Genomic DNA, 57671 nt, shown 5'->3' with positions numbered 1-57671 from the left:
TAAATTTAGCGCCGTTTTTTTATGTGTGGAATTTGAGTTTAACTATAAAATTAATTAATAAAGGCTTAAATAAATAATTCACTAAGAGGTTAAGAGGCGCTACGCTTTTAGAGTCAGTGATAAAATACTCGTTTTCTTGCTTGGCTCTTCTCATTTACTCCTCTTTGGCTTCTCCTAGTGCAATAGTTTTTCAAGTAAATAGTTCACTAATGGTGATATAAGACGCAGCGCTTTTAAAGTAAGTGATAAAATAAAAAACACTGTTTTTTGACTTAATTTTTCTTAGTTACTGCAGCATCGCTTTCTCTTATGCAATTAATGACTCTTATCGCAGAGCTAATTATTCACATTATTTTATTGGTAATTACTGCACACATCACTGCTTTAAATCTAGTCATATTATCCTGTAAGTCTTTGTCACTTAATGCTAATGTTGATGGAGTGAATTATTTAAAACTTTAATAGCTAAACCAAGAGGTAACTATGTCTAATTGGGTTGAAGCAACAGTAAAAAATGTCACGTGTTGGAGCGAAACACTCTTTAGCTTAACCGTTAATGCAAACGTAGAGCCGTTTAAAGCTGGTCAATTTACAAAGCTTTCAATAATGGATGGCGACAAACGTATTGCTCGGGCTTATTCATATGTGAATGCCCCTGAAAACCCCGATCTCGAGTTTTATCTTATTAACGTAATTGACGGTTTGCTTTCTCCTCGTTTAGCTACCTTACAACCTGGCGACACCGTATTAATAGAACAACACGCAACCGGCTTTTTTACCCTTGATGAAATACCACAAAGTGATCAGCTTTGGATGTTAGGGACTGGTACTGCCATAGGCCCTTTTTTATCAATTTTACAACAGCCCGATGTATGGAAAAAATACAAAACTATAAATTTAGTGCATGGCGTACGTTTTAATAACGACTTAAGCTATCAGGCACTTATTAACGAGCTATTAAGAGTGTACCCAGCACAACTTAACTATATTCCGGTTGTAAGTAGAGAGGAGCCATTACAAGGCTTAAGTGGGCGAATTACTAACGCAATTGAGAGCAACCGTTTGTTTGAATATGTAAAATTAAACCCTGAGCCTAGTAATGCACAATTTATGATTTGCGGAAATCCACAAATGGTAAAAGACACAACCGCGCTACTTCTCGATAAAAACTTTACGCGTAACCGCCGTAAAAACCCCGGCAATATTACGGTAGAGCAGTACTGGTAGGCTTCAGTGGTGGTATTAACTACCCGATAACGTTAAAATTTGCTATGTTGCACCCTTATACTAATTTTATCAAAAATATGATCATTCTATTGCATTAAATAACTCACTAACTGCGTTAAAGGTTATTCATATAGAACAACTATATGTCACAATTTTCGCGTTGTTATTGCGCTATTTTTTAACGCTATAATAGATCGCCTATTTAATGTAATTGGTATTACACGTATTTAGTGTTCATTTTAGGAAAGTTATGAAACCGTTATCTATTATTTTAGCCTCATTAGTCACTACCGTTGCGCTAATTACTTATGCCGCAGAGCAAAGCGAGCCTGAGCAAAAAGAGCCGCAAGTTGAAGCTCAAACAAGCGTTGAAAAGCCAAAAGTTGAAATTGAGCAATCAGTAACTCAAACCAACACTGACGACAAAGTAAATACGCTTGAATACAAAGCGCCAGAGCTTAAAAAGCCAACAATTGATGCGACTAAACCAGACGATTCAAAAGTATTAGGTAACGAGCAAATTAAACCTGCTGAAAAGCCTAAAAATAAAATAGAAAAAGCAGTGGCTGTAGCCGAAGCTGAAAAAGCAGTAACGCAAGCAAAAGAAGCACTTACAGTTAAGCAGCAAACTAAAGCTAAACAATCGCGCGAATCACTTGCTGTGGTAGAGCAGCTAGTTAAAGCATATAACGCACGTAACATTGAAGAGTTTCTTCGTGTATATGCCGAAGATGTTGAGTTTTATATTTTCCCTAATGAGCTATTATTTAAAGGTAAAGAAAAACTAATAGAACGTTATGGGCTAATGTTTAAAAAGTTAAAGTGTATTCACTCATCACCAATTAAGCGCATAGTGCACGGTGATATAGTGATTGATCACGAACTTTCAGAAACTTGTTCAACTGACGAAAACGTAGTTGATAAACGCTCAGAACTTATTTCGAGTTATCAAATTAAAGATGGGAAAATAGTACGCGTACTGTTTTTTAGATAAAGGCTTTAAATGCAAATAAATGACGACAAAAAAATTCGCTTAATGTATCGCATTGAGCCAGGTTGCCTTGGACCTAAGGGTGCTGAGCATATTGAAGATTTTTGTCGTTTTGCAAACAAGCATATTAAATCCCCCTTTTATGGCCAATTTGTATTTTTACCACGTTACGATAAAACCATAGACGAGCGACAATACAGCGTTAACAGCCGTAATTTATCACTTGCTCAGGCTCGGGCTTACTTAAAGCACTTTGATATTAATATTGAAGAATTTGAAGAACAACTCGACGAGCTCCTCACAAAAGCGATTGATTTATACTTTAAGCGATAGCGTTTAATTGCTGTTGCTTAGGTATTGCCTCCCCTCAAACGTACATTTTTATTTATTTTAATTATTATTAAATAATATAAGTAATTTCTTTCACAAAGATAAGGTAATCAGTAATAACTGAGAAAAACCAGATCAGGCAATATGTATCACTACTCTAAAAGCGCAGCGCCTCTTAACCTCTTTGTGAATAATTAGCTCTTTAAAAGCTTTTATTTGCACAATGAGAAGTAAAAGAGGGGGAAATGAGAAAAGCCAAAACCAGTATTTTTATGTTTTATCACTACTCTAAAAGCGCAGCGCCTCTTAACCTCTTTGTGAATTAATTAACTAAATATTTTAAAAGCATTAAAAACAAAAAAACGGTGTTAATTTTAACACCGCTTAATGCGTAATATATTTAGCTTTAGTAAGCTTGGGTTACAACATAGGTTTTATAACATCAAACACAGCTTCTATGTGGTCGTCTCTGTCGTTTAGTGCCGCTATGTAACGGTATTTTTCGCCGCCTGCGTTTTCGAATATTTCACGGTTTTCACCTTCTAGCTCTTCAAGTGTTTCTAGGCAGTCGGCGCTAAAAGCAGGACTTATAATAGCTACATCGGTAATACCTTCATCAGGTAAGGCTGCAAGAGTTACGTCGGTATAAGGCTTTAACCACTCTGCTTTACCAAATCGACTTTGAAAAGTACTAATTACTTTGTCTTTATCAAGGCCTAGTTTTTCGACAACTAAACGCGTGGTTTGTAAACATAGGCAATGGTACGGATCGCCGCGATCTAAAAACAATTTAGGCATACCGTGATACGAAAAAACAATTTTTTGTGGCATACCATTCGCTTCTAAATCCTCACTAATACTATTAGCAAGTGACTCAATATAACGGGTGTTTTTATGATAGCCATTAATAAAATGAAGCTCTGGCACCCAGCGCCATTTACGCAGTACGCTCGATACAGCATCAAACGTAGAACCCGTAGTTGGGCTAGAATATTGCGGATACATTGGTAAAATAATTATACGCGTTAAGCCTTTATCACGAAGCTCTTCAAGGCCTGCCTCTATTGAAGGGTTGCCATAACGCATTGCCATTACTACTTCAGTATTGGTATAACCTTGCTCTTTTAATAAAGTATTTAACTTTACACTTTGCTGGCGAGTAATGTGGGTAAGTGGTGAGCCGTTTTCGGTCCATATACTCTCGTATAATTTAGCCGAACGTTTTGGGCGTACGCGTAAAATAATGCCATGTAAAATTATCATCCATACCAAGCGTGGTATTTCTACAATGCGTGGATCTGATAAAAATTCGCGTAAATATGTACGAAGCGCAGCCGCTGTTGGTGCATCAGGGCTGCCTAAGTTAGTTAGCAGTATTCCCGTTTTTTGGTTAAAACGCCCATCATGGGGGTTGTCAGTAACCGCAGAAAATCGCGACACAGAGTGCTCCTTCAAGCAAATTCAATAATCTATTTTATGCACATTGTAACGAAAAAAACTGCGGTTTAGATCAATCATTTAGCAGTTTTCACCATTATTCTAAACGGGGTTGGTTTTTTCGATTCTAGCTGTTGGAGTTTTTCTATCGATTTACTGCCAAATACATGACCTTTGGGCAGCAACATTATGCCCGTATGGCTGTGTAGAGCATGGCCCAGTACCATTTGCTCTTTGAGTTCATGGGCGTTACAAATTAGCACTGATCCTGCTGAACTTTTTTGTTCATGTAGTTTTGCATGGCTTGCTTCAAGTGCACGTACAATTTTAGGATGGTAAAACGATCCACTATAAAGTTTTACACTTTCGAGTGCGTCATCGTGGCGCTGCTTTTCATCACTTGCATTGCTCTGCTCAAACGCGTCCCAATAGTCGCGCGCTAAACCTAGCACCATAGCGCCTATTGGTATGTCGTTTCCGGCAAGGCCTTTGGGCATTCCGTTTCCGTTAAAGCGCTCAAACTGATAATAAATAGCATCCGACAAGTCATGTAAATGTATTGCTGGCATTAACATTAATTGTGCAGTACTTGGGTGAGTATAAAAGGTTTTGCGTTGTTGCTCGTTTAAGCGGTTAACTGGTTTTTTATAAAGATCAGGATCCATAGCAAGCAAGCCTATTTGCGCCAAGTAACCAGCCATAGGGGCAAGATCAATGCTTTTTTGCGACAAGTTTAAGTAAAGTGCTATTTGTGTGCAGGTATTAGCAATATTTTGTGCTTTGTTGCCATCTAGGTAAGGGTTTGCGTTAACAAAATTATATAGCAGCTCTACGGTCGATTTATGCTCTTGTTTTTCGCGCTCGTTGGCGTCTTCAAGCTTTTTTAAAACCTGTTTTATTTGTAAGGTGCGTTTTTCTACTCGTTGTTCAAGCGAATTATTAAGCTCTAGCAACTCTTGGTTTTGCGCTTTAACTTGTGCCTCTAATTTTTGATTTTGTTTTTTTAGTGCAAATTTTTCTAGGCTATCTCTAATGCTACGAAGTAATAAATCGTTTTGCCAAGGCTTTTGAATATAACCATTTATTTGGCCCTGATTAACAGCCGCTAAGGTGGTTTGTATGTCGGCGTAACCGGTTAATAAAATGCGTTGGGTGTCGGGTGCCAGCGCACGCGCTTTTTCTAAAAACTCGGCACCGTTCATTACCGGCATACGCATATCGCTAATAATTAAACCAAATTCATGATTTTTAAAAAGTGTTAATGCGTTTTGCGGGTTATCGCAAACAATAACCGACAGGCCATTTACTTCAAGTAGCCGTGTTAACGTGCGTAGTACTATTTCATCATCATCAATGCAAAGTACATCAACCTGATTTATTGGTGTGCTTGGTGTTACTTGAGTCATTGAGTCGCCTTTAAATTACTTCTGGTTAAATAATAGCTTAAAAAAATACTCTATGGTGTGTTTGTCCCTACCTTTTATATTAAGTGGTATTTACATAATGGAGTTATTAGCAATAAGTAGATAATTACTTATGCATAATATTAGGCCTTGGCTGCACTAAAGTTGCAAATTTGCATACAGACGACTAAACGTTAAGTATAAAGTTATGTATATGGATGAAGGGAATGGATGGATCAGATGGTAATTTTGAACGTGCTTTTTTAAACGAACAAAAGCTGCGCTTAGCTGCAGAGCAATTACTCAAAGATAAAAGTAGCGTTTTAGTTGCCATAAATAATGAACTACAAAAAAAAGTAGCCGACTTAGAACACCAACAAATGCTGTTTGTGCAAACAGAAAAAATGGCAACCTTAGGTACACTGAGCGCAGGCGTTGCCCACGAAATAAATACCCCACTTGCCTATGCAATGAGTAACGTAGAGAGCCTACAAAACGCAAGCCCTTTACTTGTAGCGCTGCTAAAACTTAACGAACAATATTTAAATAACGAAATTAAAGAGAGCCGTTTTAAACACGAAATCGACATACTCAATTTACAGTATCCGTACGCGTGGATTTATAACAATTTGCAGGGACAAATTAACGACAGCGTTGAAGGACTTAAACGTATAAAACAAATAGTGCATGACTTATTAAACTTTGCCCACCCCACCTCTTCTCAAGATAAACAATTAGCCGATGTAACAACGGGTGCTAATAATGCTTTAAGGTTATTGAGTAGCAAACTTAAATTATGCGAAATAAAAACGCGGTTTGAACCCCTACCACTCATTTGGTGCAATTTATCGTCAATTAATCAGATTTTTGTAAATCTTTTAATGAATGCTTGGCAAGCTTGCGAGTTAGATTTAGAAAAAGGCTGCATTATTGAAGTCAATATTTTTGAACTCAACACAAATATTTGTATTGAAATAAAAGATAACGGTTGTGGCATGAATGAAGACACAATAGCGCATATGTTTGACCCTTTTTACACAACAAAAGAAGTCGGAAAAGGCACCGGTATGGGTATGACACTTGTATACGCTATGGTGAGCGATCACGGTGGAAAAGTAGAAGTTAACAGTACATTAGGCACAGGTACGACCATTCGCTGCCTATTACCTTTAAAAGTGTAAAATAACGAACAAAACCACATTGTAAATAAAGTGTTAAGCACTCTATTTTTTGATGTTTAATCCTTTCTTAGCGCGTATTTTAACCAATTTGATGTGGTTTTTTCTTATCTTGAAGTTTATTTGCATACTTAGACCAAATATTTAGTTTTTTTCATTTCTTTTTGTTTGCATATGTTGCTAGGATGTTTGCAACAGGTTGTGAGCATCATAACCACACACATATTATTAAGAATACAAAAAACAGGGTCGTCACTATGTCAACATACCGTTTAAACACACTTGCTGTAGCCGTTGCTTTCGCGTTTAGCGCACCAAGCATTGTTAACGCTGAAGAAGCACCAGTGCAAGCTGCTAAAAACATAGAGCAAATATCTGTATTAGGATCGCGTGTATCTAACCGTACCTCTACAGAGTCTTCTTCTCCTATTGATTTAATTGACGCGGATGATTTAACTAAAGGTGGTTTTACCGAATTAGGCCAAAGCCTTCAAGCGACAGCGCCTTCATTTAACTTTTCGCGTACACAAGTTTCAGACGGTTCTGATTTATTTAGACCTGCAACACTTCGTGGCTTACAACCAGATCAAACCCTTGTATTAGTAAATGGTAAACGTCGTCATAACCAATCAATTTTTGGCCTTAACGGTACAGTAGGCGCAGGCGCTGCGGGTACTGATATGAATGCCATTCCGCTAACAGCACTTAAAGGCGTTGAAGTATTACGCGACGGCGCTGCAGCGCAGTATGGCTCTGATGCTATTGCAGGTGTTATTAACTTATCTCTTAATAACTCAACCGGTATTACAACGGGTTTTGTACAATACGGCGGCACAAGTGAAGGTGACGGCGACACTATTTCAGCAGGTTTAAACCGTGGTTTTGAATTAGGTAACGAAGGCGGCTTTATTAACCTATCGCTTGAGTACCGTGATGCCGACGGCACTAACCGTGCAGAGCGCGATACGGGGGGTTCGCTTAATGTTGAACCAGGTACGCTAAGTGAAGATGTACGCTGGGGCCAAGGTAACTCAGAAAGTGAATTTACGTCGTTATTTTACAACATGGCATTACCAATGGGCGACGGCGAGCTTTACTCGTTTGGTGGCTACTCTGAGCGCACGGCGCTGGGTAATGGTTTTTACCGTAATTTTAACGAAGCCTCTAAAAACGTAACCCAAGTATATAGTGATGGTTTTTTACCGCGCATATATAACGAAGCACAAGATATTTCAGTAGCGCTTGGTTTTAAAGGCGATATAAACACAGATTGGACTTACGATGTATCGGCTGTTTATGGTGAAAACCAATACGATTTTACATCACGCAATACATTAAATGCTTCTTACGCGGCTGAGTATTTATTTAATAACCCAGATGCAAGCAATGCCGACATTGCAGCAAACTCAGGGCCTACTGGCGGTTACTCAGGTGGTTTTAGATTCGATCAAACAACGGTTAACCTTGATGTAAACGGTATTGTAGATATTGGCCGTAGTGAGCCTTTATATGTAACAGTAGGCGCCGAATACCGTAAAGAAAACTACGAAATAGTGCCTGGCGATGAAGCATCATACGCGTGTGGGTTAGCAAATATGGATACTTCGTACCCATCAGTAAACGATCCGGATCAATTTGCACAGTGTGGTTTTCAAGCTTATAACGGCCTTCGCCCTGAAGCGGCTAACGATAGCGACCGTAACAGCTACGCAGTTTATGTAGACGTAGAAACTATGATCACCGACGCATGGAACGTAAGTGGTGCGCTACGCTATGAAGATTTCTCAGATGCTGGGGATGATTTAATTGGTAAATTAGCAACACGTTATGAATTTTCAGATGACTTTGCAGTACGTGGTGCACTGTCTACTGGTTTTAGAGCGCCATCACTTCAACAAAGTGGTTATACAGCCTTTACAACTAACTTAGGCTCAGACGGTACATTAACGCAGTCGTTCACGGCAAACACCGGGACCGCTTTCCCAAGTGCGTTAGGCGTAGATAGCTTAGAGCTTGAAACATCAACAAACTACAGTGCTGGTTTTGTTTACGATGTAACAAGCGAGCTTTCGTTAACGGTTGATTTTTACCGTGTAGAAATTGAAGACCGTATTACACTTGGCAGCTTACTTTCGGTTGACGATGTATCGTTTAGCTCAGAAGCGGTTGCAGCGCTACAAGCAACGGGAGCAGTGCAAGCTAACTACTTCTCAAACTCGGTTGATTCTACTACACAAGGTGTTGATATTATTGCATCGTACCGCACTGAAGTTGAAGGCGGTAATTTAGGAGTAACCTTTGCAGGTAACCTAAACGATACTAAAATTGACAGCGTAAATGCAGAAGACGGTATTCCTGAAGCGGTTGCTTTTGATGATTTACAACGTAGCTTTTTTACCGACGGACAACCGAGCGAACGTGCAACGCTTACGTTTGACTACGAACGCGATGCCTACACATCAACCATTCGCTTTAACTACTTTGGTGAAACAGACGTAAAATACTTTGGTAACGACCATATTTCATTACCAGGTGAGCTTTCGCCTACGGGGTCATTTAAACCAACAAGTACGGTTGAGTCTGCTGTGTTAGTTGATTTAAATGTTAGTTACCAAATTAATGACATGTTTGCGCTTTCGGTAGGTGCCGATAACGTGTTTGACGAAACACCAGATGAATTAGGTGATGACGAAGTACTTAATTTTATCACCAACGGCGCATTTAAATACCCAGTACGCGCATTGCCATACGGCTTTGACGGCAGAACGTACTACGCAAAAGTAAGCTTTAGTTTTTAATTTATCAAGCAAACTAAAGTAATATTAAGCGCAGTTATTAACTGCGCTTTTTTTATGCTTTTTTATTATTAAAAAACTACCAAATGGATGTTAAAAATACTTGCGCGGTTGAAAATTAAGCCTACAATCGCCATCTCTTAAATAGGCCAATATAAAAGCCTCTTTATTATTTAACTTAAAATAACCATTAGTTGATAGGAAATATATGACTAAAAAATCTAAAGCAAAAACCGCAAATACCAGCGCGGTAGACACAGGGCGAGGCGTTATAAACCACAATGCACTAGCGGCAATGGTCACCTCTAAATTATTTAAACCACAAGTGGTTAAAGCTAAAAAAGGCAAAGGCTCGTTTAAACGTAGCAACAAACATTCAGGACAAGAGTCCTATTTAATCGCGGCTTAATTAGCACCGATCAAATAGGGCTTTTGAATATAATAAGCGAGGTTTTATACCTCGCTTTTACTTTTAGTTCTTTATTATTTTAACTTCCAAGCTACCCTCTAAAAGCGCAGCGCCTCTAAACCTCTTTGTGAATAACAGCCCTTAAAATATGAATGCACAAAGAGAAGAAAAAGAGGAGTAAATGAGCAGACAAAGTCCATTTTTTTAAGTTATATGATATTTCACCACCGAGGCGCTGTGCGCTACACAAAGAAAACACGAGTAATGGTTAGTCACTACTCCTTGTTTTCTCCTTCACTTCTCGGTGGTGATTTAATTACTTGTTTACTAATGCATCCGACTAAATGTAAAAGCGGTGCTTTTAAACGCCAGCAAGCTGCGCGTCCACAGGTGTTTAACTCAAGTTAAAGTATGGTCTGTAGAAGAAACGTGCTCACGTTAGAAGTGTAGTTTTTAACCTTTAAAACTATTATTTTTAACTGTTTGTGATGGGTTTTCACCAAATAGTTGCGTGTAATCTTTAGCAAATTGTCCCGCATGCCAAAATCCCCAATTGGCTGCTATTACTGAAATGGGCTTATCTTGGTTTGGTTTTTTTAGTTCCCGCCTTACGTTATTTAAGCGTGTTAAACGTAAAAACCGCAAAGGGTTAATTCCTAAAATACTCTCAAAGCTATACTGAAGTGTGCGCCTACTTACAAAGGAAAGCTCGCACAGCTCGGTTATGGTTATTGGGTTTTGTGGATTTGTGGCCACGTAATCTTTTACTTTATCTACTACGGCTTTGCGGTGTTTATAACTTGGCGCAATATTTTGCTGCGTATTGTCTGCTTGTAATAAGTGTAGTGCCAACATGTTTAGCATATCTTGTTGTGATTCGGTTCTAAGTCCAAAGCCCTTGCCTACAACCATGCTATTAATTATTTGTCTTGCCGTTTGCAAAGATGAGTTGCTCACCGATAAACGAGCTGATTGTGCAGATGCCATGTTTTTCAATGTTACGCCTTGGAGCTGCGCCATATATTCAATTGAGTTCCAATCGATTACCAAACCATAAATATTAAATTGCTCAGGGGTTATCAGCTCAAAGTCGTTATCACTTGTACGGCACATAAATTGATTACTTGCCACACTTAAACCATTAATTTTACTTTGCTGTGACTGACAAGGAATGCCGAGCCAAACCGAATTAGGGGCTATGTTACATTGCTGACGAAGCGCTCGCTCAGTGTATTCTTTAAACACATGAATATTGGCGTAATCCGTTTCTTCAATACAACCATAAAAGCTGCCGTCGCTCATTTGATCGTATTTTTGCTGCCATTGAGTAAGGCTATGCGCTTGCTCGTCTATATCGTGTGTTTGCACCTTGCTCTTTAGTGGTGCGCTGAAGCTACTTTGCTGCGCCATATCGGGGATGCTCTTTTTCGTTACACTTTCATTATGCTTAAGTTAACACCGCTTTGCGTGTGTAACCAATTGAATTGGATTAATAAATAATCTTTTGCCGAAATTCGATAGTTACTTGGTACAAAATAAGCTGTCTTGTAACTATTCAATATTGATTTATAGCTAAAGATGCAGCAAAACCTATACCAAGGTTGATCATATTAGTTATGTGGAGTAAATCATGGGGCAAGCGTACAGTTACACTTTAGGTACACATACTTATAAATTCAAGAACTTAGCCCAGTTAATGGCTAAAGCTACACCGCAGCGTTCGGGTGATCGCTTAGCGGGCGTAATTGCACAATCAGCACAAGAACGTGCTGTGGCACAAATGACATTGGCCGATGTACCTCTTAAAACATTTTTAAATGAGGTACTTATTCCCTACGAAGATGACGAAATTACACGCTTAATTATTGACGAGCACGATGCAAATGCCTTTATGGCTATTGCACATTTAACCGTAGGCGATTTTCGTAATTGGCTTTTAAGTGACTTTGCAACACCTGCTGTACTTGCAAGTATAAGGCAAGGTATTACGCCGGAAATGGCTGCTGCTGTTAGCAAAATAATGCGCAATCAAGATCTCATATTAATTGCTAAAAAGTGCCATGTTACGAGTGCTTTTAGAAATACGATTGGCCTCCCCGGGCGTTTATCTACACGTTTACAACCAAATCACCCAACTGACGATATTAATGGTATTGCTGCATGCATGCTTGATGGTTTGCTATACGGTAATGGCGATGCAGTAATAGGTATAAACCCTGCAACCGATAACGTTGCCCAAGCCATTAAATTAATGACGTTAATGGATGATGTTATTCAAAAGTACGCCATACCAACCCAAAGCTGCGTGCTCACCCATGTTACTAACACCATTGAATGTATAGAAGCTGGCGCACCGGTTGATTTAGTATTTCAGTCGATTGGTGGCACAGAGGCTACTAATTCAAGTTTTGGTTTTAATTTAAATACCTTAGCTGAAGCGCAAGATGCGGCTTTGAGTTTAAAGCGCGGCACTATTGGCAATAATGTAATGTATTTTGAAACTGGGCAAGGCAGTTCGCTTTCAGCAAATGCGCATCATGGGCTTGATCAGCAAACGTGTGAAGCTCGCGCTTATGCCGTTGCTCGTAAGTTTAACCCGTTACTGGTAAATACCGTGGTGGGGTTTATTGGCCCTGAATATTTGTTTGATGGTAAGGAAATTACTCGAGCAGGACTTGAGGATCATTTTTGCGCTAAGTTACTAGGTATACCGATGGGGTGCGACGTGTGTTACACCAATCATGCAGAGGCCGATCAAAACGATATGGATAACTTGCTAACGCTATTAGGCGTTGCAGGTTGCTCGTTTGTAATGGGAATACCTGGCTCTGACGACATTATGCTTAATTACCAAACTACGTCGTTTCATGATGCATTATATGTTCGCCGTGTACTTGGCTCTAGACCTGCCCCTGAGTTTGAAGCATGGCTAAGCAAAATGAAAATAATGCAAAGCACTTCCGATATTACACTTTCAGATACCTTGCCTCCCGCTTTTGCTAAACCTCTGGGTGCAATTACTGGAGGTGGCTCATGAAATCACGTTTAAAACAGAGCACTCCTTTAGATGACTCAGTAAACAAGCATAAAAATAACGGTAATGTAGTGCACAATCCTTGGAGTGATTTACGCCGTTTTACCGACGCCCGTATTGGCCTTGGGCGTGCGGGTATAAGTCTGCCAACCTCAGAAATGCTGGCTTTTCAGCTATCTCATGCACAAGCGCGCGATGCAGTGAGTTTTCCGCTTGATATTAACGAAATGACTGAGCAACTAGGCAGTATTAGCGTATTAAAAGATGTTGCCCCTCCCCTGCATTTACACAGCCAAGCTGTTGACAGGGTTACTTACCTTCAGCGACCCGATTTAGGCCGCAAGCTTGATGAAAATGGTAGGCAAATACTTCTCAGCTATATGAATAAACAAAAGCACACTACACAGGCTAAATACGATTTAGCGATTGTAGTGGTTGATGGACTCTCCTCGTTAGCGGTACAAAAAAATGCATGCCCATTTATAACAGAGCTATTAGCGCACCTTACAACAGACAAGCAATTTAAAATTGCCCCCATTACTTTGGTTGAACAAGGTCGAGTAGCAATTGGCGACGATATAGGTGAGTTGCTAAATGCGCAGGTGGTTATGGTGTTAATAGGAGAGCGCCCAGGACTTAGTTCGCCAGATAGCCTTGGCTTGTATTTAACATGGGAGCCTAAAACAGGACTTAACGATGCATGTCGTAATTGCATATCGAATATTCGCCCAGCAGGCCTACCTTATACAGAAGCGGCTAGGCGTGCGCTGTACTTATTACGTGAAGCTAAAAAACTAAAACTAACTGGGGTTAATTTAAAAGACCGTACACAAGACGATGTAATTGAGCATCAGGTTTCAACCACTAACTTTTTAATTGCTGAGTAATTTTAATTAAAAACACATGAAATAAAACAATAAAAACTAAACATCAACGGAGAAGGGTTATGTCTACTAATAATACAGAGTACCTTGCTAAAAGACAGTTAAAACGAGGTACTGCGGGGTGGTTATTACTCGCAGGTTTGGGTGTGTCGTATGTAATATCGGGTGACTTTGCAGGTTGGAACTTTGGTATTGCCGAAGCGGGTTGGGGTGGCTTTGCCATTGCTGCAGTGTTAATGGCAGTTATGTATTTAGCGCTGGTATTGTCGCTTGCTGAAATGTCAGCTGCAATACCTGCAGCAGGCGGTGGTTATAGTTTTGCGCGCCAAGCTATGGGGCCTGCGGGAGGCTATTTAACCGGGCTTGCGGTATTAATTGAATACGCCTTAGCACCCGCTGCTATTGTTATTTTTATAGGCTCTGCAGTTGAAGCCCTTACCGGATTTAATGGACCATGGGTATATGCATTATTTTACTTACTATTTGTGGGAATTCATTTAGCAGGCGTAGGAGAAGCACTTAAAGTAATGATGGTAATAAGTGGTTTAGCAGTATTAGCTATTATTGCAACGGCTTTTGTTTTAATTACAAATTTTGATGCATCACGCTTATTTGACGTCCCCGTAACCGATGCAGTGGGAGCCAGTGAGTTTTTACCTTTAGGTTGGTACGGGGTTTGGGCTGCATTACCGTTTGCCATGTGGTTATTTTTAGCGGTTGAAGGTGTACCGCTTGCTGCAGAAGAGGCAAAAGATCCCGCTAAAGATGTGCCAAAAGGCATTATTGGTGCAATGATCTTTTTGTTATTTACTGCTTTTTTAGTTGTTGTTTCAGTGCCTGGCGCTGGCGGTGCTGCTGCAATGGGCGCAAGTGCTGTACCTTTGGTTGATGCATTAAATGCATCGGGTAGTGAGGCCTTAGCAACTGTAGTAAATATATTAGGGCTTGCGGGTTTAGTTGCTTCGTTTTTCTCTATTATTTATGGTTATAGTCGCTTAGTGTTTGCTTTATCTAGAGCCGGATATTTATCGCGTTCGTTGTCGATTACGACTAATCACAAAGTGCCAGCACGTGCGTTGATTGTACCTGCCGTATTTGGTTTTTTAGTATCACTTAGTGGCGAGGGTGATTTAATACTTGCAATGGCTGTAGTAGGTGCAACTGTATCGTATGCATTAATGGCGCTGAGCCATATTTTGCTACGCGTTAAACAACCTGATTTACCTCGCCCGTATAAAACCCCTGGGGGCGTAGTAACGTCAAGTATTGCTTTAGTGCTTTCGCTTATAGCATTAACCGGTGTGTATGCGTTCGACCCTCGTGCATTTTTATACACTATGATGCTGTTTATTGTGGGCGCCGTATATTACTTTGGCTACAGCTCAAAACACTTAGTTGCTAAAAGCGCTGATGAAGAGTTTGCAATGTTGGCAGATGCAGAATCTGATTTAGAAATGGCTAAGTAAATATTAATAGTTATTATAAGTGAGGCTAGCCCTCACTTATATTTTTATACAAGCAATACGGTGTAAAAATAGTGCCTGCATGTAAACATCAAGCCCCCTAATCTACTTTATTAATACCATTTAAAGCTAAAACTTTATGCTGCCGCGTAGCGCTTTGTTTTGCCCATGCTTGGTTTTTTTGTCCATGCGCTTTCGCTGTGAATTACGGCTGGGCTTGGTGGCTCGACGCGCTTTATTAACTACCGTAGCACTAAGGATTAAATCCTTTAAACGCTTAAGGGCATCTTCTCGATTTAGCTCCTGGGTACGGTGGCTTTGCGCTTTAATTATTAAGACGCCGTCTTTGGTAATTCTTGTATCATTTAAGGCAAGTAAGCGTTCTTTGTAGAAGTCAGGTAATTTAGAGCGGTTAATGTCAAAACGTAAATGAATTGCACTTGCTACTTTATTAACATTTTGACCACCGGCACCTTGAGAACGAATAGCTGTGAGCTCTAGTTCCCATTCATCGATAGTGACAGTATTTGAAATTGTTAACATTGTGTTCAGCTCTATTTGTCAAAAATACATTATATCATCAGTACATTAGCTTGTGGTGAATCAACTAAATTCTTAGAACTTAAATAAATTCTCATAAATTGTACTATAAATCAGCCAATATTTTATTTTGTGTTGGCAAGTGTTGCTTATTAGTTTCTAATTGGCACTACTTTAATACTAGGAAATGCTCAATGAAAAAAATACTTGTATCACTTAGCTTATTAGCGATGAGTTTCTCAAGCCTTGCAGAGGATATTAACGAAGGTCAACTTCAAAGCTATATGAAAGCACTTCCAGCTGTGACTAGCTGGGCAAGCAGCCAAGAGTCGTTAAAAAACTTAGATTTAGCAAGTATGCTAGGTGGTTCTGCAGATCAAAGTGTTGGCGAACAAAGCTCTTTAGCTAACAGTGCATTAAGCATGATTAAAGAACAAGACCTATACAAAAGCTTTGCGAGTGTTACAAACCGTTACGGTTTTACGCCAGAGCAGCTAGTAACTGTAGGTTCTGAAGTATCAATGGCTTATATCGAAAATCTTAAGTCGGGCCTTTCTGCTGATAATCAAGAAACTGCTAATAAAGTAATGGGCGGTTTTCAAAGTATGAAAAGTGCTAAAGATAAAGGCGCTAGCTCATTAATGGGTTCGTTTGGTAAATCGTCAAGCGCAGCTGAGGAGTCTACAGAATCTTTAGTAAGCGAAAACAACCTTGAACTTGTGAGCGAATATATGCCACAACTACAAAAGCTTTTTGCACTTTTATAAGTTTTATTGCTTTAAAAAAAGCGGGCTTATCTAGCCGTGAAATTAAAACGCATAAAAAACGGGGGAGTATTCAATACTCCCCCGTTTTTATTTAGCGTACAGATAATTTAAGATCGAACCTGTCTGCGTTCATTACTTTTACCCATGCATTTACAAAGTCATGTACAAAACGTTCTTTATTATCGTCTTGTGCATAAAATTCACTTAGGGCACGTAAAATAGAGTTTGAACCAAACACTAAATCTACGCGTGTGGCAGTCCATTTAATGGTGCCTGTTTTGCGCTCAACAATATTATATATACCTGGCTCTAGTGGCTTCCAGTTGTTAGCCATGTCGGTTAGGTTTACAAAAAAGTCGGTAGATAGCGTGCCTACATTATCAGTAAATACACCATGTTTAGTGCCTGCGTAGTTTGTGCCTAGTACACGCATGCCGCCCATAAGTGCAGTCATTTCTGGTGCTGTTAAGCCCATTAATTGGCTGCGCTCTAACAATAGCTCTTCTGAGGATACGCTAAAGTCATTTTTAAGGTAGTTTCTAAATCCATCATGAACAGGCTCAAGCGGATCGAACGATTCTGCATCAGTCATTTCGTCTGTTGCGTCTCCTCGTCCTGGTGCAAATGGTACTGTTACATTAACACCGGCTTGTTTTGCAGCTTGCTCTACAGCCGCTGTGCCACCTAATACGATTAAATCAGCCATGCTTACTGGCTTAGATAAACCCGCTTGTACTTTTTCAAGGGCACTAAGTACACTTGCTAAACACGCAGGTTCGTTACCTTGCCAATCTTTTTGTGGTGCTAAACGAATACGTGCGCCATTTGCGCCACCGCGTTTATCAGAACCACGATACGTACGCGCACTATCCCACGCTGTATTTATTAAATCACTTGCGCTTACACCGCAATCAAGTAGCTGTGCTTTTAAGCTTGTGATTTCATCGTCTGATAATGTGTAATCAACTGCTGGAATAGGATCTTGCCAAATTAGGTCTTCGCTTGGTACATCTTTACCTAAGTAACATGCTTTAGGACCTAAATCGCGGTGAGTTAGCTTAAACCATGCGCGTGCAAATACATCAGAGAAGTATTCAAAGTCGTTATAAAAACGCTCAATAATTTTACGGTACGCAGGGTCCACTTTCATGGCCATATCGGCATCGGTCATCATTGGGTTTAAACGAATTGATGGATCTTCTACGTCTACTGGTTTGTCTTCTTCTTTAATATTTACAGGTTCCCACTGATGAGCGCCAGCTGGGCTTTTTGTTAATTCCCATTCGTAATTTAAAAGTAAGTGGCAGTATCCGTTATCCCATGTAGTTGGGTGTGTGGTCCATGCGCCTTCAAGGCCTGAAGTTACAGTATGACGACCAAAGCCGCCTTCTTTGGTGCTGTTCCAACCTAAACCTTGCTCGTGTACGTCTGCTGCTTCTGGCTCTGGACCTAAGTGCTCTGCTTTACCATTACCGTGAGTTTTACCTACTGTATGGCCGCCCACTGTTAGCGCTGCGGTTTCTTCATCGTCCATCGCCATGCGAGCAAATGTTTCACGTACGTGATCTGCCGTTTTTTGTGGATCTGGTATACCATTAACACCTTCAGGGTTAACGTAAATTAGGCCCATTTGTACTGCGGCTAATGGGTTTTCCATGGTGTCTGGTTTTTCTACATTGTCGTAGCGTTCATCACTTGGTGCTAACCATTCTTTTTCTGCACCCCAGTAAATATCTTTTTCTGGATGCCAAATGTCTTCACGGCCGCCCGCAAAACCATAAATTTTAAGACCCATTGATTCGTATGCCATATTACCAGCAAGAATAAATAAATCGGCCCATGAGAGTTTGTTACCGTATTTTTTCTTAAGTGGCCATAAAAGTCTGCGTGCTTTATCTAAGCTTGCGTTATCTGGCCATGAATTTAAAGGCGAGAAACGTTGATTACCGGTACTTGCGCCACCACGACCATCAGATAAACGGTACGTACCCGCTGAGTGCCATGCCATACGAATCATTAAACCACCGTAATGCCCCCAATCGGCAGGCCACCAATCTTGGCTGTCGGTCATAAAGGTTTTTAAGTCGGCTTTTACTTCGTCTAAATCTAGAGATTTAAATTCTTCTGCGTAGTTAAAATTAGTGCCGTATGGATTTGATTTAGTATCGTGTTGATGAAGAATGTCTAAGTTGAGTGTGTTTGGCCACCAATCGGTGTTTACTTTAGAAACAACTGAATTACTACCGTGCATAACAGGGCATTTACCCGCTGTTGGCTTGCTCATTGTGAAATCCTTAAAATAGAAAAGTAAAATACTTAATCAATCAGTATTATTGCTTATGTGTTTATAACTTTTTAAAAAGTAACGGTTATTTTTATTTAATAGGCTTACTTTTTACTCAGCGTGCCTACCTAAGTGCTTACGTATCCTTAATATAGGCGTATAAATTATGCTACGCCAGCCTCAACATACTATTTAAAACGATTGCTCCAATTTATATTTTTGATTGCCCTTACGTTAATGATGTATTTAACAATAGGCTTAAAGTGGCGTTTAAAATAATAGTAAAAAAGTCAGATGGTGCTCATATAAAGCATTACGCAAAATAAAAAATTTAAAAATCGGTGAATTAACCTTAATCTTTTTACTAGACCTGTGATCGAATTGAAAAATTTCGGCGTAATGGTGTGTGAAGGGTTTGAAAGTGGCTTTAGTTTACTAAAGCGCACATTGGAATACCCCCCTTCACCATGAAATTGTAGTTAGATAGTTATAATGATAAAGGTGCATTACTTAAGCCCAATGCACCTTTACTTTATAAACCGAATACTTTGAGTATTCTTATATTTTTAACTAGTTGAATTGAATTAAGTATTTGTTCATAAATATTCAGTTAGTATGAAGTTGTTCTCCTGTGAATCCCTACGACATATTGTTGTTTTAAGCAGTTTTTGCCAGCTCACCTTGAGCTGGTTTTTTTTGCCTATTTTTACTCAAATTACCTGAGCATGGGTAATATGCTCACGCTTTACCCTATTATTGCTAAGCTCACTAGGCTAAAAAAATTTTACAACTATTGCTCCTATCTAAATTAGGTCAATTTTAATCCACAAAGAACAACACGCCCTAGTGCCATTAAGCCCTGCATGTTAAAGTTATTACAGTAATTAATTTAATTAGGCGTACCAATGCGTTATTACCTATCTGTACTTTTTGTTTGTTTAACTTTGTTTTCGGGCATAGTGAACTCTGCTGAAAAGCAACCAGCTTCACCTACAGCACAACAAGAGCAACAAGCTCTTCAACAACTCAAAGAGCCTATGTATAAGCCGCTAATGGAACGTTACATATTAGATGAGCTAAAAGCAGTTAGGCAAGATCAGCAAAAGCTTCGTGAAGATGTAACTAAGCAGGTTACTCATGCGCAGCTTGATACTGCCGATCGCGCATTAACGTACACTACAGATACCATTAATAATGTGTTTTTTATAATTACCGCTACGGCGTCGATTTTAGTTTTAGTGGGTTGGAACTCGTTGCGCGATGTTAAAAACAAAGTAGAAGATATTGTAAATACGCGTGTGAGTGTAATTACAGACGAGTATGAAGACCGATTAAAAATTCTTGAAGAAAAACTACGCGTTCGCTCAGAAGAAATACTCAGCAACCAAGAGCGCATATCGGTGACTAACGAAGTTCATTCGTTGTGGATGCGCGCAAACCTAGAAAGTGATTTTGCAAATAAAATTGAAATTTTTGACGAAATACTCAATCGCAAACCTGAAGATGTGGAAGCCATTGCTTATAAAGCCGATGCACTACTAGAAATAAACGAAACAGCACAAGCCATTGAGCTGTGTAATCAAGCTATTGATATAGATAGTGACTATGGTTATGCCTATTGGCAACGAGCCTGTGCTTATGCACTAACACATAAGCATGCTGATGCCTTAGCCGATATTAAAATGGCACTTGAATACTCTCCAAACTTACGTAATGAATTATTACATGAGAGCGCATTTGCAAGCCTGCATGACAACGACAGCTTTAATACGATAGTGGCTGGTGAAGTTGTTTAAGCACTCAGAATTTGGCCTGTATGATTAGGCGCAACACCATAAAAAAGGGCCTTGGCCCTTTTTTTGTTTTTAAAGGTAAAGTTTGTTGTGTAATTAGAAGCTTAACTGCGCTCTACAAACTCAGCTCTAGCGTAGAGCTAAGATCAAAAGTGATTAATTCACAAAGAGGTTTAGAGACGCTGCGCTTTTAGAGAAGAGCTTAGAAGTTAAAATAATAAAAACAATCAGAAACTGTGCTTCTAACATGAGCAACAAGTCATACTCTAAACTTGGTATAAACACAGCTATTCGCGCAGGTTACAAGCTTTTAAAGCAACGCTTGTACTTTTATAATGCCGAGTCAGCATTGGTTTTGCTCTTCTCATTTGCTCCTCCTTTTCTTCTCTGCGTGCATATTGTTTTTTAGGGCTGTTATACACAAATAGGTTTAGAGATGCTGCGCTTTTAGAGTAGTTAGCTTAAGTGCTTCTCGCGCGAGCAAGCTCTGCGCCTACGTGGAAAACTTACACTCAGCAGTTTAATTTACCTGTAGACGCGCTGCTTGCAGGCGTTTAAAAACGCAGTTTTTAGATGGTTGAATTAATACCAACCCGAAATAATACTTAATCATTTTAGGGGCTAAACGTGTCGCTACCTGCGTTAAAAAATTCTCATTTAGAACAACTAAATAGCGAATTTTTTGCCTAGCTATCAACAAGTTTTTCCATCCTCAAAATAGATCACTTAATTAAGCGAATTGGTATAAGTAATTAGAAGCTGCAATCAGTTTTCTTCTGGCATAAAAAAAGCCGCATAAAATGCGGCTTTGGAGGTTAGTCTCACTTCACTTTGGGCGTGTCTCCAAAACTTAGTGAATACGTTACCAAGGAACTGTTATGTATTATTTAAGCTATTGACTCTAATGCAATTTTAACCATTTCGTTAAACGTGCTTTGACGCTCATCAGCAGGTGTTGCTTCACCGGTGATTACGTGGTCACTTACTGTAAATAATGCCATTGCGTTTGCGCCGTATTCAGCTGCAACGCCATATAAACCGGCTGTTTCCATATCTACTGCTAGCATGCCTAACTTGTCTAAGTCTTTGTAGAACGAGTCGTCTGCTTGGTAGAAAGTGTCGGTTGTAAATACGTTACCTACTTTTGCTTCTATTCCTAGCTCTTTAGCGGCGTTTACACCGTTTAAAAGTAGGTCAAAGTTAGCAATAGCAGCAAAATCGTAGCCACGAACACGTGCACGGTTTACGTTTGAATCTGTGCTTGCACCTTGTGCAAAAATTACGTCACGGATTTTGATATCTGTGCCAATACCACCACACGTACCAATACGTATAATATTTTTAACGCCAAAGCTTACAATTAGCTCACGTGCATAAATAGACATTGATGGAATGCCCATGCCTGAACCCATGATGCTTACTGGCTTACCTTTGTAAGTACCAGTGAAACCGTACATGTTACGAACACCTGTAACTTGTACTGCATCATCTAAAAAGTTTTCAGCAATATATTGCGCACGTAGCGGATCGCCTGGCATTAATACTGTTTCGGCGAAATCACCAACGTTTGCACTGATATGCGGAGTACTCATTAATTGTTTTCCTTTTTATTTGGCGTTGTTAGCTCATTTAAAAAACTGTCGCCGTAATCAAGCGCAGATAAGTTAAACCACTGTGCCAGTGTTTGACCGATATCTGCAAAGCTGTTGCGTTCACCTAGAGGTGTGTTACTCATACCTGGTTTATATGCAATAACCGGTACGTATTCGCGAGTGTGCTCAGAACCTGGAAAGGTTGGGTCACAACCGTGATCTGCAGTGATCATTAATATATCATCTGCGTTTAACTGTTTTAGTATAGTTGGTAAATAGTCATCAAATTCTTTTAATGCTTTTGCATAACCTACTGGGTTACGGCGATGACCAAATTTTTCATCAAAATCAACTAGGTTAGTAAAGATTAAGCTATGATCTGGTGCGCTTTTCATTACTTCGCTGGTTTTTTCTAGCAAGTTCATAAGCCCAGGTGCTTTATGCTTTTGGGTTATGCCCTGATGCGCGTAAATATCTGAAATTTTACCAATACTAATTACTTCGCCGCCGTCTTTTGCTAACACATCTAGCAATGTTGGTGCTGGCGGAAGCACTGAATAGTCGCGACGATTACCCGTTCGAGCAAAGTCTTGGCTATTTGAACCCAAAAATGGCCGCGCAATCACTCGTCCTATATTCATTTCATCAAGTAGCGCCCGTGCGATTTCGCAAACTTGATAAAGCTTCTCTAGGCCGAATGACTCTTCATGCGCGGCTATTTGAAACACGCTATCAGCTGAGGTGTAACAGATTGGTTTACCTGTTTTTACGTGCTCTTCACCTAGCTGTTCTAAAATGGTTGTTCCCGATGCATGGCAGTTGCCTAAAATGCCAGGAATACCAGTACGAGCTATAAACTCGTCTATAAATTCTTGTGGGAAACTTGGCTGTGTTTTTGGGAAATATCCCCAATCAAATAACACAGGTACTCCTGCCATTTCCCAATGACCTGATGGCGTGTCTTTTCCGCTAGATAATTCTTTAGCGTAACCCCATGCCCCTTGAGAAGCTTGGCGGTCTGAAATTAAACACGGTTCTCCACCGGCAGCTTCACATGCATCCACTAACCCAAGTTTTGATAGGTTAGGAAGCGATAATGCAGCGCCTGTTTCGTCGTAATATGCTTTTAGTAAGTGAGCGAATGTATTAGCCCCAAGATCGCCGAATTTATCTGCATCTGGTGCTGCACCGATTCCTAGGCTATCTGCCATTAAGATAATTGCTCTTGCCATTTTGACCTCACTTTGATTCTAGGTGGTTACTTTATCCGCTGATCGATTTTTCCGTACAGGACAAAAGTCCTGTTTCATAAAACCTAAACATTATAAATTTGCATTCTTAAGCGAAGCAAAAGAGATTAATCGTGTCTTTTTTGCTATTGTGATCTACCAACAATATATCCTTCTGTGTGGGTGAGAACTTTAGTGACACGAACTACTATTATAGCTATTGCAGGCGCGTCTGCGTCGGGCAAATCTCTTTTTAGCCAAACTATATACAATGAATTGGTTAATGAGCTTGAACCAGGCGCTATCGCCATTATTGAAGAAGATGCTTACTACAAGGATCAGTCGCATTTACCGATGGCGCATCGTACGCAAACGAATTACGACCATCCTGATGCATTTGAACATGCGTTAATGCTTGAGCATTTAACACAGCTTCGTAGTGGAAATTCAGTTGAAGTACCAACGTATGATTATGCACAGCATACACGTAGCGAGAAAACTCGCCGAGTGCCTGCTGCTAAAATACTCATTGTTGAAGGTATTTTATTATTGAGTGACAAAGCGCTTAATAAAGAATTTGATATTAAGGTGTTTATAGATACGCCTTTAGATATTTGCTTAATGCGTCGTATGCAACGTGATATGGAGCAACGAGGCAGAACATTACAATCTGTTGTTGAGCAGTATCAAGCAACTGTTAGACCGATGTTTTATCAATTTATTGAGCCTTCTAAGCATAACGCAGATTTAGTTGTGACTCGAGGCGGTATGAACCGCGTTGCGATTGATATAATAAAAAGTAAGATAAAATATTTACTACAAGAATAACAACGGGAAACATTTGTATGACAACATTTATGAGCTTAGTGGGCATGTGTGTGCTACTAAGCATTGCCTTTGCGGCATCAACTAATCGCAAGGCAATTAATTTAAGAACCGTTGGTATAGCATTTGCGATGCAAGTAGTTATTGGCGGTTTTGTCCTGTTTTTTGAAGCAGGAAAAAATGTGTTAACGAGCATGTCAGCAGCCGTATCGTCGGTTATTGGTTATGCAAACGACGGTATTGGGTTTTTGTTTGGCCCACTTGCCTCACAAGACACATTAGGTTTTATTTTTGCGATTCAAGTTTTGCCCGTTATCGTGTTTTTCTCAGCACTTGTTGCTGTGTTGTATCACCTTGGCATCATGGATTGGATAATTAGGATTTTAGGCGGCGGTTTACAAAAATTATTGAAAACCTCTCGCACAGAATCGCTTTCAGCGACAGCAAATATTTTTGTTGGCCAAACTGAAGCACCGCTAATAGTTAAGCCATTTATAGCAACAATGACTAAATCGGAATTGTTTGCAGTGATGGTAGGTGGCTTAGCCACTGTGGCAGGCTCTGTAATGGCCGGTTACGTTATTATTGGCGTAGATCTTAAGTATTTAATAGCAGCGAGCTTTATGGCTGCTCCAGGTGGTTTTTTAATGGCCAAGATGATTGTGCCAGAAACTGAAACGCCTAAAGATAACTTAGCTGATTTAGATTTAGATGACGAAGATAAGCCTGTAAATGTAATTGATGCAGCTGCATCAGGTGCAGCAAACGGTATGCATTTAGCACTTAATGTAGGTGCAATGTTACTTGCTTTTGTAGCGCTAATTGCACTACTAAACGGTTTATTAGGTGGTATTGGTGGGTGGTTTGATTACCCAACATTAACGCTTCAAGAAATATTAGGTTATGTATTTGCTCCTGTTGCATGGTTACTAGGTGTGCCATGGGATGAAGCAATTATAGCCGGCAGCTTTATTGGTCAAAAGATAGTAGTGAACGAGTTTGTTGCTTACTTAGACTTTATAAATTATCGCGATACGTTAAGCGCGCACACACAAGCAATTGTTACTTTTGCTCTATGTGGCTTTGCTAACTTATCATCGATAGCCATTTTACTAGGTGGGTTAGGCGGTATGGCGCCTAGTCGGCGGAAGGATATCGCACGCTTAGGGCTCAGAGCAGTGTTAGCAGGATCTATGGCTAACCTTATGAGCGCAGCAATTGCTGGGTTTTTCCTCTCGCTAGCTTAGAAACTTATTGAGATGAACACCGGTGTTGCAAAACAAGAGGATAGCGCTTTAAGGGGTTAAAGCTCTATCTGACTTGAACGATACTTCACCAAGGGCCGCAAGGCCCTTTTATCGTTTTAGGCCTTCCACATTTATACACTCCCCCACCTTTAAGCTATTTAACCTTATTTATGGTTATATATAACTCAAATAAACCAATATCTTAGTAACAAAGTCACATAAATATTTTTTGTGTTTTTCGTATTTTCAGCCACACTTATATTACTTAAGCTAACCGACTAACGATCCGCTATTGTGAAATATATTCTTTATTCTCTTTTTTTAATTTGCTCTGTGTATGTTCAAGCAAAAGAACCCATCCTTGTTGTTACAGAGTTAGCACCGCCAAACCAGGTGTTGATTGATGGTGAGGTAGCAGGTGAAGGTACTCAATTTATTAGAGATATATTTGCTGAGGCTGATCTAACACCTAACATTCAAATGTACCCTTGGGCACGTGCTTATAAAATTGCAGATGAGCTTAAAAATACCTTTATATACAGCCTTGCACGCACTGTAGAGCGAGAAGACAAATTTTATTGGATAGGACCTGTCGGACGTTTTGAACTAGGCTTTATTGGCCTATCAGAGCGAGATGATCTTATTATAAACACTACTGAACAAGCCAAAGTGTACAAAATTGCTATGCAGCGCAATGATTTTTCAACACAAACCCTCGCAAAACTGGGGTTTGAAGTTGTTTTAACCTCTGATATTCAAAAGTCATACTCTTTACTACTCGCTAAAAAAGTAGATTTAATTGTAGACGATCCTTTATATATGCAGCAGATGAGTGATTATCTAAAGCTCAAACCAGCACACTTAAAGTTTATTTATAAAATAGATGAGCTAACAATTGATGCTTATTTAGCTGCGAATAAAAAAACAGATATGCATTTAATAGAATCACTGCAAGCTGCATTTTTAAAAATAAAGCAAAAGAAAGGGCTGCCTTACTGGTACTAACATTAGCGCTTATAACGTTTTTTATAAGCCGAAAAGTTATCCTTCTTTTTAAGCTTTTCAAACTCCCTATTAAAACGCTCTACAATGTAATTGGGTACTGATTTATTAAACGCGATGTAGTTACCTGCTATCTCAGGTAATGGTAATTCCTGCAGCCTAACGACATCGTCTTCACTATACCCAAAAGGCGAAAGTTGATAACCAATGGTGTATTCAGAGCCTAAAATCAAATCTATTTTACTATTTAAAAACAAGTGCATATATTGCTTTTCATCACCTATGGACAAAAGGTTTTTACCTGCTTCAAACCCTACTTTTTTAATTATGGATTCGTAAATATCCCCTCTTACGATAGCAAGTGAAAACTGCTTTGCTTCATTTAAGCTATTCATTTTTAACTGAGTATTTTTTTTAAGTTTATAAAAAAATGTTTCACTGGATGCCAAAGGCCCTACCCAATTAAAAATAGGCGTTCTTTGAGATGTTTTAGCGATAGAGATAATACCTGAATGCTTATCTTTTTGGGCTAGGCTGTAAGCACGTTTCCAAGGAAGTATTTTAAATTCACAGGTAATGTCTGACGCAATGCATACATCTTTTACAATATCGAGATTTATGCCAACAAGTTGACCCGCTTTGTTTTCAAAATTGTATGGCGAAAAGTGCTCAGTGTAGACCGTGAGCTTGAAACCTTCAGCCTGTGCGTAATGACTGATAAATATAAAAACAAGTATAAGGAAGGATTTAATGATAACGATACCTACTGATGAACTTACATTAATAATAGGTGCAGCTTAGGTTGAGTCAAATTTCAGACACAAAAAAAGCGCCTTAAGCGCTTTTTTTCATTTTACTTAAAAAGTAAAATTATACAGCTGTGATGTTATCAGCTTGTGGACCTTTTTGACCTTGTGAAAGAGTGAACTCTACACGTTGGCCTTCAGCTAAAGTTTTGAAACCTTCGCTTTTGATTGCTGAGAAATGTGCGAAAACGTCTGGGCCATTTTCTTGCTCGATGAAACCAAAACCTTTAGACTCGTTGAACCACTTAACTGTACCTGATACGATGTTAGACATTGTAATATCCTGATATAAAATAAAAAATATGCTCATAAGAGCGGGTGTAGCAAAAAATGAGATGGTACTTTAAAAACTTCAGGACGGTACTACAAGTATTACTTATACAACATCGAAATGGAGATTTATAGCTTACATGCTTTCTTTCTAGCTGCAGCCCACTATATAGATTTTTTAAAATATGTCAAGTACCTATCTATAATCAGAGTGATAAACAACCAAAACCGCTTTCCTTGGTTATTAAAATTCAAATTCTAATGCGAGCCTAAAACTATGATTTTTTTCTGATTGGCTTATCTCAGTGATAAAACCCGCTTCCCATTTTAACTGCTTTTGTCCATCAAAACGCTGCAAACCTATAAACCCAGGCCCTATGCCAACAAAGTCTTCTCCTACGTACACCTCAATAGATGGCTGAAAAGCAGAACGATAGCGATAGCGATATTGCGCTCTAAACTCGCTTTCCCATTCATTTTGAATATCCTGCCCCCACTCGTACACTAAAAAGGCATTCATAGTTAAGCTTGTTTTGCCAAACTCTTTTTCGATCACAAAACCCGAAGTTGCTTCATACACATCTTCATTATGTTTTTTTTCAAGCTCAAATAATGCCCCCCAATCAGCCCATAATTTACCTTGCTCAATTAATTGCCAGCGTAGTTCAAGCTCATAAGCTTCTAAACCAAAGTCGCCGTTGTCATCTCGCTCACCAACTAAATAGCCTTCTAGTGCCATTGTATCGTTAATAGCACCGCCACCACCCAAACGCTGCGCTAGTATGTTGCCACTATCTGTTTGGTGCGACACTAACCGCCATTCAAACTCTCGCTCAAAAGGTAAAACATAGGGGTGATATACCTTATCAACAACAATTCCATCGGCCTTTGCTGGGATTGAAAGTACCAACAAACAAAAAACGGTAAAGCTAAGCGCTAAATATAGGTTGAGTGCTTTCATACACGTTCCTTAGATATTGAAGCCGAAATAACATAACAAAGTGATAAAAATATCACGCTACTAGTACTATATATAAGTACACTCATTAGATCAGGGGTAGCCTCGTAACCAACAAGAGCACGCAGTACGCGCCCGAGCTCAGAGTTTTCGCTTAATACATCGCGTAAATCCCACACGGTTGCGGTGTTGGTAATTAAGTCTATTTGGCTTGCCAAATCCAGTGCAACTAATAACTTAGCCGCGCTGTTAAAAGCAAGCAAAGTAAAAAGCGGATACATACCAAAGCGGTGCTTAATTGCATTCATTAAAAAGTACAGCAATACGCTAAAACTTAAACAAATTCCAACACCTAATAAAGTGCCAATAAATAAGCTTTGCCCTGCATCATTACTTTGCCAAAAACTGGTGAGGTAAATAATATAGTGGCTTAAATACAATGTTATTGTGCTTATAACAGCAATATAAAAAGCCGCTGATTTTTGTTTTATTGCAAATACTAATACGGCTATAAATATAGTAATACATAGCCCTATTTGTGAGTACTCTAGCCCTTGGTGTTCAAACCACTGGCTCACCCACGACGCACTTTGCATGTACAAAAACGACATGAGCGCGCCAATTAATAAAGCAGATCCTATTTTTAAAGTGCTTTGTTTTTTAACTACTTGTAGTAGCACTAATAAAATAGCCACAGGTAGCAATTGATTAAGGCTCATGACTAAACTAGTTATTAGCATGCTTCGCCTCCTCATCACCAACTATTACAACGCCCCTTGCTGTATTGGGCGAAAACTCACCAAAAAATTCGTAATACCCTTTACTAAGCGGCCCTATATAAATAATGCTTTTACGGTTTGGGTAGAGTACTTTTTCTCTGTTTAGATCAAAGCTATCAAACTCTTCTGGTGTGCTGTCTTGGTTTTCTATCAATAGTTTTACTTTTTTATTCGCGGGGATGGTAATTTGCGAGGGATAAAACAAATGATCTTTTAAAATAATAAGGTACTCTTTACTCGCCGCGTTAAACGACAAAAATAGCAAACAACAAAGGCACCGATTAAATAAACGTTTAGTCACTTTTTACTCCTGTAAAAGTAACCTTAACGGTTAGTCCGCCTAAAGGGCTATTCGCTAAATGAATAGTTGCGCCATAAATAGCAATTATGTGTTGAACAATCGCCATACCTAAACCGGCACCTTGCTCGCCTGATGGATGCTGATCGCCACCTACGCGATAAAAGCGATTGAATATTCGCTCTTTTTGCTCTTCAGTCATACCCGCACCAGAATCATCAATTTGCCAACTAAAGCCGTTATTACTTGATACTAATTTAATTATAATTTGACCATTATTGGGTGTGTACTTTATGGCATTGCTAAGTAAATTAGCGATGAGTGTGGTTAATGTAAATTCATCACCATTAATTACAAAATCATCGCCTTCAAGACTAATGGTTTGGTTTTTTTCATCTATTTTGTCGTATTGATCCGATACGACTTGCTGAGTAATCGCTAGCAATGATTGCTCGCTAAACTGCCTCTGCCATTGTTCAGGCTGAGTGCGCCCTAAAATTAGCATTTGCTCGACAATATTACTTAAGCGATTAATGCCCTGCGACATAGCTTGTAATTCTTGATGGTCTTGCAGATTACTTTGTTTATTAGCCAAATTATGTACGTTAATTTTTAAACTACTAAGCGGGGTACGTAACTCATGGGCTGCATCTGAGGCAAAAAATCGCTCCCGTAAGTAGGCAGTTTCTACGCGTTTAAATAAGTCGTTTAAACGATTAATAACCGGTTTAATTTCTTCATCGGTTACTTGCCAGTTAATTGGCGTAAAGTCGTTCGCTTGGCGAGACGCCAACTGCTTAGATAATCGGGTAAGAGGGGCTAATGCGTATTTAACAAAAAAGCTAATAAAAATAGCAAGCAGAGGGACTGCCCATAGCATTGGTAACATTGCAGATAAAATAACGGCTTCAGCTAATTCAAACCGCTTTGCCATAGGTTCAGCAACGATGACTTTACGGGTGTTTTTACTCATCACAAATACCCGCATACGCTGCCCTGCTACATTGGCCGTTTGAAAGCCCTCGCTAAAACTAATTTGGTTATTCGTTAAACTCGATGAGCCACTAAGTAAATTATTATTTTGCCAAATTTGATACAACAACTGAGCGCTATTATTACTTACTTGTACTGCATCTGTGCTCAGTGCCAATGGTTGCTCAATTAAAACGCCAGCCACTATTTTAAGCTCATCATCAAGCAAACTTTCGCCGTGGTGCATACTTTTTTGATAGCCTTTTACTAATGCTAAAAAGCAAGTTAGCACCATCATTGAAAGTAAAATTAAGGTCAGACGTTTACGAATAGACATTTTCAACCTCGAAAAACAAATACACTCTAACGCTTACCAACCACGTAGCCAATGCCACGTAAGGTTTTAATAAAATCACTAGGGAATTTTTTACGAAGATGATGAATATGCACCTCTATGGCATTAGAGCCAACTTCTTCACCCCATTGGTAAAGTTTGTTTTCGAGTTGTTGTTTTGATTGTACCCTTCCCTGATTTTCCATCAGCGCTTTTAAAAGCATGTATTCTCTTCGCGGTAGCGTAAGTGACTGCCCACTTAGTTTAACTGTATGAGCAGAGGTATCCATTAATACATCACCACAGCGCAATAAGCTTGACTGAGTTTGGTTAATGCGCCGGCTTGCTACACGTAATCGAGCAAATAACTCAGCAGGGTCAAACGGCTTTGCAAGGTAATCATCTGCCCCCATATCGAGCCCTTGGACTTTGTCGTCAATACTGCCGCGAGCAGTTAAAATAACCACAGGAATAACTTTTTTTTGCGCTTTAATATGCTTTAAAACTTGCGAACCGTCGCCATCAGGCAATCCTAAATCGAGAATAACAAGCTCAATCTCACCACTAGAAAGGCACTCTAAGGCGTGCTTTACTGTGCCACTGTGCTCTACGCTGTAGCCCTCTTGGCGCAAAGAGCGAATAAGCCCTTGCGCCACTAAATGATCGTCCTCAACGAGTAATAAATGCATTATGTGTTTATCTTTTTAATTTTTTATCTACTTTTGCCAATAGCTGACTTATTGCTTGTTGACGATATTTATCTGCTTTTGCCCGAGTATCACGAATCCCAGCAGCTTGTGCTACAAGTAGTCGTGCTTTAGCTTGTTTATAATCGCCTTCGTCATACAAGTATTCACCGTATAAGTAATTAGTATCAATGCCTTCGAGATTAAAAGCGAGCGCTTGTTTAAATAATTTTTCAGCTTTGTCGTCATCACCAAAACCAATTGGCCAGCCAGGTACTTTGCTATAAAGCGTTGCAAGGCTTGCGTAAGCTGAGCCATTTAATGCAGTGCCATCAATCGAGAGTGCATTTTCGAGTGACGCTTTTGCTTCTTTTGCTAAACCAAGTGCGCCCAAGCCCCCTTTTGCGCCAGCAAAACTAGCTAACACAATGCCATTCCAAATATGTGTTTGCGCTGAGCTTGGATAGTTTTTAACAAATAATGCGCTTTGCTCACTTAGTTGCGTAAACGCGTCTATTTGCGCATCGTCTTCAAGTTCGTAATTAGCAATTGCCCACTTTTGTTGAATATCGGTTAAGTCTTGCGCTTCATCTGCGTGTACTGCAGTTGCAAATACAGAGGTTAGTATTAAATAAAATGTGAGTGTAAATTTATACATAATTTTGCCCTTGTGTGTTTGTTAACTTAAAAAACGTTTAATTTTAGGAAGTTGCTTTGCAATAGCGTTATCAACAACGCTTGGGAATACGCCATTTATGCGTGCAAATAATTTTTCAGGGAAACCAATAAAGCGCCTTGTTTGGTTTGAACTTATAAGAGCTAATAACTCTTGAGCAACTAATTCTGGCGAGTCCATTTTATTGCCGAGCTCTTTATTCATTGCCCGCGCTTTACTGCTATTAATAGATGTATCTGTTGCTCTTGGTGCTAAATAGGTCACTTTAATGCCTGAGCCGTTAAGCTCACGAGAGAGCGCTTCTGTAAAGCCACGTAAACCGAATTTACTGGCGCAATAAAGCGTTTGAAACGGGTAGCCAATACTGCCAAACGATGATCCCACGTTAACAATAGTGCCTTTGGTATACGCTAACTGCCCTAAAAATAGCTGGCATAATTTAATAGGCACCGACAAATTAGTAATGAGCATATTATCTATTTGCTCATTACTTGTGTGCTCAAGGCTTTGCATTGTATTTATACCTGCGTTATTAATAAGTAATTTAACGCCGCCGAGTTGCTTGGCTTTTATTGCTAGGTTAATACGTGTTGTATCGTCGGTTAAATCGCCCGTAAATATTTCACTGTCTGGACATGCACGGCTCAGTTTTTCAAGGGCTTGGGTATTTCGCCCTACAAGCAGTAACTTCCACCCTTTTGCATATAGGGCTTTAGCAATCGCTTGCCCTATTCCGCCTGTTGCACCAGTGAGCACACACAAAGAACTACTCATACCAATTTGCCTTGTACACTTGCTTTAAAAAATGGTTCGTCATCGAGTCCACGAAATATATCGCCGTATAAACGATAAAAGCGCTTTGCACCATGAATTATGGCTTGTTGATCCGTCTCGTCTGTTATTTGATTCATTAGGTTTTCAAAAAACTTTACATGCTCTATATCAAGCGCGCCGTGAGAGGTTAAATAACTAAATGCTTTTTTAGGTAAGCCCACAGCATTTGCAATGTTTGAAGCCGCGCCATCAGCAAGCGCTATAGAAGTGCCTTCAAGCACATGCACCATGCCAAAAAAGCTCAACGGATTTTTACGTGCAATGGAGTCGTACGCATACGACACCATCATTTCGGTAGCAAATTGCGGCTGACTACACCGTACTGTTTCTTTGTCAAAACCACATGCTGCAATGTCATTAAGTACCCACTCTTGATGACCAATCTCTTCTTCAATATATTCTGCGACGGCTTCGCGCAGCCATTCTTGATCGTCGGTTAATCGCGCACCAACCGACATCATTAATGGCACGGTGTGCTTAACATGGTGATACGCTTGCGCTAAAAACGAGGCGTATTCTTCAAGTGATGCTTCGCCTTTAAAAACACGCTGAATAATAGGCGCTGTAAGCAGATAGTTTTGCTCTTGTTTAGTTTGCTCTTTAAGGGTGTTAAAAAAATCACTCATTAATTACTTCTCCAAGTCGGTAAAATTGATCAAATACAGCATGGTACTGCTTACTTATGGCATCTCGTTTTGGGCGATTATTTGTTGTTAATAATCCTTGTTGCACACTGAATGGGGCAGCTAAACGATGCCACTTTTGAATTCGAGCATAGTCGGGTAGTTGTTTATTAATTTCGTTAACGTATTGAGCTAACGTTGGGTTACTTAGCTTTGTATCGGCGTAAATAATGGCACTGAGAAAAGGTCGCCCCTCACCAAACACAACCGCTTGTAAAATACCGCTTTGACTGAGTAATAGTGATTCAGGCCACTCGGCACTGATATTGCGCCCCATGCTGGTAATAATTAGATTTTTTAATCGGCCTTTAATAAATAAGGTATTTTGATGCTGTTCGACCAAGTCGCCAGTTGCATACCACTGGTTTTTGTCGTGAGGTTGATGATTTAAGTAACCTAAAAACAAATCGCCTTTTATAAAAAGCTGACCATTTTCAATTTTGGTTTGAATATGAGGTAACACAGAGCCGGCACTGTGGATGTTATCGTTTGTGGGTGTATTTAAACTAACGACAGATGCCGCCTCAGAAAGTCCATAACCTTGGTAAACCGGTAAGTTTAAGCTACGCGCTTTAACTATTAGCATTTCGCTGACACGCGCACCACCTACGGCAATAAACTGTAACGAACTAGGCGGTTGCCAACCATCTTCTGCAAAAGTAACTAAGCATGCTAATAGTTCAGGCACTAAAATAAGCGTATTTGGCTTAACTTTATCAATCGCAGCAATAAGCTGTGCGGGCTGTTTTAATGCAGTACCAACAAAGCCTAATTCATTTAACGGCATTAAATGCACTGTACCGCCACTTTTTAAAGGGGCATACACACCGGCTATATTTTCAAGCAATACAGCAAGTGGTAATAAACACAAATGAACAGGCTTTTTAATGTTAATTTTATCGCACAGAGATTGCACTACCTGCATTTGACTCTTTGCAGATAAACACACGCCCTTTGGTTGCCCGGTTGATCCTGATGTAAATGTTACTTTTTGAGTTTCTGGGAAATAACTGACGGGTTTAGCTACAACGATTTCGTAAATATATAATGTGTAACACTCAAATAAAGTAATTGATGCAGCCGGCTCCCCAAATAAAGGGTTTGCCGTGTCGCTCATAAATACATTAGCGCCACATTGAGCTAGTACATATTGAGTTTGTTGTTCACTAAAAAAGTGAGCAATTGGCACAGCCACTTTATTAGAAACTGCAGCAGCGGCATCAATAACAAGCCAAGCTGGCGTATTATCGAGCTTATAAGCAATACATTTGCCGTTAAAGCTATATAGTATTTTTACTACTTTTTGTATTTGCTGGTTAAACTCATCCCCGTTAATTTCAAGTGTTTGCTCTTTATTATGGGCAATAATTAATGGCGGTACTGAATGTGTATTATAGTAATTCATACGTTCACCAATGCATTTACCAAAGAATTGATATTTGAGTGGTTTTGCTGCGTCAAACTATAAAGCATTGGGGTATTTAATACTTGTTGGTGAGCTTGCTCTAAACTCACAACGCATACGGTAGGCTGATTAGCGTAGTAACTTCCCCAACTTAGCGGATGCTCAACAACAAAACTGTTTGCCACAGCAATTTCAGTGCAGTTAACGCCTAATAAGCGCAGCAGTGCACGCACTTTTTTAGTGGCGCAAAATACTAAATGTTTTGCTCCTACACTTTGCAGGGCTTCATTAACAACAATAAAATGCCCAAGCGTTGCTTTGCGATGTGTAGAGCATAGATTGCCAAGCTCAAATACTTTATTACGCTGTGTGTTCTCAGGTAAAAAATGCTCAATGGGCTGTGCTAAGTATTGCTCTATAAATAGAGGGGCTGTTGCTTGCCTTAAACCCAATGTGCATTGCCCTTCGTTTGTCGTGTATTGGCAAAGTAATGGCATAAAAGAGGTAAGCGTGGCGTTGTAAGCGACTAAAAACCCTTCTTTAACTGTGTTTTCTAACGCACTTCTATGCTCATCATTAACGCGAGCACTAACAAAGCGTGAGTTATTTTGAATATAAACGGGTGATGAAGGTAGGTGTGCTAATTGCATAAACATCGCTCATATAAAGTGTATGTTTGTAACTTAGCGAGCGAAACTTAAAGAAAACTTAAGAAACCTTAATTTAAATAAAAAAGCGCCTTAATTATTAAATTAAGGCGCTTCAGGATGAAAACTGTTTAAAGGCTTAATAAGCTAAGCTATTAAAAATTATAAGCTATCGACATTTTAAATTGCGTAGGCGCCCCCGGATAAACCCACAAAGCGTTGTAACTACTTTGAGCGTAGTCTTCATTAAAAATGTTATTAATGCTCACATTTAGCTCTGTTTTATCTGTTAAATTTAATTGACCAAACAGGCCGACCAATTGGTAACTTGGTAGTCTAAAGCTCAAATCTGCGGCATCACCTAGGCGGCTGCTGGTATATTGGTAACTTGCACCAAATTCAAGCTCTTTACCCATTAATGCTGTTTGATGGCTAAGTGTAAGGTTTAGATTGTTTTTTGGTACATTTACCAGTGGGCTGCCTTTTTCTATTGGCACGCCCCAATCGGCATTAATAATGTCGTTTGCTGTGGTGGCATCTATATAGGCGTACGATAAGTTAAATGCTGTTGCATCGGTAATATAGGTATTTAAATCAAGCTCAAACCCTTTGCTATCAGCTTTACCAATGGGAGCCGAAAAACCAACGTTTACTGGATCTGCCACTAACATATTACTTTTAGAAGCATCAAAAAGTGCCACAGTACCGTTTACACCTAGGTATTCAAACTTAGCACCAACTTCAAACGAGTCGCTGTACTCAAAGCCAAACGGGTCGCCGTTTGCATCAGTACCGCTCAGTGGTAAAAAGCCTTCAGAGTAACTGCTGTAAAAGGTTATTGTATTATTTAGTTCGTACACTACGCCAACGCGTGGGCTTATTTGGCTCTCAGAACTGGTTGAAAATACACCGCTGTTGGTTTCTAAAATATCTTGGTCTACGCTATCAAATCTAAGGCCAAGTAAAAGTTTAAACTTATCAGTGATATCCATTTGATCTTGAATGTAAATACCGTAAGCGTTTTGCTCTTCATCATTTTCATAAAGTAGCGAAACAGCAGGACGTTCACCAGAATAATCAGGCTCAAAAATATCAATAGTATAAGTGCCATTACCGCCACGATAACGAGAAAGCGCCGTGCGCAAATCGTATTTATATGCATCAATACCTATTAATAAATGATGCGTAATGCCGGCTGTATCTAAACGTCCGCTAACTTCAAACTTTACACTTAAATCTTCTACTTCGTAGTCGCGATAGCGCTGCTGGCGGGTAAGTGTGCGGCCATCGTCAAATAACGATTGGCGTGACGGTGCAAGTTCTGCATCTGACGAAAAACCCGTTAAGCTAGAGTCTCGATAATTTGCACCTACAACGAGTGACCATTCGTCGTTAATATCGTGGTTAAGCGTAATTTGGTGGCCTCGAGAGTAAACCTGCGTGTCTCCATCGTTTGGGTTACCCAAATAGCGCGTGCTTGGTACGGTGTCAAAATCGTTATCGAGTACAACAATACCACGGTCGAATAGCTGAGCTAAATCTACGTATTCAAACTCATAAGTTACACTGGTCGATGCGTTTATTTGATGATAAATAGACGGCGTAATCACCTTTTTATTGGTGTATACCTCATCGCGGTAGCTGTCACTATCTTGCCATGCGCCATTTATTCTAAACGCGGTGGTATCGTTAATGCCGCTGGTGTAATCGCCTTCAACGCGATTAAAACTGTCGCTGCCTAAGCTTAGTTTTAGCTCACCTTGTGAATCAAACTGTGGCTTTTTAGTTACAATATTTACAGTCCCGCCTGGCTCTGATCGCCCATAAAGTGCTGAACCTGGGCCTTTTAGTACTTCAATGTAATCAATGTTAGATACATCACGCGGGCCGCTAAAACCACGCCCACCGCTAAAGCCATTAACTAAATAGCCCGATGGCATGTTTTCGTTACCCGAAAGGCCACGAATAGAAAAGCTATCCCACAATGCACCGCTATTGTTTTTACGTGAAATACTAGCTGAAAAATCAAGCGCATCTTGTAGTTGAGTAATTCCTTTTTTATTAAGCTCAGCACTATTAATACTAACTATAGATTGTGGCATTTGCTTTTGAGGAATATCACCGCGATAAGCTTGTTTATAAGTGACAGATATTTTTTCGATTTCTTCTTTTTGATCTTGGGCAATACTGGGCGCACTAATTCCTAGGCAGGCTAAATAAATTAAAGAGTACTTCATGTGATTGATTAACTAAGCAAGTGTTATAGTATAACAAAATTGTAGCATGTGTTACTTTATAACAAAACTTCTTTTTAAAAAATCACTGAGCGATTAATTAATGCACTAGCGACTGCCGTGTCATCACGTTAGTATAGTGTTCTATTTAAGTTACATAACGATAATTACATGAGCATAAAAACAAACGCGTTAATTTACTTTTTAGCTTTTTGCAGCGGTTTTTGCATTATGGGGATTGAACTTTTAGGAGGGAGAATTCTCGCCCCTTTTTTTGGTAGTAGCGTACATATTTGGGGCAGTATAATTACAGTATTTATGCTTAGTTTATCTTTTGGGTATTTACTTGGCGGTAAACTCAGCACTAAAAATGCATCACTTACCAAATATGGTTTAATATTTTTAATAGCCAGTATTATGGTGGTGCCTATTACATTATTTTCGCAGCCAATAATGGAATTTATATTTACCCATATTGAAGATAGCCGCTACGGCTCGCTCTTAGCGTCAACCGCACTATTTTTTATACCTACCGTTATTTTAGGCATGATCTCGCCCTATTCTGTGCGCTTACTGGTAACCGATAGCGATAAAAGCGGCCAAGTGGCTGGGCGTTTATACTTTGTAAGTACGCTTGGCAGTGCACTGGGTACTATAATTACCTCGTTTTACTTTGTACTCGCGTTTGACGTAAATACTATTATTAGCGCCTTTGCTCTAACGCTTGGGTCACTGGGTTTAGTCGCGATTGTAATTAATACCTTGGCTAATAATAAGGAGCTTGCTCATGCTTAAATATTTACTACTGCCGTTAATTGCATTTTCGGGTTTTGCGTGCAGTAAAGTTATCCACGAAGAGCGCTCGCTTTATCGCAATATTATTGTTGAAGAAACGAGCGACTTACGTTGCCTTAAATTTAATACTAAAAGTAGCCAAACAAGCCAAAGCTGTATGTATAAGAACAATCCCGACAAACTTGTTTTTAATTACACTAAACTTACTTTTGCGAGCCTTTTAGTAGCCGATAACCCTAAAAATGTACTTATTATAGGATTAGGAGGCGGTACGCTTTCTAACGTTATTCATGAGCTATACCCCACTGCAAAAATTCATAATGTTGAAATAGATCCCGCAGTAACTAAAGTTGCACGCGATTACTTTAACTTTATAGAAAACGATTTAGTGACATCAAGCGTGCAAGATGGCCGTATTTTTATAAAACGTGCCGCAATTAAAAAACAAAAGTACGATTGGATTATTTTGGATGCATTTAACGGCGACTATATTCCGGAGCATTTGCTTACTAAAGAGTTTTTTGAAGAAGTACAAAGCGTATTAGCCGAAGGCGGTGTTATAGCTGCAAATACGTTTTCAAGTAGTAAACTTTATCAGCATGAGTCGGCAACTTACCACGCTGTATTTGGCGACTTTATAAATGTAAGTCGCGAAAATCGTAGTAATCGTATTATTTTAGCGGGACTTAAATCAATGCCGAGCGAAGCGCAAATTAACACGCGTGTAAATGCTCTCGCCCCTAAATTAGTAAAATACGGTATAGACATAAAAGCGATTAGCCAATTTATGCAATTTACTAAAAACGACCAAGATTGGCCCGCAGATACAAAAGTACTTACCGATCAATACTCCCCTGCTAATTTACTTAACTTTTAAACTCCTGCTAAACCTCACCATTTCTACAAGTGAGGTTTAGCAAATATTTTACCATTTCCCGCACTTACACATATTTACTTAGCAAGCTAAGTAATGATAAAATAGTTAGCTTGCTAACTATGTTGGGATGGCTATGCCTACACACAAACCTTTTCACGAAACACTCGATTTAACTGTTATCGGTAATATGGGCCGAGTTCATCGCTTATGCCGCGAAGCGGTAACCATTGCAGTTGAGCCTTTAGGGCTTACTCAATCGCGCTGGACTGCACTAATGCATATTAGTATGCGTGGTGAGGGACTAACACAACTTGAGCTTGCTAATAGCTTAGGGATAGAAATGCCTTCATTGACTCGTACGCTTAAGCAATTAGAGGAGCAATCGTTAATTGTTCGCCGTGTAGACAAACATGATAAGCGCAGTAAAAGACTCTATTTTACTGAGCAAAGTGATGCCATTTTACATTCATTGCAAGAGACTATTTCCGATATAAAAAATCAGTTATACAGCGGTTTATCTGTTGAGCAACTAGATGCGATTGCATTTGGTTTGATCAAAATAGAGCAAAACGCCCTTAAATGTATTCAAGTTAATAAGTAAGGCTAAAAATGACACCGGATCAAAAGTTTGCACGCTATGTAAGGTTTTCTCTCATAGGGTTTATCTTAGTATTTATTTACTATTTAGTGGCCGATATGGTTTTGCCTGTGACACCACAAGCACGTGTTTATCACCCTGTTGTGCAAATATCACCGCAAATTAGTGGCCGAGTCACTAGTGTGCAAGTTAGTAATAACCAATCAGTTAAAGCAGGCGATATATTATTTAGTATCGATGAAGGCCCATATAATTTAGCTAAAGAACAAGCTCAACTCGCCCTTGATGATGCCAAATTACAAAATAAACGCCTTGATACCAATGTTAAAGCGCTTGAGGCACAAATAAGTGCTGCAAACGCTAAACAGCATGAGCAAAAACTATTAAAAAGCAGAGGCGAAAAGCTCTATAAGCAAAAGTCTATATCGGAGCAAGAACTTGAAAGCATTCGTGCTAATTTTGAAGCGAGTAAAGCAAATGTTGCAGCCCTTGAAGCGCAGTTAGCTGAAGCGGTTTTAGCTAGAGGTGACTCAGGGAACAAAAACTTAGCCATGCGCCACGCTGCTAACCAGTTAGCGCAAGCTGAGCTAAATTTATCCTACACAAAAGTGCGCGCATTAAGTGACGGCGTAGTTGCTAACTTACAATTGTTAAACGGCGCATACGCAGTTGCAGGCAGCCCGTTATTAGCTATTGTTGCTAAAAAGGCAGATTTAGTTGCCGACTTTAGAGAAAAGTCACTCACAAATATGAAGCAAGGCACCCAAGCGCGCGTAGTATTTGATAGCCGTCCAGGTGAAGTTTACGACGCAATACTTGAAACATTTGAAGCAGGCGTTAGCAGTGGTCAACTTAGTGCTAATGGTTTACTAAGTACAACAGAAACCAGTAATCGTTGGGTGCGTGATGCACAGCGTCAACGCATTCACTTAAAGCTCATTAATCATCAAGACTTAATAGCAAACATGCCTAGTGGCTCACGTGCAACAGTACAATTATTACCAGAATCAACAATTGGGCAATGGTTTGGCTCTGCACAAATCAGGTTTATTAGCTGGTTACACTACATTTATTAATGGAGGCTTTATGACTCAAATTGTTAGCCAAGGCCCACAATTAGACTCCAATGGCCTTCGCCAAGCACTGCGCATTGCAGGTGGGTGTACCCTTGGCTTTACTATTAGTGAATTAATGAACTGGCCCAATGGTATATTTTTTACCGTTTATCCTATGTTGATATTGGGCATGGTACCTACGTTAAGTCGTGGGCTTATAAATCAATTTATAGCATCTGCTGCATTTAGCGCACTTATAGTGCTGATAATGCAGGGATTATTTTCTCACTTACCAGTCGTTATGACATTGTTAGTGTTTGGTGTTTTCTGCTTTTTATTTCATAAAATGAGTAGCGGTAGTGCCTTTTTATTTGGCGCTTTAGGCGTGATCAGTCTTTCTATTCAGCTGCATTTTTCCAGCTATGTTGATCAAGGAAGCAGTATTTATCCATTAATTTTAACTAATGGTTTGGCTATATTTTTAACCGTTATTATTGGAGCATTAATGCATGGCCTATTTCCTGATGTAACCGCAAGGCCCGGGCGAGTAATGCCAGCTAAAGCAAAAGAAAGTATTCGCCATGAGGTATTGTTATGCTCAACCGTGGCTACGCTCTCTTTTGTTGTTTTTCAGGTTCTTGATTTACAAGACTCAATATCTGCGCAGGCAGCTTCTGTGCTTATTTTATTTTCGTTGTGCTGGAAAGCCGCAGGTATGGCCGGTTGGCAGCGAGCAATTGGAACGCTTATAGGCTGTAATGCAGCGTTACTATCGCAACTATTTTTGTATAGTCACTCTGATTTTTTACTTTTTCCGATGGCTATTTTATGGATACTTTCGTTTGTTTTTGCGCGCTTTCATATTTTAGGCGGAGGCATACCTGGCATTGGTTTTGGTGTATTGACTACATTTGGTATTTTGTTTGGAAATTCACTCGGGCCAGGCCAAGATCTTGTTTATAGTGCAATGTACCGGTTTAGTTCGGTATCTGTGGCTATAATCTTAAGCTTATGTGTTGTGTATGTTATGCACCATATACTTAATCGGTTTAGCGTAACTCGCCATCATACTTATGATTAGGTAAACCCTGTTTGTAAAACTAAAGGCTGCAATTGCAGCCTTTTTAATAAGCTTGGTTAAACTATTTTAATCATCTATATGAGCAGTATTTTCGCTTTACATATTCACAGTTTTTAGTCTTTCCTGGTGATAATAAGCGTTAGCACACCCGCTATAATCCCCCAAAAAGCAGACCCCACTGAAAGTAATGTTAAGTTAGATGCAGTTACTAAAAAAGTGACTATTGCGGCCTCAGTATATTCAGTACTACTAAGGGCTTGCTGCAAACTATTAGCAATGGTGCCAAATAGCGCAATGCCCGCCAAAGCTAAAATAAGTGCCTGGGGTAAACTTGCTACCAAGCCAACTAATGTAGCTGCGCACAACGCCATTAAAATATAAAATACGCCAGCCGCTATACTCGCCCAATAACGTTTATCATGATTTTTATCCGCCTCATCACTCATACATATAGCTGCGGTAATCGCGGCTAAATTAATAGAGTAGGCTCCAAAAGGAGCGCTAAGCATATTTACAAAGCCAGTAACATTAAGAGATGCAGATATAGGCGCTTTATATTTATGTGCTTTTAAAACCGCAATACCCGGTAAATTTTGCGAAGTCATGGTAACTATATAAAGTGGTAAACCTATACTAATACATGCTTGCAAGTGGAAAGCGGGTTCAATATAAGCAAATTCGCTCATTTTCCAGTGCAGCGCGCTGGTATCAATATGGCCCATTTGCCAAGCGAGTAATACACCTATAATAAGCACGCTTAACATAGCAAAGCGGGCAAAAAAGCGTTTACCAATAAAGTACATACCGACCATTAAACCAATTACTAAAGGCATGTCGTTCATAAAATTAAACACATCGATACCAAAGGTAACAAGCACGCCGGCCAACATGGCGCATGCAAGCTCACTTGGAATACGGTTCATTATTTTTTCAAACCAGCCCGTAACCCCCGACAAAAACACGAGCAATGCACTGAGCATAAACGCGCCAATAGCCTCATTTAAGTTATACCCTTGGGCACTTGAAATAAGTAATGCAGCTCCCGTGGTAGACCACGCAATTAAAACAGGTACTTTGTAATAGTACGATAAACCAATTGACGTTGTGCCCATCACTAAACCGAGCATTAAAATCCAACTAGCTACTAAATCGGGCGTACCACCAAGGGTTATCACTACCTGATAAATTAATGCAATAGAACTCGAAAAACCAATAATTACAGCCACAAGTCCTGCTGTAATTCGGTTAAGCAACTGATCAGACACCTTCATAAATTCCTCGTAATGCATTTATGCAGCTCACAACATACGTGCCCAATAATTACATTGCAATTAGCGATTGGTTTACAAAAGGTGAAATAAATTCACTTTTTATTTTTCATTGTAATTAACGTCAAAAAGTCACTTTTAACCATTGTATTTAACTAAACAAACAAGTACCTACAACTGCGCCAAAGCCCGCGTAAACACTACTAAAAACCAATACTAAAAAGAGCAAAAAACACACCAAAAATAAATATCCTTATATTTTATAAGGAATTATAAAATTAAGAAATAATTCTTTTCGGTTACATTTATTATCTTGATCTAATCCATTTAATAATATAAAACGTAACAAATAGTTAACCAAAAACACTAAAAGAGAAACAAATGAAGAGATCTGTCGTCTTACTAATTGCTATACCATTATCGGCATTTGCAGTTTATGGGCTATTTTTTAATGCAGATGAAACGGGCGAACCTATCGCGCCTGTTGCTATTGATTTTGTTCCTATTGATTTACAAAAAACGCGCAATACGCATCCCCCTGCACCTATTGATATGAGTAAAGATCCAATTACTGTTAAACCCATTGCTGCCCCTGACAACAACTTACCGTTTGAAGAATTTGATGCCGTAAATCGCCTATCAGACAAAGCAAAGCAAGTGCTTATAAATGCAAAAGTTTTACCGACTGACTTACATAACGAGGCCTATATTGAGTTTGATTTAAATTCTTTACAGGCGTTAGAAACTGGCGAAAACTTTGATTTAGCTATTCCGCAAACAGCCGAAACATTCACCGCAGAAGTGACTAATGTGGTTGAGTCTGAAAATGGCGATAAGAGCATATTTGGTAAAATAGTGGGTGTTGACGGTCGCATGCATAATACCGTTTTAACGGTAGGTAAAGATGCCGTATATGGCCAATTTACTGCACCTTCTGGCAACTATGTATTCGAAAGTAAAGGTAAGTACGGATGGATTGCAGCAAAACGCGATTTATATAAAAGCCACATAGAGCATGAAGTAACCGCACCAAAGCCCAAATCAGATAAAAGCATCGATATATTTGCACCAAAAATTGATGGCTAACCAAAAAGTATAAAAAGCAATTAAAGCCGCACTATAAGGCAGCTTTAGTGTGTCTGCTTTTTATGATCTCAACCAAGTTAAAAACAGTTCCAACCACAACAAGAGTAAGGAAATACAATAATGAAAAAAGTAATCACAACAACCGCACTGACTGCGGCATTATGTGCAGCAAGTGTTGCACAAGCAGAAACAATCGATATCGGTATTTTATATACCGACCAATCAGCTGCCGCAACTAGTAATATTGACACTAAAATAAATCAACTAATTGCTTTTAGTAATCAGGTATATAGCCAAAATGGCGTTGATATAACACTACGCTTAGCTGGCAAACAAAACTTAGGTGACTACGCAGTAACGCCGTCTGAGGATTGGTTAGATTCGGTTACAAATAGCAGCTACGTAGATGGTTTACGCAGCGATTGGAAAGCCGACATGATTGCCGTATTAGGTACTGGCCAAAGTGCTGGCAATGGGCTTATTTCATGTGGTTTAGCATGGGTTGGCCAAGGCACTAATGGCAATCTATACAGCTCAATGAGCAGCCGTATGTACTCAATCACTGCAATTGATTGTGGTGCAACTACATTTGTACACGAACTTGGTCATAACCAAGGTTTAGCGCATTCACGCAAACAAGGTGACACATCTGGCGGTGTATATGTAGATGGCATGGGTCATGGCGTACAAAACGAGTTTGCAAGTATTATGGCTTACCCGCACGTTTACGGTAGCGCAACTCAGTACGATTACTTCTCTAACCCTAACTGGAGCGTAAATGGTATTGCTTTTGGTATTACAAACCAAGCGTATGCAATTCGCACGGTTACTGCTACAAAAACAAGTATTGCTAACTTTAAATAAGTAGCACATTAAAAAGTGGGCTAAATAGCCCACTTTAAAGTTTTAACATGTTCTTCCCTGCAGAGCGCTTACGCGCTCTTATAGATTAAGCTAATGCACAACCACTTTTTGCTTAATTGCTGGCATTAATGTTTTACCATTGCCATCTACTTTGTTTAACAATTTAAGCCCCATCACTTTTGCAAGTACTGGGTAGATATCAAGGTTACTCACTTCTTTAAGGCTTATACCTTGTTTAAATGCAGGGCCTACAGCAATAAATGATGCTGCCATATCCTCGGTATATGCATAACCGTGAGTCCCTAAATAGGTTGGTTTTTTACCATTGGTAAATACCGCTGGCGCTGTAGTTTGCACCACAATATCGCCTACGCGAGTGCCTTTATTGTAATGGTACGCTGCTAACTGCTCGTCAGTTAATACTGTATAACGACCGTTTGCTGTTTTTTGTAAACGAGCTTTATAGCCGGCTATATCCGCATTTATTGCATCGGGTTGAGTGTATATGAGTAAACGTGGACCGGTGTTTTTAACTAAAAAGTTTTCATCTTGAGGCAGTGTGGTTACATCAATACTTTTATCTGGATCTATACTCGCCATACCATGATCCGAGACAATAACTAAGTTTACCTCTTGCTCTAATTTACTTAAGCGAGTTTGTAATTGCCCCATTAATTCATCAAGCTGTTTAACTGCATCTCGCGTTTGTGGTGCGTCTGGTCCAAACTCATGGCCCATGCTATCAACTAGCGAAAAGTAACTCGCAATAAAACGTGGGCGCTGTGCTTTTGGCAAACTTAACCATTGAATAATTTGATCAACACGGCTTTGGTAATCGCTGTATTTAGAATAGTGATAAAAGTAATCTGGTGTCATGCCGTTAAATAATGCATCTGACTCAGGCCAAAAATAAGTAGCCGATTTAAGCCCCTGCATTTTTGCTAAATTCCAAAGCGGAATCCCCTTCACCCAAGTGCTATCGCCCAATGCTTTGCCCATGCTGTAACAGTCGTTTTTACGCGCTTTATCACAAAAGCTATTATCAACAATGCCATGATTTACTGGCAGTAAGCCCGTAATAATAGAAATATGGTTAGGAAACGTTTTAGTCGGATAAACAGGTATTAGTTTTTGTGCGCGAACACCGCGCTCGGCCATTGCTTTTAAATTTGGTGCGCCGTGTTTTTCAATATAATCCCAACGCAGGCCATCAATTGATACAAGCACCACAGTTTGCTCTTTTGCAGCAAATGCGCTGTTCATTCCTAACATTAGGCAAATTGATACTGCCTTTAAAATCCACTGTTTCATTATAAACACCTATAAATGCACAACAATTACTCAAAAAATTATTTTAAAGCAAGTTGTTACTTTATGATACAAACTGATAGATTAAACCCTGTATATTAAAGACAAATGACTATGTGCTAAAAACTATGCCAGTCATCAATTGTAAAAAGGATAAGTATAAAGATGACCATAGATTTTAGTAAAAAAATAACGCCAGCACGAATGTATCGCACAACCTCTAACTTACAAATGGCGCTAGAAAGCGACCGTGGCCGTATTATTAACAGTGCCGCTATTCGCAGGCTTCAGCAAAAAACCCAAGTGTTTCCCCTTGAACGTAACGCAGCTGTTCGTTCGCGCTTAACTCACTCGCTTGAGGTACAACAGGTTGGTCGTTTTATAGTGCAACGTATTTTTGCAAATTTAAGCTACCAACAACAAAAAAATTACGGTTTAACCGACCTAGAACGCCCCCTAGAAAGCTTAGTAGAAATGGCCTGCCTAATGCACGATATAGGCAACCCACCGTTTGGACATTTTGGCGAAGCTGCAATAAACCACTGGTTTAATAACAACCTAGCAAGCGTAACACCCGAGCGCTGCAAAGAGCCCAATACCGGTATAGGTGTTGTTTTTAAACACCTTGCGCTTGATATTTGTAACTTTGAAGGCAACGCTCAAGGCATACGTATAATTCATTCGTTGCAAACGCTTAATTTAACTTACAGCCAAAGTGCTGGTATTTTAAAATACACTCGCCCTGCAGGGCTTGATACAAAAGATATACCGCAAAATAAAAACTACTTAATGAAAAAAGTAGGTTACTACTACAGCGAAAAAAACTTTGTTGAAGCACTACAAAAAGAGCTCACTATTGAGCCATATTGCCGCCATCCAGCAAGTTATATAATGGAAGCCGCCGACGACATTTCGTATTGCCTAGCCGATATAGAGGATGCTGTTGAAAAAGGGATCATAAGCACCGAATTCTTATGTACACAGCTTAAAAGTCATTATAAAAAAGCACTCATAAACCTAACAATAGACGATACAGAGCACCAAACTTTTGTAGATAAAGCAGTTGACTACGCACATGAGCGCGCCAAAGCACAACCGTATAACTTTAACAGCGAATTTTTTATATACCTGCGCGTTGCACTTTTACATCCGCTAGTTGGACATGCTGCAAAACGCTTTATTGAAAATATAGAACCTATTTACCATGGCGATTTTAACCAAGCACTTTTAGAAGATAGAAGCCATCTACACGCTGTAACCAAAATGCTAAAGCAAGTTGCACTTGAGCATGTTTTTTCAAACAAAGAAGTCGAAAAATTAGAGCTGCAAGGTTATAGAATAATTAATGGCTTACTCGATTGCTACAAACCGCTACTGCAATTGAACAGCGATGACTTTAGGCGCGCTCTAAATGGCGATTCACGTTTATTAATTGAGTCGCGACTTGTAAAAAAGCTCTCTAAAAAGCACTTAAATAGTTACCAACACGCAATAGATGCAATGCAAGAAGAGCCCGATCACTTTGCAGCGTATGAATTTTATTATCGCTGTAGATTAATTCAAGATTATATAAGCGGTATGACAGACCAATTTGCTTACGATGAATATCGCAGCCTTATGGTTATTGATTAGTCGTATTACTCTGGATAATTTTCAATTTTGCGCTTAAAATCAAACTATTAATATTTAAGCGCGCATAACTTTATGATATCAAAACTAATTAGATTTACCCTTTGCTTTGCCCTATTTTATAGTGCGCAAAGTGCTGCATACAACGAAGCTATGTGCATTTTAATTAAACAAGAAATGCAGCAAAATAGTAATAATAAAGCGAGTCAAAAATATCGTAAAGCTGCGCGTGATTACAAAAATAACTGTAATAAGCCAAAAGAAATTCAAGCACAACCAAAGCCACAGATAATAGAGCCAGAGCCAGCCATTATTACTCAGCCGCAACCTAAAATTGTTGAACCTGCCCCTGTAATTAAACCTACTGAAGAAGCTGTTAAAAATAGCATCAACGAGCAAACACTTAATTTAACTGATGATCAAAAACAACAAATTAACGATCAACTAAATACCAATACTAACGAAATAGTAATTGATGCAGAGCCAACAACAGCAGTACCCGAGCAAGTAGTTACAGAGCAAAAAAACGAAGCTGTGATAGAGCAAGTAAAACCGGCGACGCCAGAGCAAAACGTTCAACCTACGCTTGAAAAGCCTGTACCTGTAAAACCAGCACCGGTGTTAACTAAACCAGCGCCAGTTATTGCGCCGCAACCTATAGCACAAAGCCCAAGCTCGTTACTTTTACCCACTTTAATACTTGTTATAGTGGTACTTATTGGCGCTATGATAGTCGTGCGCCTGCGCCGTGCAAAACAAAGTAAAGTGATGGCAGAACCGACTATAGCGGCTCCACCTGAAGTTAAATCAGAAAAAATTGCTACGCCAGCTAAATCTGAAACTACAAAAGAGCCAGAGATTGAGCCTGTCGTCATCAACGAAGCAACTCAAAATAATAAACCAGTTGAGAGCAGCGTAGAGGCAAATGAAGAGCCTTTAGAGCCTACGAACACTTCACAAAATGCTGATATTGAACATACACCACCGCAAATTTCAGATGAGCAAAACAACGTAGCTACACAAGTGCAAACAAGCGAAATTGAGCCTACACCGCTTAACTCAATTGATACTTTAGAGCAAACAAGTACCGCTACGTTTAACGAAGTAAAACAAAAACCAGAGCCTAATACAGCCGAGTTTGAAGCCGCCGCCAAAACAACCTTAGAGCGCATTAAAAATGCCAGCAGCTTTAATGAGCCAGAGGTACGCGACTTTGATCCAGATGCAAAGCCTGAAAAAAAACAGCGTAAGCACCATACAGCGCAAGTAACGGAGCCTGCGCCAATAGAAGCCGAACATAACACTGTAGAGCCGGTTATTAGTACTCCTGAGCCAGTAACAGCGAGTGAGCCGGTTGTAGATTTACACGCACCAGAGCAAATAGCTGACGCTCAATCGACTACATATACAACAGAGCAAGACTTTAAAGAACCAGAGGTACGTACATTTAACCCAGATGCACCATTACCTGGTGAAAAGCCGATGCCTAAAAAACAAAGCGCAACACCTGAGCAAACACAAACAACACCGCCAGTTGATGAGCCACAAAGTGAGCCTAAAAAAGCAGACAGTAACAATCCATTTGCTAACTTATCGTTAGACTCAAGCTGGGATCCTGACTCAACTGAAAAGCCCAAAATAGAAGAGAAAAAACGCGCGCCTAAATCGCAAGCATTAATAGATGCAGAAGAACGCGCTAAAAACATGCAAACCAAATAGTAAGTTTTAAAGTAGCGCCTCATATGCTGAGGCGCTGTTTTAGTAACTAAATAATTAACTGCTTTTTTACCGTATTACTTACACTCTTATCCCATCCTAAAATGCGCTTTAGTAATTAGGAGCTTCGCTCCTTGCGCGAGCAAGTTCAGCGCCTGGCGCAATATTCAAGCTTGAGAGTGTTTTATAAGCTTACAACTTGTTGGCGCGATGAGTGCAGAGCATACATTTAACTGGTGGTATTTTTAGACTTGAGTTTAAGGCTACGTTATCCGCAGCCATAAATTAAAGTAACTTGGTCAACATGCCCTAATTAAAAGTCCTAGTTAACAGCCCTAGCGGTACGTTTATTTTTAAGCTTTAACCCGCCAATTAATAGCAGTGGTCCTATAAACATGGCAAGGCCATACACGCCACCGGTAACTGCGTATTCTGGTTTATTTAAAAAGCTAATAGCGATTAAAATAGCTAACGATGCATTTTGAATTCCAACCTCAATTGAAAGCGTCAGCGAATCAGTTAAATTTAATTTTGAACACTTAGCAATTAACCAACCAACAACCATTGAACCAATATTAAGCGCTATGCACGCCCAAAATACGTTGTTAAATGAGCTAACTAATAAATCGCGCTCTTTTATTACTAGTGCGGCAATCATCATAAGCATAAAAAACAACGAGAAGCGTCTAAAAAACGGCTCTGCTTTAATGGCAAAATCACTTTTAAAGTGACGCAACCAAATGCCTATAGCAACTGGCACTAAGGTAATAAAAAATAGCCCTAATGAAGTAGTTAAAATAGAAAAAGTAGCATCGTCTGCTGGGGCAAACTGACTCATAGCAAAGCCAATAATAAACGGTGTGGTTATTATACTAATTGCGGTAGAGGCAGCTGTTAAACTTACCGAAAGCGCTAAATTAGCTTTAGCAAGCTGGCTTACTACATTTGACATAGTACCGCCGGGGCAAGCAGCTAATATCATTAAACCAATAGCGATAGGCGTTGGTAGGTTTAGTAAATAACACAGCCCTAATGCTAATAAAGGCATTGCTACAAGTTGGCCTATTAAACCCATGACAATGCCAAGCGGGCTTTTAAATAAACGAGTAAAATCGGTTGTTGTGAGCCCAAGACCCATACCAAACATAATAAGTGCAAGGGCGAGTGGAAGTATTACTTCAGTTAATATAGATGCATTCAAATTAGACAGCCTCGTTTGTTATTGTTTTTAATTAGAGTGTTAATTTTTAAGTTAACTGTAACGCCCCTTTACAATAACTAGAAGTATTACTTATTTAAAATAGCAGCCACGTGCTTATCTAGTTCTGGAAGTACATCTTGTTCAAACCATGGGTTCTTTTTAAGCCATATATTATTACGCGGACTCGGATGTGGAAGCACTAAATAATTTGGCCAATACTCACGCCACGATTTTACTAACTCCGTAAGTGGCATTTTTTTAGTCTCTGGTAAATGATACGCCTGCGCGTATTTACCAAGCACTATTGTCAGCTCAATATTTGGTAGTGCAGCCAATAATTGCTCGCGCCATGCAGGCGCACATTCTTTTCTCGGTGGTAAATCACCCGACTTCCCCCTACCCGGGTAGCAAAAGCCCATAGGTAAAATGGCTATATTATTAGCGTCGTAAAATTCATCACGTGTTAGCCCAAGCCATTCTCGCAGGCGGTTTCCGCTTGCATCGTTAAACGGCACACCTGTTTCGTGAACTTTGATTCCAGGTGCTTGCCCTGCAATTAAAATACGTGCGTTTGGGTTAAATTGTATAACAGGACGAGCCCCTAAAGGTAAATGAGGTTCACAGATCACGCATTTACTAACTTGCTCTATTAATTGGTGACTATTCATGTTTATTTGGCCTTAAATGCTTAATATTTATCCTAAATGGCCATTTAGGATAAATGAGTTGGTAAAAAATCGGTTTATTTTAATTAAAACGAGCGTTAGTTAGTAAAATCGTGATCTTTAAGCTCATTCGCGCTACAAGCCTTGTAAAACCTAGCGTTGCTCGGCCCATACAGCAAATTCATTGCCGCTTGGCTCTGCAAAATGAAACCGGCAACCACCCGGAAATTCAAAAATAGGTTTTAATATTGTGCCACCATGGAGTTGTACTTTTCTATACGTGGCGTGAATGTCGTTACTATAAAAAACCAATAGCGCAGCACCGTTTTGAGTTAGCGATTTAAGCGGCGCATTAAAAAAGCCACCATCGAGCCCTTGGCCACTAAACGCCGTGTATTCTGGGCCGTAGTCAGTAAACTGCCAATTAAATACACGACTAAAAAAGGCCTTAGTTGCGGGTAAGTCGCATGCAGGAAACTCCACGTAATTTAGTTTTTCGTGATCGCTCATCGTTATTCACTCTTTATTTTTACTCAGTTTATTAACCTTAAGCTTTACATAGAGCCTGTGCAATATCATTAAATAATATCAGATCAGTATTTTACTAAGTAATTAAGTACGCATAACTGACTTAAAAATTAAATGCCACAAATGAGAATAACTATCTTTTGTATTTGTAACATATATAATAGCGCCTTTGTTTTATCCTCGGCTTTAAATAAAGGGATTAATTAACTATGCAGGCACCTTTGCACAGTGCGCCATTCGATAAGGTTAACGTAATTGCGCATATAGTAAAAAGCGTAAGCAGTTATCGAGTTTTGGTATTTTTACGTTTTTTTATTGCCATAATTGGTGGCTATGCCTTTACCTCTGCAAGCACTGCGTTATTAAGCCTTGTGTTGCCAATAGCTAAACAAGACGCTGTGCTGTTTAGTGTTTCAATCAGCATTTTAATTTATGCCGTTGTATTTATTTATGCCTTTAGTGTTAAATCATTAAAAACAGTGTGGATCAGTATTTTACTAAGTACAGGAGCGTTCATAGGATTGCTTGCATTACTGAAGGGTTGGGTATGAAAGATAGCTTTTTCAGATCGATGACTTGGTTGCACACTTGGGTAGGGTTACTCGTTTGTTGGTTATTATATTTAATATTTTTTGCAGGGACTCTTAGCTTTTTTAGAGACGAAATAACGTTGTGGAATCAACCAGCCATTCATAATGTGCAAGCCCAAACACAGCGTATAGAAGCGCAAAAACAACAAATAATTACCGGATTTGATTACTTAGCTAGCCATGGAGCTCACTCATCAAGCTGGCGTATTACATTACCCGAGCCGCGTATTCCTTATTTAATTTATGGTTATGCAAAACCAAAAGAGCCAGGCCAGCGCCGCAGCCGGTTTGAAAACACACAGCTAAACCCTAATACCATGCAAGAGCTTGAGCCCTTTGTAGATACTAAAGGCGGTAACTTTTTTTATCGGCTGCACTATGATTTACATTACATGGATGCAATAACCGCACGCTGGATTGTGTGCTTTGCTAGCTTTTTTATGCTGATTGCCATTATATCGGGGGTGGTTATTCATAAGCGTATTTTTAAAGATATGTTTAGCTTTAGGCGTAACAAAGGTAGCCGTACATGGTTAGATGCCCATAACTTAAGCTCTGTGCTTGCCCTTCCTTTTCATTTAATGATTACTTACACGGGTATAATTACACTTATATTTATGTTGTTTCCCTACCCTGCGCAAACGTCTTACGATAACGGCATGCGTGGCTTTTTTAACGATGTAACCCCTCGCAACACCATGACCGATAAAGCCCAAGGCGAATCGTCAATGGTGCCGATTCAAAGCATTTTGGATCAGGTTTATACTAAGTGGCCTCATGCAGATATTACTCGCGTACAAGTTAACCAACCAAATATGGCAGCTTCAACAATTACCGTATTGGTAAGCGCAGGTAAAACACTGCGTGACCAAGCACCACGCTTAATATTTAGTGGTGCTACAGGGCAAATGGTCGCTAAAACTGATGACGAGCTAACTAGCAGCAAAGCGCTTTACGAATCACTTAATTCAATGCATACAGGGCGTTTAGCTACGTGGTTACTGCGTTGGTTATACGTATTAGGCGGTATTGCAGGCTGTGTAATGATTGGCTCTGGCTGTATTATGTGGGCTAAACGAATTCGCGAGCGAACTAAAAATAACGTTAAACCTTCGTTTGGTTTAAAACTAGTTGAGGGGTTAAACCTAGCCACTATTATGGGACTTCCACTGGCAACGTGTGCATTTTTTATTGCTAACAGACTACTTAGCCCAACTACCGCAGAGCGCGCCGATAAAGAAATACTCGCGTTCTTTTTAACATGGCTAGCGGTTGCTCTTTTAGCACTTATAAAGCGCGACACACTGCAATGGCGAGTTATGGCAGCTATAAATGCTGTTGCATGTTTAAGCGTACCGGTTATTAATGCACTTACAACTAACGGTAATCTAGTTAGCTATTTGATGCACGAACAGTGGGCTTTATTTACTTTTGATGCACTGTTTTTGTTATTTAGTATATTGTTTTTTATACAAACCGAAAAATTACGTACTGCTAAAAACAACTCAAAAATAACCAGCCCTAGTCAATCTAATAACCTTAAAAGGCAAAAACCATGATTGATTTACTCGGGTTTAGCCTATGTTTGCTCAGTTTTAACTGTTTTGCGCTGGCTAAGTATAATCATTTTAAAGATGTATTTAAAAAACGCCCTACAGAACCCCAACGTAAAAAGCTGCTATTAGCTGCTTGGATCAGTATTTTACTAAGCTTGGTGCTTTGTATAGTTACTCAAGATGGATATGGTGCATTACTATTTTGCGGATTTATGAGCCTAAGTGTCTTAATTATAATGGTTTTTTATAATTTTTTAGTAGGCTACGTGAAGTGGTTTGGTGTTTTAAATAGCGTGTTAGTTGTACTAAGTGGGTTGTTTTTAGCATTAAACTAGCCTTAGTTAGTAAAAACGTGATCCGTTACTTTCCCATAGATTAGGCAAAAAAAATGGCAAGCTATATAGCTTGCCAACAATAGGGGATATTCAGTGTTTCCAATACTTGCTGTCTCACGGCAAGTACACACAATATAACCATAATATATTTAAGTTACTTTACGGTTAGGTGACTCTTTTATTACTACTTTAAAAACGTATATAACTAACTGTAAACCCCCTTTACATAGTCTATTGGTTTACCCAAATTATTTCATCGGTAGCAAAGCCCAACTCTTTAGCTTTAGTTAAAAAGTGTTCTTTAAGCTCTTTGCTAACCGTTGGTGTACGCGACAAAAACCACAAGTAATCTTTGTTGTAACTGGTTATAAATGCATATTTATAATCGGGTTGGTCAAGTTCAAAAATCACGTAAGCGCCATAAAATGGACCAAAAAACGAGACTTTAAAATGCCCTGTGTCGGTGCCCTTAACAAACTTGGCTAAGCCTTCGGCGTCATCCCATTTTTTATCATCCGTTAAATACCCTTTGTTAAGGACCTTTACTGTGCCGTCGTCGTTAATTGAATAAGTCGCGGTAACTTGCTCCATCCCTTCTTCGAATGAGTGATTAAGACGCGCTATTTCAAACCATTTGCCTTTATATTTTTGTATATCAAAGTTTTTAACGGGTGTTATTCCCTCAGGAGGGCTGGTGCAGGCACTAAGAAAAAATAACCCTGTAATAAGTAAACCGTATTTAATAGCCTTCATGTAAGCTCCTTTTTTAATTACATAAATCGTACGTATTATCTAAATATAGATGGATATAAAGTTTGCTAGCCGATTAAAAAAATTTGCTATAGGATCATATTAATTCTAAAGCAATAAAAATGACCATAGCATGAAAATTTGGGTAGATGCAGACGCGTGTCCTGTTGTTATAAAAGAAATACTTTTTAGAGCTGCAGAGCGTATGAAAATCGAGACTATTTTAGTAGCGAATCACGCAATGCGTATTCCGCCGTCAAAATACATAAGCCGCGTTCAAGTATCGTCGGGATTTGATGTAGCCGACGACGAAATAGTAAAACGTGTTGAAAAAGGCGATTTAGTTATTACAGGCGATATTCCGCTAGCAAGTGAAGTAATTGATAACGGCGGGCAAGCACTCAACCCTCGTGGCGAGCTTTATACCACCGAGAATATCCGCTCAATACTTAACGTGCGCGACTTTATGGATACCATGCGCTCAAGCGGCGTAGAAATGAGTGGTGGGCCGCCGCCACTTAGCCAAACCGATCGCCAAAACTTTGCAAATAACCTCGACCGTATTTTAGCGCAAAACAAGGCTAACTAACTTGAATACCCAATTAGTTGGCTTGGGTGATACGCAATTTAGCGTGGCGGTATACGTAGCAAAAGCGCCGCCAATGCCGTTTTTTAAAACACTTGAATGCCTAGAACCGGTTATAAATGAGCAAATAAATACCATAAACCAGTACTGTGGTAATGGTTGGCGCAAAGTGTTTAACGTTTACGCCAAAGTGCTATTTTCCCTGCCAAGTGAGCATTATTCATTTGCTAAACAAGCCCCTACTTGGCAACAATATCGCGATGAGTATTTACTGCAAAAAAATAGTAAAACCGCCCTGCTATTTAGCGCGCCTGACACTACTATTACTTGCGCAGATAAAGCTACTAGCAATCAAAATCAGCTACACATAATTGCTGGGCGTACGCACGCTAAAAACTTATTACAACAAGGTAAGTTACATGCGCAGCTCGATTGGCTCGACGACGAGTTTGCAATAGACACCAGTAACAACATTATTGTGTGCCCATATTTTGATTATAGACAGTTAAGTAATATAAAAATTGCGAGATTAAGCGAGCTAGTCGCGCAGCTAAAAGGCACTAAATAACACATTGTAAGGAACGACCATGGCCGGAATTTTAGAGTTAAACGAATTATTAAAATCAATGCAGCCTGTGCTTAAACAAGGTGAATACATATTTTGCTGTTTGGCAGGGAAATTGGCTAATTATGTTCACTTAGAGCCACTTGCCACTTACGTTGAAGAGGAAGGCCTAACCCTTATTTTAAAAGCTGAAACCGCCGATAAAGCAGGTATTACTTACGAGGGTAAATATAATTTAATTACTCTTAATGTACATTCAAGCTTAGAGGCCGTTGGGCTAACAGCTGCGGTATCTGCAAAGCTAACTGAGCATGGCATTAGCGCTAATGTGGTAGCTGCGTTTTATCACGACCATATTTTTGTACAAACAGACAAAGCACAAGCTGCAATGAAAGCACTTGGAGAGATTGGTTAGGATTGCTGGCACAGTAATGATCTGAGTGATGTGGATATTAGAGCGTCGGGTGGCGCTTCGCTTAACTGTATTAGTTCAGACAAGATCTGACACATCAACTTGCAAAAGTGAGAGTTACCCGTTTTGATAAAAGGTGTCGAATCTTTAAATCAAAACATATAAGAGGTAACTCTCATGCTACATACTAACAA

Annotated in this window: 55 protein-coding genes; 29 read left to right on the top strand and 26 right to left on the bottom strand. The window is 39.5% G+C overall.

Annotated features, from left to right (window positions below; all coding sequences use genetic code 11):
* Positions 1-483: 483 nt before the first annotated feature.
* The 3 genes from H5159_RS16535 to H5159_RS16525 all read left to right on the top strand — a co-directional run bounded on the left by H5159_RS16535 (position 484) and on the right by H5159_RS16525 (position 2551).
* On the top strand, positions 484-1227 hold the full coding sequence (locus H5159_RS16535) for a ferredoxin--NADP reductase (protein WP_182720977.1): 744 nt from the start codon (positions 484-486) through the stop codon (positions 1225-1227).
* A 250-nt stretch (positions 1228-1477) separates the two neighbouring features.
* The gene (locus H5159_RS16530) at positions 1478-2221 is read left to right on the top strand and encodes a nuclear transport factor 2 family protein (RefSeq protein ID WP_182711936.1); all 744 of its coding nucleotides are present in this window, start codon (positions 1478-1480) and stop codon (positions 2219-2221) included.
* 9 nt (positions 2222-2230) lie between these two features.
* Positions 2231-2551, top strand: coding sequence for a hypothetical protein (locus H5159_RS16525; protein ID WP_002962108.1), 321 nt, complete (start codon positions 2231-2233; stop codon positions 2549-2551).
* A 417-nt stretch (positions 2552-2968) separates the two neighbouring features.
* Here H5159_RS16525 and hemH read toward each other — a convergent pair whose 3' ends face one another.
* Both hemH and H5159_RS16515 read right to left on the bottom strand, forming a co-directional pair.
* Positions 2969-3988: a ferrochelatase gene (gene hemH, locus H5159_RS16520; RefSeq protein WP_182780674.1), complete on the bottom strand. Its 1020-nt coding sequence runs from the start codon at positions 3986-3988 to the stop codon at positions 2969-2971.
* 74 nt (positions 3989-4062) lie between these two features.
* The gene (locus tag H5159_RS16515; protein WP_154904182.1) at positions 4063-5391 is read right to left on the bottom strand and encodes an HD domain-containing phosphohydrolase; all 1329 of its coding nucleotides are present in this window, start codon (positions 5389-5391) and stop codon (positions 4063-4065) included.
* Between the two features lie 224 nt (positions 5392-5615).
* Here H5159_RS16515 and H5159_RS16510 point away from each other — a divergent pair, with 224 nt between their 5' ends.
* The 3 genes from H5159_RS16510 to arfA all read left to right on the top strand — a co-directional run bounded on the left by H5159_RS16510 (position 5616) and on the right by arfA (position 9770).
* Positions 5616-6569, top strand: a complete 954-nt coding sequence (locus tag H5159_RS16510; RefSeq protein WP_182768631.1) for a sensor histidine kinase — start codon at positions 5616-5618, stop codon at positions 6567-6569.
* Positions 6570-6823: 254 nt separating this feature from the next.
* The gene (locus H5159_RS16505) at positions 6824-9364 is read left to right on the top strand and encodes a TonB-dependent siderophore receptor (protein ID WP_182780673.1); all 2541 of its coding nucleotides are present in this window, start codon (positions 6824-6826) and stop codon (positions 9362-9364) included.
* A gap of 205 nt (positions 9365-9569) precedes the next feature.
* Positions 9570-9770 (top strand): ribosome alternative rescue factor ArfA, encoded by a 201-nt coding sequence (gene arfA / locus H5159_RS16500; protein ID WP_007583517.1) that lies wholly within the window; start codon positions 9570-9572, stop codon positions 9768-9770.
* Positions 9771-10223: 453 nt separating this feature from the next.
* Here the strand turns inward: arfA and H5159_RS16495 are convergent, their stop codons facing one another.
* Positions 10224-11180 carry a helix-turn-helix domain-containing protein gene (locus H5159_RS16495; protein ID WP_182780672.1) on the bottom strand — a complete coding sequence of 319 codons (957 nt, stop codon included), beginning with the start codon at positions 11178-11180 and terminating at the stop codon, positions 10224-10226.
* 220 nt (positions 11181-11400) lie between these two features.
* Here H5159_RS16495 and H5159_RS16490 point away from each other — a divergent pair, with 220 nt between their 5' ends.
* From H5159_RS16490 to eat, 3 genes are read left to right on the top strand one after another with little or no spacing between them, the layout of a single operon-like run.
* Entirely contained in the window at positions 11401-12807 is a 1407-nt protein-coding gene (locus H5159_RS16490) for an ethanolamine ammonia-lyase subunit EutB (RefSeq protein ID WP_182780671.1), read from the top strand.
* Positions 12804-13691: an ethanolamine ammonia-lyase subunit EutC gene (eutC, locus tag H5159_RS16485; protein ID WP_024594887.1), complete on the top strand. Its 888-nt coding sequence runs from the start codon at positions 12804-12806 to the stop codon at positions 13689-13691. The genes H5159_RS16490 and eutC overlap by 4 nt, the downstream gene beginning before the upstream one ends.
* 59 nt (positions 13692-13750) lie before the next feature.
* A complete protein-coding gene (eat, locus tag H5159_RS16480) occupies positions 13751-15154 on the top strand; it encodes an ethanolamine permease (protein WP_182780670.1) in 1404 nt (467 codons plus the stop codon).
* Positions 15155-15280: 126 nt separating this feature from the next.
* Here the strand turns inward: eat and arfB are convergent, their stop codons facing one another.
* Positions 15281-15694, bottom strand: a complete 414-nt coding sequence (arfB, locus tag H5159_RS16475) for an alternative ribosome rescue aminoacyl-tRNA hydrolase ArfB (protein ID WP_002959105.1) — start codon at positions 15692-15694, stop codon at positions 15281-15283.
* A 191-nt stretch (positions 15695-15885) separates the two neighbouring features.
* Here arfB and H5159_RS16470 point away from each other — a divergent pair, with 191 nt between their 5' ends.
* Positions 15886-16458 carry a short-chain dehydrogenase gene (locus H5159_RS16470; protein WP_182733095.1) on the top strand — a complete coding sequence of 191 codons (573 nt, stop codon included), beginning with the start codon at positions 15886-15888 and terminating at the stop codon, positions 16456-16458.
* Positions 16459-16549: 91 nt separating this feature from the next.
* Here H5159_RS16470 and katG read toward each other — a convergent pair whose 3' ends face one another.
* Positions 16550-18742, bottom strand: a complete 2193-nt coding sequence (gene katG / locus H5159_RS16465) for a catalase/peroxidase HPI (protein WP_182780669.1) — start codon at positions 18740-18742, stop codon at positions 16550-16552.
* 905 nt (positions 18743-19647) lie between these two features.
* Here katG and H5159_RS16460 point away from each other — a divergent pair.
* The gene (locus H5159_RS16460; RefSeq protein WP_002959108.1) at positions 19648-20538 is read left to right on the top strand and encodes a TPR end-of-group domain-containing protein; all 891 of its coding nucleotides are present in this window, start codon (positions 19648-19650) and stop codon (positions 20536-20538) included.
* An 884-nt stretch (positions 20539-21422) separates the two neighbouring features.
* On the opposite strand, the gene deoD is transcribed toward H5159_RS16460, so the two are convergent.
* Entirely contained in the window at positions 21423-22127 is a 705-nt protein-coding gene (gene deoD, locus H5159_RS16455) for a purine-nucleoside phosphorylase (RefSeq protein ID WP_024596283.1), read from the bottom strand.
* Entirely contained in the window at positions 22127-23359 is a 1233-nt protein-coding gene (locus H5159_RS16450; RefSeq protein WP_024596282.1) for a phosphopentomutase, read from the bottom strand. Before H5159_RS16450 ends, deoD begins: the two co-directional genes overlap by 1 nt.
* Positions 23360-23551: 192 nt before the next feature.
* Between H5159_RS16450 and udk the strand changes: the two genes are divergently transcribed.
* The 3 genes from udk to H5159_RS16435 all read left to right on the top strand — a co-directional run bounded on the left by udk (position 23552) and on the right by H5159_RS16435 (position 26433).
* Entirely contained in the window at positions 23552-24184 is a 633-nt protein-coding gene (gene udk, locus H5159_RS16445) for a uridine kinase (protein ID WP_024596281.1), read from the top strand.
* Positions 24185-24201: 17 nt separating this feature from the next.
* On the top strand, positions 24202-25428 hold the full coding sequence (locus H5159_RS16440; RefSeq protein ID WP_039488805.1) for a NupC/NupG family nucleoside CNT transporter: 1227 nt from the start codon (positions 24202-24204) through the stop codon (positions 25426-25428).
* Between the two features lie 294 nt (positions 25429-25722).
* Positions 25723-26433, top strand: coding sequence for an ABC transporter substrate-binding protein (locus tag H5159_RS16435; protein WP_080945063.1), 711 nt, complete (start codon positions 25723-25725; stop codon positions 26431-26433).
* A gap of 2 nt (positions 26434-26435) precedes the next feature.
* Here H5159_RS16435 and H5159_RS16430 read toward each other — a convergent pair whose 3' ends face one another.
* The 13 genes from H5159_RS16430 to H5159_RS16370 form a co-directional block, all read right to left on the bottom strand.
* The gene (locus H5159_RS16430) at positions 26436-27149 is read right to left on the bottom strand and encodes a transporter substrate-binding domain-containing protein (RefSeq protein ID WP_310736855.1); all 714 of its coding nucleotides are present in this window, start codon (positions 27147-27149) and stop codon (positions 26436-26438) included.
* Positions 27150-27300: 151 nt separating this feature from the next.
* On the bottom strand, positions 27301-27510 hold the full coding sequence (locus H5159_RS16425; protein WP_002959120.1) for a cold-shock protein: 210 nt from the start codon (positions 27508-27510) through the stop codon (positions 27301-27303).
* 240 nt (positions 27511-27750) lie between these two features.
* On the bottom strand, positions 27751-28467 hold the full coding sequence (locus H5159_RS16420) for a hypothetical protein (RefSeq protein WP_182692991.1): 717 nt from the start codon (positions 28465-28467) through the stop codon (positions 27751-27753).
* A complete protein-coding gene (locus tag H5159_RS16415; protein WP_182780668.1) occupies positions 28464-29204 on the bottom strand; it encodes an iron transporter in 741 nt (246 codons plus the stop codon). The genes H5159_RS16420 and H5159_RS16415 overlap by 4 nt, the downstream gene beginning before the upstream one ends.
* Positions 29191-29544: a cupredoxin domain-containing protein gene (locus H5159_RS16410; protein WP_024605197.1), complete on the bottom strand. Its 354-nt coding sequence runs from the start codon at positions 29542-29544 to the stop codon at positions 29191-29193. The genes H5159_RS16415 and H5159_RS16410 overlap by 14 nt, the downstream gene beginning before the upstream one ends.
* Complete coding sequence (locus H5159_RS16405; RefSeq protein WP_182780667.1) at positions 29537-30850, bottom strand: ATP-binding protein; 1314 nt, start codon at positions 30848-30850, stop codon at positions 29537-29539. Before H5159_RS16405 ends, H5159_RS16410 begins: the two co-directional genes overlap by 8 nt.
* A 26-nt stretch (positions 30851-30876) precedes the next feature.
* Positions 30877-31536 carry a response regulator transcription factor gene (locus tag H5159_RS16400; protein WP_182780666.1) on the bottom strand — a complete coding sequence of 220 codons (660 nt, stop codon included), beginning with the start codon at positions 31534-31536 and terminating at the stop codon, positions 30877-30879.
* A gap of 7 nt (positions 31537-31543) precedes the next feature.
* Positions 31544-32191, bottom strand: a complete 648-nt coding sequence (locus tag H5159_RS16395) for a hypothetical protein (protein WP_002959134.1) — start codon at positions 32189-32191, stop codon at positions 31544-31546.
* Positions 32192-32212: 21 nt separating this feature from the next.
* On the bottom strand, positions 32213-32983 hold the full coding sequence (locus H5159_RS16390; RefSeq protein ID WP_002959137.1) for an SDR family oxidoreductase: 771 nt from the start codon (positions 32981-32983) through the stop codon (positions 32213-32215).
* Entirely contained in the window at positions 32980-33669 is a 690-nt protein-coding gene (locus tag H5159_RS16385; RefSeq protein WP_182711948.1) for a TenA family transcriptional regulator, read from the bottom strand. Before H5159_RS16385 ends, H5159_RS16390 begins: the two co-directional genes overlap by 4 nt.
* Positions 33662-35131: an AMP-binding protein gene (locus tag H5159_RS16380; RefSeq protein WP_182780665.1), complete on the bottom strand. Its 1470-nt coding sequence runs from the start codon at positions 35129-35131 to the stop codon at positions 33662-33664. Before H5159_RS16380 ends, H5159_RS16385 begins: the two co-directional genes overlap by 8 nt.
* Entirely contained in the window at positions 35128-35781 is a 654-nt protein-coding gene (locus tag H5159_RS16375) for a thermostable hemolysin (RefSeq protein ID WP_182711950.1), read from the bottom strand. Before H5159_RS16375 ends, H5159_RS16380 begins: the two co-directional genes overlap by 4 nt.
* Positions 35782-35933: 152 nt before the next feature.
* Complete coding sequence (locus tag H5159_RS16370) at positions 35934-38015, bottom strand: TonB-dependent siderophore receptor (protein ID WP_182780664.1); 2082 nt, start codon at positions 38013-38015, stop codon at positions 35934-35936.
* 168 nt (positions 38016-38183) lie between these two features.
* Here H5159_RS16370 and H5159_RS16365 point away from each other — a divergent pair, with 168 nt between their 5' ends.
* The 5 genes from H5159_RS16365 (at position 38184) to H5159_RS16345 (ending at position 42418) form a co-directional block, all read left to right on the top strand.
* Positions 38184-38807, top strand: a complete 624-nt coding sequence (locus tag H5159_RS16365; RefSeq protein ID WP_039488814.1) for a fused MFS/spermidine synthase — start codon at positions 38184-38186, stop codon at positions 38805-38807.
* On the top strand, positions 38800-39684 hold the full coding sequence (locus tag H5159_RS16360) for a spermidine synthase (protein ID WP_182195732.1): 885 nt from the start codon (positions 38800-38802) through the stop codon (positions 39682-39684). Before H5159_RS16365 ends, H5159_RS16360 begins: the two co-directional genes overlap by 8 nt.
* Before the next feature lie 133 nt (positions 39685-39817).
* Entirely contained in the window at positions 39818-40285 is a 468-nt protein-coding gene (locus H5159_RS16355; protein WP_024595849.1) for a MarR family transcriptional regulator, read from the top strand.
* A gap of 8 nt (positions 40286-40293) precedes the next feature.
* Positions 40294-41358 carry an HlyD family secretion protein gene (locus H5159_RS16350; protein ID WP_165723799.1) on the top strand — a complete coding sequence of 355 codons (1065 nt, stop codon included), beginning with the start codon at positions 40294-40296 and terminating at the stop codon, positions 41356-41358.
* A 10-nt stretch (positions 41359-41368) separates the two neighbouring features.
* On the top strand, positions 41369-42418 hold the full coding sequence (locus H5159_RS16345) for a DUF2955 domain-containing protein (protein ID WP_024595851.1): 1050 nt from the start codon (positions 41369-41371) through the stop codon (positions 42416-42418).
* Positions 42419-42531: 113 nt separating this feature from the next.
* Here H5159_RS16345 and H5159_RS16340 read toward each other — a convergent pair whose 3' ends face one another.
* A complete protein-coding gene (locus H5159_RS16340; protein WP_182780663.1) occupies positions 42532-43689 on the bottom strand; it encodes a benzoate/H(+) symporter BenE family transporter in 1158 nt (385 codons plus the stop codon).
* Between the two features lie 378 nt (positions 43690-44067).
* Here H5159_RS16340 and H5159_RS16335 point away from each other — a divergent pair, with 378 nt between their 5' ends.
* Together H5159_RS16335 and H5159_RS16330 are read left to right on the top strand one after the other, a co-directional pair.
* Positions 44068-44772: a hypothetical protein gene (locus H5159_RS16335; RefSeq protein ID WP_182695288.1), complete on the top strand. Its 705-nt coding sequence runs from the start codon at positions 44068-44070 to the stop codon at positions 44770-44772.
* 120 nt (positions 44773-44892) lie between these two features.
* On the top strand, positions 44893-45636 hold the full coding sequence (locus H5159_RS16330; RefSeq protein WP_182733085.1) for a zinc-dependent metalloprotease family protein: 744 nt from the start codon (positions 44893-44895) through the stop codon (positions 45634-45636).
* 90 nt (positions 45637-45726) lie between these two features.
* Here H5159_RS16330 and H5159_RS16325 read toward each other — a convergent pair whose 3' ends face one another.
* The gene (locus tag H5159_RS16325) at positions 45727-46947 is read right to left on the bottom strand and encodes an alkaline phosphatase family protein (protein ID WP_182780662.1); all 1221 of its coding nucleotides are present in this window, start codon (positions 46945-46947) and stop codon (positions 45727-45729) included.
* 162 nt (positions 46948-47109) lie between these two features.
* On the opposite strand from H5159_RS16325, the gene dgt reads away from it, so the two are divergent.
* Entirely contained in the window at positions 47110-48576 is a 1467-nt protein-coding gene (gene dgt / locus H5159_RS16320) for a dGTPase (RefSeq protein WP_182780661.1), read from the top strand.
* A 72-nt stretch (positions 48577-48648) separates the two neighbouring features.
* Complete coding sequence (locus H5159_RS16315) at positions 48649-50292, top strand: cell surface protein (RefSeq protein ID WP_182780660.1); 1644 nt, start codon at positions 48649-48651, stop codon at positions 50290-50292.
* Positions 50293-50611: 319 nt separating this feature from the next.
* Here H5159_RS16315 and H5159_RS16310 read toward each other — a convergent pair whose 3' ends face one another.
* The 3 genes from H5159_RS16310 to H5159_RS16300 all read right to left on the bottom strand — a co-directional run bounded on the left by H5159_RS16310 (position 50612) and on the right by H5159_RS16300 (position 52665).
* Positions 50612-51490 (bottom strand): bile acid:sodium symporter family protein, encoded by an 879-nt coding sequence (locus tag H5159_RS16310; protein WP_165723796.1) that lies wholly within the window; start codon positions 51488-51490, stop codon positions 50612-50614.
* A gap of 86 nt (positions 51491-51576) precedes the next feature.
* Entirely contained in the window at positions 51577-52158 is a 582-nt protein-coding gene (locus tag H5159_RS16305; RefSeq protein WP_138490136.1) for a uracil-DNA glycosylase family protein, read from the bottom strand.
* A 150-nt stretch (positions 52159-52308) separates the two neighbouring features.
* Positions 52309-52665, bottom strand: a complete 357-nt coding sequence (locus H5159_RS16300) for a VOC family protein (protein WP_024595859.1) — start codon at positions 52663-52665, stop codon at positions 52309-52311.
* Between the two features lie 227 nt (positions 52666-52892).
* Between H5159_RS16300 and H5159_RS16295 the strand changes: the two genes are divergently transcribed.
* Genes H5159_RS16295 through H5159_RS16285 form a run of 3 tightly spaced genes read left to right on the top strand, consistent with a single transcriptional unit; the run spans position 52893 to position 55164 of the window.
* Positions 52893-53234, top strand: a complete 342-nt coding sequence (locus H5159_RS16295; RefSeq protein WP_182780659.1) for a hypothetical protein — start codon at positions 52893-52895, stop codon at positions 53232-53234.
* The gene (locus H5159_RS16290) at positions 53231-54832 is read left to right on the top strand and encodes a PepSY domain-containing protein (protein WP_182780658.1); all 1602 of its coding nucleotides are present in this window, start codon (positions 53231-53233) and stop codon (positions 54830-54832) included. The genes H5159_RS16295 and H5159_RS16290 overlap by 4 nt, the downstream gene beginning before the upstream one ends.
* Complete coding sequence (locus H5159_RS16285) at positions 54829-55164, top strand: DUF3325 domain-containing protein (protein ID WP_182780657.1); 336 nt, start codon at positions 54829-54831, stop codon at positions 55162-55164. Before H5159_RS16290 ends, H5159_RS16285 begins: the two co-directional genes overlap by 4 nt.
* Before the next feature lie 231 nt (positions 55165-55395).
* On the opposite strand, the gene H5159_RS16280 is transcribed toward H5159_RS16285, so the two are convergent.
* Positions 55396-55917, bottom strand: coding sequence for a lipocalin family protein (locus H5159_RS16280; protein ID WP_182780656.1), 522 nt, complete (start codon positions 55915-55917; stop codon positions 55396-55398).
* Positions 55918-56047: 130 nt separating this feature from the next.
* Here H5159_RS16280 and H5159_RS16275 point away from each other — a divergent pair, with 130 nt between their 5' ends.
* From H5159_RS16275 to H5159_RS16265, 3 genes are read left to right on the top strand one after another with little or no spacing between them, the layout of a single operon-like run.
* Positions 56048-56503: a YaiI/YqxD family protein gene (locus tag H5159_RS16275; RefSeq protein WP_002959175.1), complete on the top strand. Its 456-nt coding sequence runs from the start codon at positions 56048-56050 to the stop codon at positions 56501-56503.
* A gap of 1 nt (position 56504) precedes the next feature.
* The gene (locus H5159_RS16270) at positions 56505-57068 is read left to right on the top strand and encodes a DUF6942 family protein (protein ID WP_182780655.1); all 564 of its coding nucleotides are present in this window, start codon (positions 56505-56507) and stop codon (positions 57066-57068) included.
* Positions 57069-57087: 19 nt separating this feature from the next.
* Positions 57088-57480, top strand: a complete 393-nt coding sequence (locus H5159_RS16265) for an ACT domain-containing protein (protein WP_182780654.1) — start codon at positions 57088-57090, stop codon at positions 57478-57480.
* Positions 57481-57671: the final 191 nt, after the last annotated feature.

This window comes from Pseudoalteromonas sp. SG43-1, assembly GCF_014164415.1.
GTDB classification, from domain to species: domain Bacteria; phylum Pseudomonadota; class Gammaproteobacteria; order Enterobacterales; family Alteromonadaceae; genus Pseudoalteromonas; species Pseudoalteromonas distincta.
This window is presented reverse-complemented; position numbering and strand designations above follow the sequence as displayed.

What these genes read in the sequence shown, in the direction of transcription:
- H5159_RS16400 (WP_182780666.1), bottom strand. Translation starts at nt 31,536, where the DNA reads ATGCATTTATTACTCGTTGAGGACGATCATTTAGTGGCGCAAGGGCTT.
- H5159_RS16300 (WP_024595859.1), bottom strand. Translation starts at nt 52,665, where the DNA reads ATGAGCGATCACGAAAAACTAAATTACGTGGAGTTTCCTGCATGCGAC.
- H5159_RS16345 (WP_024595851.1), top strand. Translation starts at nt 41,369, where the DNA reads ATGACTCAAATTGTTAGCCAAGGCCCACAATTAGACTCCAATGGCCTT.
- H5159_RS16365 (WP_039488814.1), top strand. Translation starts at nt 38,184, where the DNA reads ATGAGCATAAAAACAAACGCGTTAATTTACTTTTTAGCTTTTTGCAGC.
- dgt (WP_182780661.1), top strand. Translation starts at nt 47,110, where the DNA reads ATGACCATAGATTTTAGTAAAAAAATAACGCCAGCACGAATGTATCGC.
- H5159_RS16515 (WP_154904182.1), bottom strand. Translation starts at nt 5,391, where the DNA reads ATGACTCAAGTAACACCAAGCACACCAATAAATCAGGTTGATGTACTT.
- H5159_RS16470 (WP_182733095.1), top strand. Translation starts at nt 15,886, where the DNA reads ATGAAAAAAATACTTGTATCACTTAGCTTATTAGCGATGAGTTTCTCA.
- H5159_RS16460 (WP_002959108.1), top strand. Translation starts at nt 19,648, where the DNA reads ATGCGTTATTACCTATCTGTACTTTTTGTTTGTTTAACTTTGTTTTCG.
- H5159_RS16285 (WP_182780657.1), top strand. Translation starts at nt 54,829, where the DNA reads ATGATTGATTTACTCGGGTTTAGCCTATGTTTGCTCAGTTTTAACTGT.
- H5159_RS16290 (WP_182780658.1), top strand. Translation starts at nt 53,231, where the DNA reads ATGAAAGATAGCTTTTTCAGATCGATGACTTGGTTGCACACTTGGGTA.
- H5159_RS16335 (WP_182695288.1), top strand. Translation starts at nt 44,068, where the DNA reads ATGAAGAGATCTGTCGTCTTACTAATTGCTATACCATTATCGGCATTT.
- eat (WP_182780670.1), top strand. Translation starts at nt 13,751, where the DNA reads ATGTCTACTAATAATACAGAGTACCTTGCTAAAAGACAGTTAAAACGA.
- H5159_RS16530 (WP_182711936.1), top strand. Translation starts at nt 1,478, where the DNA reads ATGAAACCGTTATCTATTATTTTAGCCTCATTAGTCACTACCGTTGCG.
- H5159_RS16280 (WP_182780656.1), bottom strand. Translation starts at nt 55,917, where the DNA reads ATGAAGGCTATTAAATACGGTTTACTTATTACAGGGTTATTTTTTCTT.
- H5159_RS16395 (WP_002959134.1), bottom strand. Translation starts at nt 32,191, where the DNA reads ATGTATAAATTTACACTCACATTTTATTTAATACTAACCTCTGTATTT.
- H5159_RS16315 (WP_182780660.1), top strand. Translation starts at nt 48,649, where the DNA reads ATGATATCAAAACTAATTAGATTTACCCTTTGCTTTGCCCTATTTTAT.
- H5159_RS16370 (WP_182780664.1), bottom strand. Translation starts at nt 38,015, where the DNA reads ATGAAGTACTCTTTAATTTATTTAGCCTGCCTAGGAATTAGTGCGCCC.
- H5159_RS16350 (WP_165723799.1), top strand. Translation starts at nt 40,294, where the DNA reads ATGACACCGGATCAAAAGTTTGCACGCTATGTAAGGTTTTCTCTCATA.
- deoD (WP_024596283.1), bottom strand. Translation starts at nt 22,127, where the DNA reads ATGAGTACTCCGCATATCAGTGCAAACGTTGGTGATTTCGCCGAAACA.
- H5159_RS16535 (WP_182720977.1), top strand. Translation starts at nt 484, where the DNA reads ATGTCTAATTGGGTTGAAGCAACAGTAAAAAATGTCACGTGTTGGAGC.
- H5159_RS16295 (WP_182780659.1), top strand. Translation starts at nt 52,893, where the DNA reads ATGCAGGCACCTTTGCACAGTGCGCCATTCGATAAGGTTAACGTAATT.
- H5159_RS16380 (WP_182780665.1), bottom strand. Translation starts at nt 35,131, where the DNA reads ATGAATTACTATAATACACATTCAGTACCGCCATTAATTATTGCCCAT.
- H5159_RS16405 (WP_182780667.1), bottom strand. Translation starts at nt 30,850, where the DNA reads ATGTCTATTCGTAAACGTCTGACCTTAATTTTACTTTCAATGATGGTG.
- H5159_RS16390 (WP_002959137.1), bottom strand. Translation starts at nt 32,983, where the DNA reads ATGAGTAGTTCTTTGTGTGTGCTCACTGGTGCAACAGGCGGAATAGGG.
- arfB (WP_002959105.1), bottom strand. Translation starts at nt 15,694, where the DNA reads ATGTTAACAATTTCAAATACTGTCACTATCGATGAATGGGAACTAGAG.
- H5159_RS16440 (WP_039488805.1), top strand. Translation starts at nt 24,202, where the DNA reads ATGACAACATTTATGAGCTTAGTGGGCATGTGTGTGCTACTAAGCATT.
- H5159_RS16505 (WP_182780673.1), top strand. Translation starts at nt 6,824, where the DNA reads ATGTCAACATACCGTTTAAACACACTTGCTGTAGCCGTTGCTTTCGCG.
- H5159_RS16355 (WP_024595849.1), top strand. Translation starts at nt 39,818, where the DNA reads ATGCCTACACACAAACCTTTTCACGAAACACTCGATTTAACTGTTATC.
- eutC (WP_024594887.1), top strand. Translation starts at nt 12,804, where the DNA reads ATGAAATCACGTTTAAAACAGAGCACTCCTTTAGATGACTCAGTAAAC.
- H5159_RS16330 (WP_182733085.1), top strand. Translation starts at nt 44,893, where the DNA reads ATGAAAAAAGTAATCACAACAACCGCACTGACTGCGGCATTATGTGCA.
- katG (WP_182780669.1), bottom strand. Translation starts at nt 18,742, where the DNA reads ATGAGCAAGCCAACAGCGGGTAAATGCCCTGTTATGCACGGTAGTAAT.
- H5159_RS16450 (WP_024596282.1), bottom strand. Translation starts at nt 23,359, where the DNA reads ATGGCAAGAGCAATTATCTTAATGGCAGATAGCCTAGGAATCGGTGCA.
- H5159_RS16425 (WP_002959120.1), bottom strand. Translation starts at nt 27,510, where the DNA reads ATGTCTAACATCGTATCAGGTACAGTTAAGTGGTTCAACGAGTCTAAA.
- arfA (WP_007583517.1), top strand. Translation starts at nt 9,570, where the DNA reads ATGACTAAAAAATCTAAAGCAAAAACCGCAAATACCAGCGCGGTAGAC.
- H5159_RS16340 (WP_182780663.1), bottom strand. Translation starts at nt 43,689, where the DNA reads ATGAAGGTGTCTGATCAGTTGCTTAACCGAATTACAGCAGGACTTGTG.
- H5159_RS16385 (WP_182711948.1), bottom strand. Translation starts at nt 33,669, where the DNA reads ATGAGTGATTTTTTTAACACCCTTAAAGAGCAAACTAAACAAGAGCAA.
- H5159_RS16510 (WP_182768631.1), top strand. Translation starts at nt 5,616, where the DNA reads ATGGATGGATCAGATGGTAATTTTGAACGTGCTTTTTTAAACGAACAA.
- H5159_RS16375 (WP_182711950.1), bottom strand. Translation starts at nt 35,781, where the DNA reads ATGCAATTAGCACACCTACCTTCATCACCCGTTTATATTCAAAATAAC.
- H5159_RS16325 (WP_182780662.1), bottom strand. Translation starts at nt 46,947, where the DNA reads ATGAAACAGTGGATTTTAAAGGCAGTATCAATTTGCCTAATGTTAGGA.
- H5159_RS16495 (WP_182780672.1), bottom strand. Translation starts at nt 11,180, where the DNA reads ATGGCGCAGCAAAGTAGCTTCAGCGCACCACTAAAGAGCAAGGTGCAA.
- H5159_RS16305 (WP_138490136.1), bottom strand. Translation starts at nt 52,158, where the DNA reads ATGAATAGTCACCAATTAATAGAGCAAGTTAGTAAATGCGTGATCTGT.
- H5159_RS16415 (WP_182780668.1), bottom strand. Translation starts at nt 29,204, where the DNA reads ATGCTAATAACTAGTTTAGTCATGAGCCTTAATCAATTGCTACCTGTG.
- H5159_RS16490 (WP_182780671.1), top strand. Translation starts at nt 11,401, where the DNA reads ATGGGGCAAGCGTACAGTTACACTTTAGGTACACATACTTATAAATTC.
- H5159_RS16360 (WP_182195732.1), top strand. Translation starts at nt 38,800, where the DNA reads ATGCTTAAATATTTACTACTGCCGTTAATTGCATTTTCGGGTTTTGCG.
- H5159_RS16420 (WP_182692991.1), bottom strand. Translation starts at nt 28,467, where the DNA reads ATGAAAGCACTCAACCTATATTTAGCGCTTAGCTTTACCGTTTTTTGT.
- H5159_RS16525 (WP_002962108.1), top strand. Translation starts at nt 2,231, where the DNA reads ATGCAAATAAATGACGACAAAAAAATTCGCTTAATGTATCGCATTGAG.
- H5159_RS16265 (WP_182780654.1), top strand. Translation starts at nt 57,088, where the DNA reads ATGGCCGGAATTTTAGAGTTAAACGAATTATTAAAATCAATGCAGCCT.
- H5159_RS16275 (WP_002959175.1), top strand. Translation starts at nt 56,048, where the DNA reads ATGAAAATTTGGGTAGATGCAGACGCGTGTCCTGTTGTTATAAAAGAA.